Source organism: Streptomyces lancefieldiae (assembly GCF_031845825.1).
Lineage (GTDB): Bacteria > Actinomycetota > Actinomycetes > Streptomycetales > Streptomycetaceae > Streptomyces > Streptomyces lancefieldiae.
Genome location: NZ_JAVRFH010000052.1, coordinates 1 through 49,471, shown reverse-complemented (window position 1 = coordinate 49,471; position 49,471 = coordinate 1). Strand labels below are relative to the sequence as shown.

At 72.5% G+C, this 49,471-nt stretch carries 46 protein-coding genes and 1 pseudogene; 18 read left to right on the top strand and 29 right to left on the bottom strand.

Annotation, left to right across the window (positions count from 1 at the left end; all coding sequences use genetic code 11):
- From RM812_RS33630 to RM812_RS33605, 6 genes and pseudogenes are all read left to right on the top strand, one after another.
- Positions 1-108, top strand: a pseudogene (locus RM812_RS33630) (VOC family protein); the annotation flags it as partial.
- Positions 109-210: 102 nt separating this feature from the next.
- Entirely contained in the window at positions 211-1,182 is a 972-nt protein-coding gene (locus RM812_RS33625; protein ID WP_311581382.1) for a fumarylacetoacetate hydrolase family protein, read from the top strand.
- Complete coding sequence (locus RM812_RS33620; protein ID WP_311581381.1) at positions 1,179-1,931, top strand: SDR family NAD(P)-dependent oxidoreductase; 753 nt, start codon at positions 1,179-1,181, stop codon at positions 1,929-1,931. Before RM812_RS33625 ends, RM812_RS33620 begins: the two co-directional genes overlap by 4 nt.
- On the top strand, positions 1,928-2,707 hold the full coding sequence (locus RM812_RS33615) for an SDR family NAD(P)-dependent oxidoreductase (RefSeq protein ID WP_311581378.1): 780 nt from the start codon (positions 1,928-1,930) through the stop codon (positions 2,705-2,707). Before RM812_RS33620 ends, RM812_RS33615 begins: the two co-directional genes overlap by 4 nt.
- A gap of 15 nt (positions 2,708-2,722) precedes the next feature.
- Positions 2,723-3,478: a CoA transferase subunit A gene (locus RM812_RS33610; protein WP_311581376.1), complete on the top strand. Its 756-nt coding sequence runs from the start codon at positions 2,723-2,725 to the stop codon at positions 3,476-3,478.
- Positions 3,478-4,128 (top strand): CoA transferase subunit B, encoded by a 651-nt coding sequence (locus tag RM812_RS33605; RefSeq protein ID WP_311581374.1) that lies wholly within the window; start codon positions 3,478-3,480, stop codon positions 4,126-4,128. Before RM812_RS33610 ends, RM812_RS33605 begins: the two co-directional genes overlap by 1 nt.
- 23 nt (positions 4,129-4,151) lie before the next feature.
- Here the strand turns inward: RM812_RS33605 and RM812_RS33600 are convergent, their stop codons facing one another.
- The 3 genes from RM812_RS33600 to RM812_RS33590 form a co-directional block, all read right to left on the bottom strand.
- Complete coding sequence (locus tag RM812_RS33600) at positions 4,152-4,322, bottom strand: hypothetical protein (RefSeq protein WP_311581371.1); 171 nt, start codon at positions 4,320-4,322, stop codon at positions 4,152-4,154.
- A gap of 516 nt (positions 4,323-4,838) precedes the next feature.
- Positions 4,839-5,588, bottom strand: a complete 750-nt coding sequence (locus tag RM812_RS33595; RefSeq protein ID WP_311581369.1) for an SDR family oxidoreductase — start codon at positions 5,586-5,588, stop codon at positions 4,839-4,841.
- Positions 5,589-5,645: 57 nt separating this feature from the next.
- Positions 5,646-5,828, bottom strand: a complete 183-nt coding sequence (locus RM812_RS33590) for an SDR family oxidoreductase (RefSeq protein ID WP_394816554.1) — start codon at positions 5,826-5,828, stop codon at positions 5,646-5,648.
- 123 nt (positions 5,829-5,951) lie between these two features.
- Between RM812_RS33590 and RM812_RS33585 the strand changes: the two genes are divergently transcribed.
- Both RM812_RS33585 and RM812_RS33580 read left to right on the top strand, forming a co-directional pair.
- Positions 5,952-6,551, top strand: a complete 600-nt coding sequence (locus RM812_RS33585; RefSeq protein ID WP_311581367.1) for a TetR/AcrR family transcriptional regulator — start codon at positions 5,952-5,954, stop codon at positions 6,549-6,551.
- A 146-nt stretch (positions 6,552-6,697) separates the two neighbouring features.
- Positions 6,698-8,926 carry a penicillin acylase family protein gene (locus RM812_RS33580; protein WP_311581365.1) on the top strand — a complete coding sequence of 743 codons (2,229 nt, stop codon included), beginning with the start codon at positions 6,698-6,700 and terminating at the stop codon, positions 8,924-8,926.
- Between the two features lie 164 nt (positions 8,927-9,090).
- Here the strand turns inward: RM812_RS33580 and RM812_RS33575 are convergent, their stop codons facing one another.
- Positions 9,091-9,573, bottom strand: coding sequence for a cold-shock protein (locus tag RM812_RS33575; RefSeq protein WP_311581363.1), 483 nt, complete (start codon positions 9,571-9,573; stop codon positions 9,091-9,093).
- Positions 9,574-9,925: 352 nt separating this feature from the next.
- On the opposite strand from RM812_RS33575, the gene RM812_RS33570 reads away from it, so the two are divergent.
- Positions 9,926-11,752, top strand: a complete 1,827-nt coding sequence (locus RM812_RS33570; protein WP_311581361.1) for a glycoside hydrolase family 3 protein — start codon at positions 9,926-9,928, stop codon at positions 11,750-11,752.
- 132 nt (positions 11,753-11,884) lie between these two features.
- Here RM812_RS33570 and RM812_RS33565 read toward each other — a convergent pair whose 3' ends face one another.
- The 5 genes from RM812_RS33565 to RM812_RS33545 all read right to left on the bottom strand — a co-directional run bounded on the left by RM812_RS33565 (position 11,885) and on the right by RM812_RS33545 (position 15,195).
- On the bottom strand, positions 11,885-12,268 hold the full coding sequence (locus RM812_RS33565; protein ID WP_311581359.1) for a hypothetical protein: 384 nt from the start codon (positions 12,266-12,268) through the stop codon (positions 11,885-11,887).
- A 67-nt stretch (positions 12,269-12,335) separates the two neighbouring features.
- Positions 12,336-12,707: a hypothetical protein gene (locus tag RM812_RS33560; RefSeq protein ID WP_311581356.1), complete on the bottom strand. Its 372-nt coding sequence runs from the start codon at positions 12,705-12,707 to the stop codon at positions 12,336-12,338.
- Positions 12,704-12,925, bottom strand: a complete 222-nt coding sequence (locus RM812_RS33555) for a hypothetical protein (RefSeq protein WP_311581354.1) — start codon at positions 12,923-12,925, stop codon at positions 12,704-12,706. The genes RM812_RS33560 and RM812_RS33555 overlap by 4 nt, the downstream gene beginning before the upstream one ends.
- 329 nt (positions 12,926-13,254) lie before the next feature.
- Entirely contained in the window at positions 13,255-14,451 is a 1,197-nt protein-coding gene (locus RM812_RS33550; protein WP_311581352.1) for a macrolide family glycosyltransferase, read from the bottom strand.
- 90 nt (positions 14,452-14,541) lie between these two features.
- Positions 14,542-15,195 (bottom strand): CatB-related O-acetyltransferase, encoded by a 654-nt coding sequence (locus RM812_RS33545; RefSeq protein ID WP_311581350.1) that lies wholly within the window; start codon positions 15,193-15,195, stop codon positions 14,542-14,544.
- Between the two features lie 102 nt (positions 15,196-15,297).
- Here RM812_RS33545 and RM812_RS33540 point away from each other — a divergent pair, with 102 nt between their 5' ends.
- Together RM812_RS33540 and RM812_RS33535 are read left to right on the top strand one after the other, a co-directional pair.
- Positions 15,298-15,927 carry a TetR/AcrR family transcriptional regulator gene (locus RM812_RS33540; RefSeq protein ID WP_311581348.1) on the top strand — a complete coding sequence of 210 codons (630 nt, stop codon included), beginning with the start codon at positions 15,298-15,300 and terminating at the stop codon, positions 15,925-15,927.
- A 154-nt stretch (positions 15,928-16,081) separates the two neighbouring features.
- A complete protein-coding gene (locus tag RM812_RS33535; RefSeq protein ID WP_311581346.1) occupies positions 16,082-18,001 on the top strand; it encodes an ABC transporter ATP-binding protein in 1,920 nt (639 codons plus the stop codon).
- Positions 18,002-18,048: 47 nt separating this feature from the next.
- Here RM812_RS33535 and RM812_RS33530 read toward each other — a convergent pair whose 3' ends face one another.
- From RM812_RS33530 to RM812_RS33485, 10 genes are all read right to left on the bottom strand, one after another.
- Positions 18,049-18,711 (bottom strand): phosphoribosyltransferase, encoded by a 663-nt coding sequence (locus RM812_RS33530; protein ID WP_311581344.1) that lies wholly within the window; start codon positions 18,709-18,711, stop codon positions 18,049-18,051.
- Between the two features lie 112 nt (positions 18,712-18,823).
- On the bottom strand, positions 18,824-19,570 hold the full coding sequence (locus RM812_RS33525) for a dienelactone hydrolase family protein (RefSeq protein ID WP_311581342.1): 747 nt from the start codon (positions 19,568-19,570) through the stop codon (positions 18,824-18,826).
- Between the two features lie 174 nt (positions 19,571-19,744).
- Complete coding sequence (locus tag RM812_RS43385) at positions 19,745-21,325, bottom strand: SWIM zinc finger family protein (protein WP_449657854.1); 1,581 nt, start codon at positions 21,323-21,325, stop codon at positions 19,745-19,747.
- Between the two features lie 1,085 nt (positions 21,326-22,410).
- Entirely contained in the window at positions 22,411-25,335 is a 2,925-nt protein-coding gene (locus RM812_RS33515) for a DEAD/DEAH box helicase (protein WP_311581340.1), read from the bottom strand.
- Positions 25,336-25,450: 115 nt separating this feature from the next.
- On the bottom strand, positions 25,451-26,032 hold the full coding sequence (locus RM812_RS33510) for a sugar kinase (RefSeq protein ID WP_311581336.1): 582 nt from the start codon (positions 26,030-26,032) through the stop codon (positions 25,451-25,453).
- 2 nt (positions 26,033-26,034) lie between these two features.
- Positions 26,035-27,183, bottom strand: coding sequence for an ROK family glucokinase (locus tag RM812_RS33505; RefSeq protein WP_311581333.1), 1,149 nt, complete (start codon positions 27,181-27,183; stop codon positions 26,035-26,037).
- A 138-nt stretch (positions 27,184-27,321) separates the two neighbouring features.
- A complete protein-coding gene (locus RM812_RS33500) occupies positions 27,322-28,113 on the bottom strand; it encodes an ATP-binding cassette domain-containing protein (RefSeq protein WP_311581330.1) in 792 nt (263 codons plus the stop codon).
- Positions 28,110-29,138: an ABC transporter permease gene (locus RM812_RS33495; RefSeq protein ID WP_394816553.1), complete on the bottom strand. Its 1,029-nt coding sequence runs from the start codon at positions 29,136-29,138 to the stop codon at positions 28,110-28,112. The genes RM812_RS33500 and RM812_RS33495 overlap by 4 nt, the downstream gene beginning before the upstream one ends.
- A gap of 8 nt (positions 29,139-29,146) precedes the next feature.
- Positions 29,147-30,151 (bottom strand): sugar ABC transporter substrate-binding protein, encoded by a 1,005-nt coding sequence (locus tag RM812_RS33490; RefSeq protein WP_311581324.1) that lies wholly within the window; start codon positions 30,149-30,151, stop codon positions 29,147-29,149.
- Between the two features lie 264 nt (positions 30,152-30,415).
- The gene (locus RM812_RS33485) at positions 30,416-31,153 is read right to left on the bottom strand and encodes a GntR family transcriptional regulator (protein WP_311581386.1); all 738 of its coding nucleotides are present in this window, start codon (positions 31,151-31,153) and stop codon (positions 30,416-30,418) included.
- A 129-nt stretch (positions 31,154-31,282) separates the two neighbouring features.
- Between RM812_RS33485 and RM812_RS33480 the strand changes: the two genes are divergently transcribed.
- Positions 31,283-32,296, top strand: coding sequence for a Gfo/Idh/MocA family oxidoreductase (locus RM812_RS33480; protein ID WP_311581322.1), 1,014 nt, complete (start codon positions 31,283-31,285; stop codon positions 32,294-32,296).
- A 197-nt stretch (positions 32,297-32,493) separates the two neighbouring features.
- On the opposite strand, the gene RM812_RS33475 is transcribed toward RM812_RS33480, so the two are convergent.
- Positions 32,494-33,180 carry a response regulator transcription factor gene (locus RM812_RS33475; protein WP_311581319.1) on the bottom strand — a complete coding sequence of 229 codons (687 nt, stop codon included), beginning with the start codon at positions 33,178-33,180 and terminating at the stop codon, positions 32,494-32,496.
- A 76-nt stretch (positions 33,181-33,256) separates the two neighbouring features.
- Positions 33,257-34,486 carry a sensor histidine kinase gene (locus tag RM812_RS33470; RefSeq protein ID WP_311581384.1) on the bottom strand — a complete coding sequence of 410 codons (1,230 nt, stop codon included), beginning with the start codon at positions 34,484-34,486 and terminating at the stop codon, positions 33,257-33,259.
- A gap of 199 nt (positions 34,487-34,685) precedes the next feature.
- Between RM812_RS33470 and RM812_RS33465 the strand changes: the two genes are divergently transcribed.
- Positions 34,686-34,886: a hypothetical protein gene (locus tag RM812_RS33465; RefSeq protein WP_311581316.1), complete on the top strand. Its 201-nt coding sequence runs from the start codon at positions 34,686-34,688 to the stop codon at positions 34,884-34,886.
- Between the two features lie 33 nt (positions 34,887-34,919).
- Here RM812_RS33465 and RM812_RS33460 read toward each other — a convergent pair whose 3' ends face one another.
- Complete coding sequence (locus RM812_RS33460; RefSeq protein ID WP_311581313.1) at positions 34,920-35,315, bottom strand: ribonuclease domain-containing protein; 396 nt, start codon at positions 35,313-35,315, stop codon at positions 34,920-34,922.
- Between the two features lie 152 nt (positions 35,316-35,467).
- Complete coding sequence (locus tag RM812_RS33455) at positions 35,468-36,094, bottom strand: dihydrofolate reductase family protein (RefSeq protein WP_311581309.1); 627 nt, start codon at positions 36,092-36,094, stop codon at positions 35,468-35,470.
- Positions 36,095-36,317: 223 nt separating this feature from the next.
- Between RM812_RS33455 and RM812_RS33450 the strand changes: the two genes are divergently transcribed.
- Positions 36,318-37,097 (top strand): SDR family NAD(P)-dependent oxidoreductase, encoded by a 780-nt coding sequence (locus RM812_RS33450; protein WP_311581306.1) that lies wholly within the window; start codon positions 36,318-36,320, stop codon positions 37,095-37,097.
- 119 nt (positions 37,098-37,216) lie between these two features.
- On the opposite strand, the gene alc is transcribed toward RM812_RS33450, so the two are convergent.
- Positions 37,217-38,356, bottom strand: coding sequence for an allantoicase (gene alc / locus RM812_RS33445; RefSeq protein ID WP_311581303.1), 1,140 nt, complete (start codon positions 38,354-38,356; stop codon positions 37,217-37,219).
- A 64-nt stretch (positions 38,357-38,420) separates the two neighbouring features.
- Positions 38,421-39,758 carry an allantoinase AllB gene (gene allB / locus RM812_RS33440; RefSeq protein WP_311581300.1) on the bottom strand — a complete coding sequence of 446 codons (1,338 nt, stop codon included), beginning with the start codon at positions 39,756-39,758 and terminating at the stop codon, positions 38,421-38,423.
- A 233-nt stretch (positions 39,759-39,991) separates the two neighbouring features.
- On the opposite strand from allB, the gene allR reads away from it, so the two are divergent.
- Positions 39,992-40,795, top strand: a complete 804-nt coding sequence (allR, locus tag RM812_RS33435) for an allantoin degradation transcriptional regulator AllR (RefSeq protein ID WP_311581297.1) — start codon at positions 39,992-39,994, stop codon at positions 40,793-40,795.
- A 21-nt stretch (positions 40,796-40,816) separates the two neighbouring features.
- Here allR and RM812_RS33430 read toward each other — a convergent pair whose 3' ends face one another.
- Complete coding sequence (locus RM812_RS33430; protein WP_311581294.1) at positions 40,817-41,131, bottom strand: DUF5955 family protein; 315 nt, start codon at positions 41,129-41,131, stop codon at positions 40,817-40,819.
- Positions 41,132-41,330: 199 nt separating this feature from the next.
- Between RM812_RS33430 and RM812_RS33425 the strand changes: the two genes are divergently transcribed.
- The gene (locus tag RM812_RS33425) at positions 41,331-41,930 is read left to right on the top strand and encodes a nucleotidyltransferase family protein (protein WP_311581291.1); all 600 of its coding nucleotides are present in this window, start codon (positions 41,331-41,333) and stop codon (positions 41,928-41,930) included.
- Between the two features lie 184 nt (positions 41,931-42,114).
- Positions 42,115-43,737 (top strand): malate synthase A, encoded by a 1,623-nt coding sequence (aceB, locus tag RM812_RS33420; protein WP_311581288.1) that lies wholly within the window; start codon positions 42,115-42,117, stop codon positions 43,735-43,737.
- 79 nt (positions 43,738-43,816) lie between these two features.
- On the opposite strand, the gene RM812_RS33415 is transcribed toward aceB, so the two are convergent.
- The 3 genes from RM812_RS33415 to RM812_RS33405 all read right to left on the bottom strand — a co-directional run bounded on the left by RM812_RS33415 (position 43,817) and on the right by RM812_RS33405 (position 47,931).
- Entirely contained in the window at positions 43,817-44,731 is a 915-nt protein-coding gene (locus RM812_RS33415; RefSeq protein ID WP_311581285.1) for a HipA family kinase, read from the bottom strand.
- 384 nt (positions 44,732-45,115) lie between these two features.
- Positions 45,116-45,757 carry a hypothetical protein gene (locus RM812_RS33410; protein WP_311581282.1) on the bottom strand — a complete coding sequence of 214 codons (642 nt, stop codon included), beginning with the start codon at positions 45,755-45,757 and terminating at the stop codon, positions 45,116-45,118.
- 617 nt (positions 45,758-46,374) lie between these two features.
- Positions 46,375-47,931: an IucA/IucC family protein gene (locus tag RM812_RS33405; RefSeq protein ID WP_311581279.1), complete on the bottom strand. Its 1,557-nt coding sequence runs from the start codon at positions 47,929-47,931 to the stop codon at positions 46,375-46,377.
- Between the two features lie 101 nt (positions 47,932-48,032).
- Between RM812_RS33405 and RM812_RS33400 the strand changes: the two genes are divergently transcribed.
- Positions 48,033-49,471 (top strand): IucA/IucC family protein (locus tag RM812_RS33400; protein ID WP_311581276.1); only part of this gene is annotated, 1,439 nt, incomplete at its 3' end.

Here is a 49,471-nt window from a genome sequence, read left to right as displayed (position 1 = left end):
CCCGAGGTCACCGACCAGTGGGGCACCGCCAACCCCATGAACGAACTCGTCGCCAAGGAATCCTTCAACGACCCCGACCGCGGCGTCTTCATCGCCCCACCGGTCTGACCCCTCCCCCGTCCCCCCGCTCCCGGGGGCGCGGCCGGCCCTGTCACCTGCCCTGACGCAGCCCCGCCGCGCCCCCGGGCCCAGCCTTCCCGGAGCCGCACCATGCGTTTCGCCGCCTACGAACACCAGCACCGCCGCCGCGTGGCCGTCGTGGAGGACGACGGCACCCTGCTGCCGCTGCCCGGCATCACCTCGCTCACCACCCTGCTGTCGGAGTCCGCCGGTCTGCCCGGCCTGCTCGCCACGGGCGCGGCGGCGCTCGACGTACCGCCCGGCCCGCACGTGTCGAAGGTGCGGCTGCTGCCGCCGCTCCAGCCCGCCTCCGTCCGGGACTTCGTCACCTTCGAGGAGCACGTGGAGGGCGTCCGACGGTCCGTGGAGGGCACAGGTGGCGTGCCGGAGCAGTGGTACGCGGCTCCCACCTTCTACTTCACCAACCCGCACGCGATCCACGGTCCGCGCGACGACGTCCCCGTCCCTCCGGGGTCCGCGGTCCTGGACTTCGAGTTGGAGGTCGGTGTGGTCATCGGCCGGGAGGGCCGCGACCTCACCCCGGAGCAGGCCAGGGACCACATCGTCGGCTACACCGTCTTCAACGACTGGTCGGCCAGGGACCTCCAGTCCGCCGAGATGAAGGTCGGCCTCGGCCCCTGCAAGGGCAAGGACACCGCCACCACGCTCGGCCCGTACCTGGTCACCGCCGACGAACTGGAACCTCACCGGGACGCCGACGGCTTCCTGCGCCTGGCGCTCACCGCGGAGGTCAACGGCCAAGTCGTCGGCCGGGACCTGCTGTCCAACATGAGCTGGACGTTCGAGGAGATGGTCGCCTACGCCTCCCGAGGCACGCGGGTGATGCCCGGCGACGTCCTGGGCTCCGGGACCTGCGGCAACGGCGGCTGCCTCGCCGAACTGTGGGGCCTGCGCGGCGAGCGGACCCCACCGCCGCTGAAACCCGGCGACACCGTCACCCTCACGGTGGAAGGGATCGGCAGCGTGTCCAACACCGTCGTGCCCGGCACCGACCCGGTGCCGCTGCCCGCCGGCCGGCGCCGGTCCCGGGAGCGGCCGTGAGCGACCTGCACCCCAAGAGACTGCTCGGCAAGGTGGTCGTCGTCACGGGTGCGGCCCGTGGCCAGGGCGCCGCCGAAGCGGAGGCTCTGACCCGGGAGGGCGCACGGGTCATCGCCACCGACATACGGCCGGAAGGCGACTGCCGACGCCTCGACGTGACCAGCGAGGGGGACTGGTCCGACCTCGCCGCCGAGCTGGAGGAGTCGTACGGACAGGTGCACGGCCTGGTCAACAACGCGGGGATCACCTGGCGCGCCCGCGTCAGCGACGTACGGGCCGAGGACTTCGACCGGGTGCACGCGGTCAACGTCACCGGTGCGCTGCTGGGCATCCAACACCTCGCCCCGCTCATGCCGCCCGGTTCCTCGATCGTCAACGTCGGATCCTCCGCGGCCCTCACGGCCCACTACCCGGTCGCCTACACGGCCAGCAAGTGGGGACTGCGCGGGCTCTCCAGGACGGCCGCGCTCGAACTCGGACCGTGCGGCATCCGCGTCAACACGGTCCACCCCGGCTACATCGAGACCGAGATGACCGCCTCCGCCGCCCCCGCCTTCCGCGAGGCCAACATCCGGGAGACACCACTGGGGCGCACGGGCACCGTCGCCGAGGTCGCCCCGCTGGTCGTGTTCCTGCTGTCGGACGAGTCGTCGTTCATCACCGGCGCCGAGATCCCCGTCGACGGCGGGCTCACCGCCCACGGCGGCGTCAAGTCCGTCTCCGACGCGCTGCGCGAGGGGGCCTCGTGAAGCGGCTGGAAGGCAGGGTCGCCCTGATCTCCGGCACGGCCCGCGGCCAGGGCAGAGCCGCCGCGCTGCGGTTCGCGGCCGAGGGCGCGCTCGTGGTCGGCGGCGACCTGCTGCACGAGGAAGCCGTCGAGACCCAGCGGCTGATCGCCCGCGCGGGCGGCACCGCCCTGACTCCCGGCCCCCTCGACGTCACCGACGAGGCGTCCGTGCGTTCCTGGGTGGCGGAGGCCGCCGATGCCTTCGGTGGCGTCGACATCGTGTACGCCAACGCCGGCGCGGTTCGCTTCGGGGACGTCGCCGGTCAGCCGTACGAGGACTTCGTCTTCACCCTGCGCGCCGAACTCGACTCGGTGTGGCTGACCGTCCAGGCGGCCTGGCAGCATCTGCTCGCGAGTCGCGGCTGCGTCCTCACCGTCGGCTCCACCGCCGGACTGGCCGGTTCGCTCACCAACCGGCGCACCGCGCACTCGGCGTCGAAGGGCGGCGTGATCGCGCTGACCCGGCAACTGGCCGCCGAGGGGGCGCCGTACGGCGTCCGCGCCAACTGCGTCAGCCCGGGAATGGTCGACACCGACGGCTCCCGCGCCAACCTCCTCGCGGAGGACCATCCGATGCGCTCCATCGCCCGGCACATCCCCCTCGGCCGGATCGGCACACCCGACGACGTGGTGAACGCGGCCGTCTTCCTCGCCTCGGACGAGGCGTCCTACATCACGGGCGCCAACCTCGTCGTCGACGGCGGCTGGTCGACCGTCCTGCCCGGCGCCACCACCTGAAAGGAAACCTCGCACGTGAACAAGGTCCGCGGCACCGCCGCCGAGGCCGTCGCCGACATCCCCGACGGTGCGACACTCGCCGTCGGCGGCTTCGGCCTCAGCGGTGTACCGGAAATCCTCGTCCGCGCCCTGCACGAGCAGGGCGCGCAGGACTTGGAGGTCGTCTCCAACAACTGCGGCGTGGACGGTCACGGCCTCGGCATTCTGCTCGCCGCCGGCCGCATCGCCCGCGTCACCGGCTCCTACGTCGGCGAGAACAAGGAGTTCGCCCGCCAGTACCTGGCCGGGGAGCTGGAGGTGGAACTGGTCCCGCAGGGCACCCTCGCCGAACGCCTGCGCGCGGGCGGCGCCGGCATCCCCGCCTTCTACACTCCGGCCGGTGTGGGCACCCAGGTGGCGGAGGGCGGGCTGCCCTGGCGGTACGCGTCGGACGGCACGGTCGCACTCGCCTCCCCGCCGAAGGAGACCCGCGAGTTCCACGGCCGCCCCCACGTCCTGGAGCACGGCATCACCACCGACTTCGCCCTGGTACGGGCCTGGCGCGGCGACCGGCACGGCAACCTCGTCTTCCGCAGGGCCGCCGCCAACTTCAACCCCCTGGCCGCCATGGCGGGCAAGGTGACCATCGCCGAGGTCGAGGAACTGGTCGAGCCGGGCGAACTGGCCCCCGACACGGTCCACGTCCCCGGCATCTACGTCCAGCGGGTCGTGGCGCTCAGCGCCCACGAGGCCGCCGACAAGCAGATCGAGAAGAGGACGGTACGTTCCTGATGGCCTGGTCCCGCGAACAGATGGCGGCCCGCGCCGCCGCCGAACTCACCGACGGCTCCTACGTCAATCTCGGCATCGGCCTGCCCACTCTCATCCCCGGCCACCTCCCGCCGGGTGTACAGGTGGTGCTGCACTCCGAGAACGGCATCCTCGGCACGGGCCCCTACCCCACCGAGGACGAGGTCGACCCCGACCTGATCAACGCGGGCAAGGAGACGGTCACCGTCCTGCCCGGAGCCGCCTTCTTCGACTCCGCCCTCTCCTTCGGCATGATCCGCGGCGGGCACATCGACACCGCCGTCCTGGGTGCCATGCAGGTGTCCGAGCGCGGTGACCTGGCGAACTGGATGATCCCGGGGAAGATGGTCAAGGGCATGGGCGGCGCCATGGACCTCGTGCACGGGGCCCGCCGCGTCATCGTCCTGATGGAGCACACCGCCAAGGACGGTTCACCGAAGATCCTCAAGGAGTGCGCCCTGCCGCTCACCGGCGAGCGGTGCGTCCACCGCGTCATCACCGACCTCGGCGTCCTCGACGTCACCGAGCACGGCCTGGCCCTCGTGGAGACCGCGCCGGGTGTGACCCTGGAGGACATCATCGCCCGCACCGACGCGCCCTTGCGCCTGACCGGTCTCACCGCCGTCTGCTGACACGGCTCGCGACGAGGGCTGGTTCAGTCGCCCCGGTAGCGGGAGGCGGGTTCCGGGCTCCGCCCGCCGAAGGCGGCGAGGTCGGCCTGGAAGACGGCGTCGAGAAGGTGGGCGTCTTCGACTCCGGGGGCACAGACGACTTCGCCGAGTCCGAGGCCGCGCAGGGCGGCAGTGACGACGTCCTGGGCGCTCATGCGGGGCACGGCGCTCGGATCGAGGCCCTGGCGCGAGTGGAATTCGGTGGCGACGATGCCGGGGCACAGGACCGGACCTGGACGCCGGTGTCGTCGAGTTCGGCACTGACCGTCCGGGACAGGGTGACGAGGTGGGCCAGGGAGCCGGCGCAGACGGCGTGGCGGGTCCCGGCCACGTTGACGATCTTTGCTTCGCCGCGTTCCAGCATGCCGGCGACGGCGGCGCGGGTCAGCAGGGTGGGGCGAGCGCACCTTGCCGAGGAGAGTTCGCGGGCCTGTCGGCCGGCAGTCCGGACCGGCAGCCAGGCCGCCCGCCTGCGAAAGGACTCGCGTGGCGGACGCCCGCCCTGCTTCGACGAGGACCGCCGAAACGCAACACCGTCGAAGGGGTGGCGACCGCCCGGAACCAGTCCCGGGCGGTCGCCACCCGCTTCGGCAGGCGCGGTACGTCTTCCTCGGCACCGCCACAGCAGCAGCCGCGGTCATCCGGCCGCGAACTTGACCGCCGGGCAGGTCCTAGTAGGCAAGCTCCCCGATGCCGCCGTCGACGCGCAGCACGGTGCCGGCGGTGTAGGCGGACTCGTCCGAGGCGAGATAGACGGCCGCCTTGGCCATCTCGGTGGCGGTCCCCAGCCGATGGAGGGGCACGGTCCGCCGGAGCTCTTCGTGGATCGCGGCTTGCCGCTCGGGCCCGAGGGGCGCGAACGTATTGGTGACGGTCGGCCCCGGGCTCAGCCCGTTCACCCGGACACCCCGCTCCTTCAGCTCATACGTCAGCCCGCGAGCGTAGGACAGCAGGCCCGCCTTGGCCGCGCCGTAGACCGTCGCGTTCTCGTGCCCGACAAAGGCGGAGACCGATCCGACGAGAATGACCGAGGACTGCTGCGCGAAAAGCGGCAACAGGCTTCTGATCAGGAAGAACGGCGCCTTCAGATTGACCGCGAGAAGCCTGTCGAACGCCTCCTCGGTCCACTCCTCGACAGGGAGGTGCGTGACGTCGGCGGCGTTGCTCATCAGGATGTCGAGCTTCGGCCACTCCGCCCCCAACCGCGAGGCGAGCGCCGCCTGGCCGGGTACGTCACCGGCGTCGCTGACGAAGGTCAGCACCGGACCCCCCAGTTGCCGGGCGGCCTCCTCCAGCCTGTCCCGCGACCGGCCGGTGATCGCGACGGACGCTCCCTCGGCGAGGAACTCGCGGGCGGTCTCGAGACCGATGCCGCTCGTCCCTCCGGTGATCAGTGCGTGCTTTCCTTGAAGACGGCCCATGAGCTTCCTTTTCTCGTTCGGCGCCGAGGCGCATGGTCGGGACGACGATGACGGCGGTCAGACAGCGGTCCGGCCACCGTCGGCGGCCACGATCGCGCCGGTCACGTAACTGGCGCGGTCGCCGGCGAGAAAAGCGATCACGTGGGCCACTTCGCTCGGGTCGGAGGTGCGCTTGAGTGCGGTGGTCAGGCCCATACCACCCAGGTCCGGGCCCAGTGCTGTCTTCCCCGCCAACTGCATGGCTTCACCCTCCACGCCCGGCGCATGGCAGCCGGACCGACTTCTGTGCAACCGTTCAAAAACTAACGGGACGGAAGCTATGACTTCTTGAACGCTCTGTCAAGAAGTTGTAGTCTCGGCCACGTGGCACGAACCGGACGACCCCGCGAGTTCGACAAGGACAAGACGCTGGCGCGCGCAGTCGAGCTGTTCTGGTCCCGGGGGTACGGGGCGACCTCGGTCCAGGACCTGGTCGACGCGCTCGCCGTCGAACGCGGCAGCCTCTACGGCACCTTCGGCGACAAGCGCCGCTTCTACCTCGACGCCGTCAGGCTCTACTGGGACGTGTACGAGCGGCACCTGGTCACCGCGCTCGACACGACCCCCCTCCTGCCGGCGCTCCGCGAGATCCTCACCCACCCGGCGCGCCTGGACGAACTGATCTCCGACGTGGGCGCGCCGCACGGCTGCATGGTCGGCAACACCACCGCCGAACTCGTTCCCCACGACGCCGAAGCCACGGAGGTCGTGACCCGCTCCTATCGCCGCTTCACCGACCTCGTCGCCGACGCACTCCGCCGCGCCCAGTCCACCGGAGAGGTCACGGACAACGCCCCTCCCGAGGCCCAGGCCCAGCTGCTCCTCTACCTCGTCCAGGGCCTCTCGCTCGTATCGAGGGCAGGTCTCGACAGGGCGGCTGCCCTGTCCGCGATCGACACCGCGATCGACGCGTTGCGGGCCTGAGGAGTCGCACCCCATCGGGTGCGGGGCACGTCGGATGACGAGCGCCGCCTTGTCAGTCCACGGTCACCCGGATAGGACTGTCCCTGTAACTGATCAACGGGCGGTGGCACCTGCCCGTTGAGGCTCGCAGGAAAGTGGGGCAGCTCATGCATCATGCGCAGTTCACCGGAGTGAGCCGACGCCGCGTCCTCGGCACGGCGGCCGGGCTCGCCGTCGCCGCAGCGGCCCTGCCCGCCGCGACCGCCGTCGCCGCCGACGCCGCGCCCACCGCCGCCCGTTGGCGCAGACACGTGGCGCGCGTGACGATCACCCGGGACGACTGGGGCGTCGCGCACGTGCTGGGCGAGAGCGACGCCGACGCCGTCTTCGGAATGATGTACGCCCAGGCCGAGGACGACTTCAACCGCGTCGAGACCAACTACCTGGTCGCTCTCGGCCGCCTCGCCGAAGCCGAGGGCGAAAGCGCGGTGTGGCAGGACCTGCGCCAGCGGCTCTACCTCGACCACGAGGAGCTGAAGAAGGCACACGCGCGCTGCCCGGCCTGGTTGCGGGCGCTGACGCAGGCGTGGGCGGACGGACTCAACTACTACCTCGCCACCCATCCCGAGGTACGCCCCCGGGTCATCCGCCGCTTCGAACCCTGGATGCCGCTCAGCTTCTCCGAGGGCAGCATCGGCGGTGACATCGAGTCCGTCCCGCTCAGCCGGCTCGAAGCCTTCTACAGCGGGCGGGCCCTGCCGATGACCGACGAGGAGCGCGGTCTGACGTTCCGGGAACCCACCGGCTCGAACGGCATGGCGATCGCACCGAGCCACACCCGCGACGGCCACGCGCTGCTCCTCATCAACCCGCACACCAGCTTCTTCTTCCGCGCCGAACAGCATGTGACGAGCAGGCAGGGACTCAACGCCTACGGCGCCGCCACCTGGGGCCAGTTCTTCATCTACCAGGGCTTCAACGCCGACACCGGCTGGATGCACACCTCCAGCGGCGTCGACAACATCGACAACTTCGCCGAGACGGTCGTGACCGGCGACGACGGCAGGCACCGCTACCGGTACGGCGACGAACTGCGCCCCGTGACGACCAAGCAGGTCACGCTCTCCGTACGCACCGAGGACGGCGGTCAGGAGGAGCGCCGATTCACGACCTACGCCACGCACCACGGCCCGATCGTCCGCGAGGAGGACGGCAAGTGGATCGCGTGCGCGCTCATGAACAAGCCCGTCGACGCGCTGAAGCAGAGCTACCTGCGCACCAGGACGCGGGACTACGACGAGTACATCGGCATCGCGGAACTCAAGGCGAACAGCTCCAACAACACCCTCTTCGCCGACTCCAGGGGCGACATCGCCTTCCTGATGCCGCAGTTCATGCCGAAGCGCGACGACCGCTTCGACTACCTGAAGACCGTCGACGGCAGTGACCCGGCGACCGACTGGAACGGCCTGCACAGCCTGGCGAGCATGCCCCAGGTGGTGAACCCGAAGAACGGCTGGGCGTTCAACACCAACAACTGGCCCTGGACCGCCGCGGGGGACGACAGCCCCGACGCGGCCGACTACCCGCGCTACTTCGACCGGTTCGGCGAGAACCCGCGCGGACCGCAGGCGATCCGGGTGCTCAGCGCGCGCAAGGACTTCACGCCCCGGACGTTGATCGACGCCGCCTTCGACCCGTACCTCACCGCGTTCGCCCGGCTGATCCCCGGCCTCGTCGCCGCCTGGGACGCCCTGCCCCCGGGCAGCGCGCGCAAGAAGCGGCTGTCCGCCCCGATCGCCCTGCTGCGCGACTGGGACACGCGGTGGTCCGCCGAGTCGACCGCCATGTCGGTGGCCGTGTTCTGGGGCGAGGACCTGTGGGCGATGACGGCCCGGGCGGCGGCGGACGCCGGGCTGTCCGGCTGGGACTACATGGCCGACCGCGCCACGGACACCCAGCGCCTCGACGCCCTGGGCACGGCAGTGGCCCGGCTGGAGCGGGACTTCGGCAGCCAGGAGGTGCCCTGGGGCGACATCAACCGCTACCAGCGCAACGACGGCGCCATCGTCCAGGAGTTCAGCGACGACAAGCCGAGCGTCCCGGTCCCCTTCGCCTCGTCGCGCTGGGGGTCGCTGGCGTCGTTCGGGGCCAGGAGCTACCCGGGCACGAAGCGGTACTACGGCACCAGCGGCAACAGCTTCGTCGCGGTGGTGGAGTTCGGGCCCCGCGTGCGCGCCTGGGCGGTGACGGCGGGCGGCGTCAGCGGCCACCCCGAGTCGCCGCACTTCGCCGACCAGGTCGAGCGCTACGCGAGCGGGGAGCTGCGGCGGGTCTACTTCCATCCCGACGAGCTGACGGGTCACGTCGAGCGCAGGTACCGGCCGGGCGACTGAGAGGGCGGACGGTCCGCGCGGGAGAGAGCGGCGTGCGCGTCACGTCGCCTCCTCCCCCGTACGACAACGGCGCCGTTCGACTGCCGCACCTCCGCAGTGGAACGGCGCCGGGGCCGTCACATGTCATTACCCCGTCTTCGGCTCCACCCGGGGGAAGGGTTCTGTCAGGCCTCGCTCCAGCCGTGCCGCTCGCCGAACTTCAGCAGTTCGTGGCGGATTTCGAGGACCTGCGCCGCTGTCAGCCCCGGGCCCGCCTTCAGCAGGAGCTCGGTCACCTCGGAGGTGAACTGCTCCACGCTGAGCACGTCACACATCGGCTCGTCCCCGCCTGCGGTCTTGTCGGGTTCCGCCCACTTCGCCCCCGAGAAGGCCGGCGCCCCGCCCGCCGATGACGCGGCGGCGGCCGGCGTCGGCACGGAAGGGACCGACCTCTCGGCTCCCGACTGCGTCGAGTGCCGGACGGACGACGCCTTCAGACCCCGGCCGCCGTCCTCCACCTCGAACTCCACCTGGAGACCGGGGCGCACCTCGGCCTCCGGTATCAGCAAGTCGTTCACGTGCAGGAAAACATCCTCACCGCCCGATTCGGGAGCGATGAACCCATACCCCCGGGTACCGTCAAACCGAATCACACGCCCAGCAACCATGCCAACCCCTCACAACCTCGGGCCCCGTGCCCGAACAGCGTGCCGGATGCTAGTCCTGCCCGGCCCACGTCGGCAACTACCCAGCTCCACCAGCGGTCACCCCTTCCTTCTGGACGGCCTTGGCGGTCCGGGCCATGGCTTCGGGCACGTCGTGGTCGCCGACGTGGGGCTGGTATATCGGCCCTGCTCAGGGCACCGACGCATACGGCAGGAGAGCCTTCACTTTGTCTAGACCTATTTTGTCTAGACCTCTTGCCCTGCCCGTGATCCGCGGGCTACGTTCCCGCTGTTCGGCGTCCTTCGCATTTCCTTCAATTCCCTTGATGAGCAAGGCTGGAAGGAGCATGTCCGCATGCAGGACCGGAGTCTGTCCAGACGAACCGTTCTCGCCTCCGCGACCGTGGTCGCCGCGAGCGTGACGGGCGTCGTGGGCGTGGCGGCTACCCCCGCGGTCGCGCACCAGCGCGACAACCGCCTCAAGAAGATCATCTCCAGGATGAGCATCGAGGCGAAGATCGGCCAGCTGTTCGTGCCGTACTTCTACGGTACGTCGGCGACTTCTCCCAGCCAGTTCGACCAGGACCGCAACCTCCGCGAACTCGGCGTCCGCACCGCGGCCGAGCTCATCGCCAAGTACCACATCGGCGGTGTCATCTACTTCTCCGGCTGGGCGAACAACATCCAAGACCCGCACCAAATAGCGGACTTGTCGAACGGTGTGCAGCGCGCCTCGCTCGCCCTGCCCACCCCGATCCCGTCCCTGATCTCCATCGACCAGGAGCACGGGGTCAACGTCCGCATCGGCAGCGGCGCCACCCAGCTCCCGGGCGCGATGGCGCTCGGCGCGGGCCGCTCGCTCTCCGACGCGCGCAGCGCCGGACTGATATCGGGCACCGAACTCGCCGCCCTGGGCATCCGTCAGAACTTCGCCCCCGTCGCCGACGTCAACGTCAATCCGGCCAACCCCATCATCAACGTCCGCTCCTTCGGCGCCGACGCCCGCGAAGTGGGTCGCATGGTGGCGGCCCAGGTGACGGGTTACCAGCAGGCCGGCGTCGTGGCCTGCGCCAAACACTTTCCGGGCCACGGGGACACCGGGGAGGACAGCCACACCGGACTGCCCGTGATCACCCACACCCGCGAGGAATGGGACCGCGTCGACGCACCGCCCTTCAAGGCCGCGATCGCCGCCGGCGTCGACTCGATCATGACCGCGCACCTCCAGGTCCCCGCGCTCGACCCCAGCAACGAACCGGCCACCCTGTCGCCCACGATCCTCCAGGGCGTGCTGCGCGACGGACTCGGCTTCGACGGCGTGATCGTCACCGACGCCCTCAACATGCGCGGCGTGCGCACCAAGTACGGCGACGACCGCGTGCCGGTGCTCGCCCTGAAGGCCGGCGTCGACCAGCTTCTCTTCCCGCCGAACATCGACGTCGCCTACAACGGCGTCCTGGCCGCCGTCCGCAGCGGAGAGATCACCGAGGACCGACTCGACGAGTCGGTCCTGCGCATCCTGCGGGTCAAGGACAAGGTCGGCCTGCTCAGCGGCAGCCCCTACATCTCCCCCAAGGAGGTCGACCGGGTCGTCGGCGCCCGCAGGCACCGGCTCGCCGCCGCCCGGATCGCCGAGCGCACCACCACCCTGCTGGTCAACGAGGACGAGGCGCTCCCGCTGCGCCGCGGGCAGAAGAAGCTGCTCGTGGTCGGCGCCAGCCCGGCGTTCCCGACCGACGACACCCGCACCACGGTGCCCGAGCTGGCCAAGGCGTTCGACGAACTGGGCTACAGCACCACCCACCTCGCCACCGGCCGGGCGCCCGACGCGGTGAAGATCGACGAGGCCGTGGCCGCCGCACAGGGACGGGACGCGGTGGTGGTCACCACCGACAACGTCGACGCCGCCAGCGCCCAGCGCACCCTGGTGTCCCGGCTGCTCGCGACGGGCGTCCCCGTCGTCCACCTCGCGGTGCGCAACCCCTACGACATCGCCCACCTCGGCGACGTCCCGGCCTCACTGGTCTCCTACTGCTGGACCGAGGTCGAACTGCGCGCCGCCGCCCGGGTGATCGCCGGCCGGGTCGCGCCGCGCGGCAAGCTGCCCGTGCCCATCCAGCGGGCCGACGATCCGGCCGAGGTCCTCTTCCGCTCCGGGCACGGCCTGTCGTACGACGACTGACGTCCGGGTCCCCGCACACCTTCCGCCCCGGTGCCGCCTGAAGGGGGAGCACCGGGGGGGGCGCGTTCGGCCGTGCACGACACTCGCCCGCCTCTGGCGGTGGCCCGACCGAGCGGAACGGCGGGCGTGGCGTCAGCCCCAGTCGCCGTTGATCCACGCGAGCAGGCGGGCGCGCTTCTTGTAGGAGCAGGGAGCGTGGACGGCGCCGGACGTGTCATACGTTTCGGGCCCGCCCAGCAGGTCGTACCCGTAGTCGCTGGGACCGTACTCGCCGTCGCGGTAGCCGTCCATGTCATCGGCCCAGTCCAGGAGACCGAAGTCGAGGTCGAGGTTCTCGAGGTACCGGTTGGGGTCGGCCGGTTCCACCGGTGTGGGCCGGCCTTCCGCCCCGGCGGCGAGCCGGTCCTCGAGGCAGCCGTCGGAGCGCACGGGCTGGCCCAGCCACCACCCCGTCAGGAACACGGCGTACAGAGTGGTGGCGGCGCCGAGGCGGCGCAGGGTTGTCCAGGCAGGCATCCGGGGAGTGTCGCACGACGCCGGGCCGGCGCCCGCGTCGGCGGACACTCCGGGCCACACCGCCTCTCTACAGCCAGTGACCCTCGAACCACCCTTGGAGGCGGGGGCGTTCGCTCGTGTCGTCGGTGCAGGTGACGGCGTAGGCGGTCAACGTCCGGGTCAGCGTGGTGTCGGCGCCCCCACGCGGGTGGTAGGTCGGGTCCGGCGTGGGGCCGAGCGGGAGGGGGGACGCCGAGCCGTACCGTGTGGGGTGCACCGTCGGTGGGGGTGTGGGTGAGGGTTCGGTTCCGTGCTCCTCGGCGATCCGGTCGAGGGCGGCCTGGTCGACGTGGCATTCAGGGGTGACGGGCTGACCCAGGTACCAGCCCGCGACGAACACGCCGTAGATCGCGGCGGCGGCGCCGAGGCGGCGCGGGGTGACCCGGCCGGGGGTGTTCACCGGCGGCCCCGTTCCAGAGCACGGGCGGCGTCCCGTAGCACCTGGACAGCGGCTTCGGCGTCCTTGGCCCGGCTGTCACGGACGGACCGGCAGGCGGTCGAGAGCGCCTCCTCCCGCATGATGGCCTTGGCGCCGAACGCGGCGGTGGTGAAGGCCGCCCCGATTCCGAGGGGGGCGCTGCGGCCAACCCGGCGTAGGTCGTTCGGTGTTGCGCTCATGCCCAAGGACCCTACCCGCAGGCGTGGACTCCTCTCGGCCTTGGTGCTGATGGGCGCCCAGCATGCCCCGAGCCCGCGCGAGCTGCCGCCGGAGGGGGTTGAGGGGTTCGGGAAACTTCGAGCCGAATGCGGCAACTCAGGCTCCTTCACGGAACCAAGAGACGTGCCCGCGCATGTCAGCACCGCCCGACGGGTCGGCTTCGCCGCGCGGTCGGGGAGGCCGCGAAAGGGCACGGGCCCCGGCGCCGGCGGCGACCACCTCCGCTGCCCTGGCGCATGGGCCTGCTCCCGGAGACCGACTCCACCCGCGGGCGGAGAACCGGCGCTGTTCACGGTGCGGGGCTCGCGGCGGAGGCCAGTATGTCCTCGATGAGGTCGGCGGCGCGCGGGGTGCCGCCCTCGGCCCGGGCGCCGGCCTGCAACCGCCGGGAGCGGTCGCGGCGTTGCGGGTCCGTGACCAGGTCGTTCAGCGCCACGCGAAGGGTCTCGGCGGTGGCGTCCTCCGTGTCCACACGGCGGGCGACGCCGAGTTCCACGAGTCGGTCGGCGTTCATGAACTGCTCGGCCCCCTGCGGCACGGCGATCATGGGAACGCCGGCGAGGAGCCCCTCGCCGCAGCCGCCCATGCCGGCGTGGGTGACGAAGGCGTCCGCCTGCTCCAGGATCGCCCGCTGCGGGACCCAGGAGTACACCTCGACGTTGGCCGGGATGTCGCCGAGTTCCCCGGGGTCGGTGTACTTGCCGATCTGGAGTACGACGTGCCAGCCGGGGAGGTCACCGAAGGCGGCGAGGCACTGGCGGTAGAACTCGGGCCGGCGCGTGTACGCGGAGCCCAGGGAGATCAGCAGCACGTTGTCGGCACCCGCCGGGCGGGTCCAGCCGGCCGTGTCCGCCCGGGTGTCGAAGCAGGGCCCGACGAAGGTCACCGTGTCGGTGTCGACCCGGTCGGCATGCGGTTGCATCGCTCGCGGGATCAGGGCGAGGGCCCGGGCGGGCGACCCGGAGAAGGAGTCCACGTCCCTGGTGGTCGCCCCGCACTCGGCGAGCCACCGCGCGAACCTGTCCCGGTACGCGTCGGCTCCCGGCAACTTGCGCAGATACGCCGCGACTTCCTCCTCGTAGCCGTCCCAGCCGACGAACGTCGGGGACAACTGCAGGAGGGGACGGCCCTGCGCCTCGACGAGGGCACGCGCGGCGTAGGCGCCGATGTCGTAGAGGTAGAGGTCGGCCGGGTCGTCGTCGTAGGCGGCGCGCAGCTGCGGGAGTGCCTGGACGGCGTCGTCGAGGAAGAGGCTCGCCGCGGCGATGGGGTCGTCGGGCCAGTTGTTGTCGGCGACCGGCAGTGTGGAGGTGCAGGGCACCAGTTCCGCACCGGCGGACGTGATCCGGTCGGCCACGAGCGGGTCGTTGGCGTAGGTGACCCGGTGGCCGCGGGCCACCAGCTCGCGGATGATCGCGAGGCTGGGCAGAACATGGCTGACGACGGGTACGCCGACCATCGCGATGTGGGCACGGGGGTGGGGCATGGTCGATCACTCGTTTCCGAGGGGGCCGGGTGGCGGTCGAAGGGCGGTGGGGCCCGGACGTGTCCGCCGGTACGACGGCACGCCCGGTTGTCAGGGGCGGCCGATCCGCGAGGCGGCCGCCTCCAGTTCCGCGATCGACCCCGACATGATCGTCCGTACGTGCTCGGTGAGGTGCCGCACGGGCCAGTCCCACCACGCCACGGCGAGGAGGCGGGCGACGTCCGCGGCCTCGTAGCGGGTGCGGACGAGCCGGGCGGGGTTGCCGCCGACGATGCCGTAGTCGGGCACGTCGCCGGTGACCACGGCGCCGGAGGCGATGATCGCGCCGTGGCCGATGCGGACGCCGGGCATGACCGTGGCGCCGTGGCCGAACCAGACGTCGTTGCCGACGACCGTGTCGCCGCGGCCGGGCAGGTCGGTGATCAGGTCGAAGTGCTCCGCCCAGGAGCCGCCCATGGTGGGGAAGGGGAAGGTGGACGGGCCGTCCATGCGGTGGTTGGCGCCGTTCATGATGAACCGGGTGCCCGTGCCCAGCGCGCAGTACTTGCCGATGACGAGCCGCTCGGGTCCGTAGTGGTACAGGACGTTGCGCGTCTCGAACGCGGTGGGGTCGTCCGGGTCGTCGTAGTAGGAGAAGTCACCGACCTCGATCAGCGGCGACCTCACCAACGGCTTGAGCAGGACGACGCGCGGGTGCTCGGGCATCGGGTGGAGCGCGGTGGGGTCGGCGGGAACGGGCGGCATCGTGGAGGCGGTTCCTCTCGGGTGGACCACTAGTGCGACAGCTGTTGCATTAGGATGCTGGCACAGCCCGGCTCCGCCGATCAACCGGATATGGGATCCCCGATGACAGACCACCCGCCGGCCACGACGCCGGACCGCCGTCCGGGCGGTCGCACCGCCCGCATACGCGCCCAGGTTCTCGACGCGGTGCGCGCCGAACTCACTGAAGGCGGCCACGAAGGACTCACGATGGAGGGTGTCGCGACGCGCGCGGGAGTGCACCGCGCCACGGTCTACCGGCGCTGGCGCGATGTCGGCGGGCTGCTCGTCGACGTCATCGACGCCGCCGGCGAGATGGACTGGCAGCCGCCGGACACCGGCTCCCTGCGCGGCGATCTGACGGCCCTCAACCAGGAGATCCAGGATTCCCTGGTCGTCCAGCCGTCGTTCGCCGTCGCCCTGATGGCCGCCTCGTTCCACTCCGAACAGGCCGCGCGGGCGCAGAAGAAGCTGTGGGCGGACCGGTACGCCCAGTGCGAGGTCCTCGTCCACCGCGCTGTCGAGCGGGGCGAACTCCCCTCGCGGCACACGGACGCGCACAGCCTGCTGACCGCCGCCACGGCGCCGGTCTACCACCAACTGGTACTCCTGCGCGCCGATCCCGACCCGCAGCTCCCGGAGCGATCCGCGGCGGCGGCGGTGTTGGCGGCCGCCGCGGGCGCCTTCTCCGACCTTCGGGAAGAGCGTGCGTGATCGAGGAGACAGGGAGCAGGCACACGGCACGGCCGCGGGGACGGAGCTCATGAGCGGCGCAACGATGTCCGGTTCTCGCCGGTCCGCGTCAAATGCCTGGACCGGGCACCTCCCCTGACGGGAAACTGCCGACTTCCGAACCACCGGGAGTGTCATGGGGACAACAGACACGCAGGGGCCGACGCCGGGCAGGAGCGCGGTCGTTCTGGCACTGCGCCACTACGGCCGGGAACTGCTGCGCCTACGACGGCTGGCCCTGCCCGCGCTGCTGCTGCCGGCCGTGGGCAACATCGGCATCCGCTACGTCGCCCCCCTGCTGATCGCCAAACTGGCAGGACAGGCCGCCGACGACAGCGGTCTCACCCTCGCCTCGGCCCTGCCGTACGTGCTGGGCTTCGGCGTGACGCTGCTGCTCGCCGAGGCCGTGTGGCGGGTCGGGCAGCACTGCCTGAACCGCGTGGACGCCCTCGGCATGGAACACCTGTACGTCAGCGGCATGGACGAACTCCTTGCCAAGGACGCGGCGTTCTTCCACGACAACTTCGCCGGCTCCCTGACCAAACGGGTGCTGAGCTTCGGCAAGCGCTTCGAGGACTTCGTCGACACGGTGACGTACCGGATCGTGGGCAGTCTCGTCCCCCTGGTGTTCGGTGCCGTGGTGCTGTGGAGCTACGAACCGATGCTCGTCGTCGGCCTTCTGGTGATGATCGCGCTGACCGTGGTGGCCGCGACACCTCTGATCCGTCGCCGGCAGAGGCTCGTCAACGACCGCGAGGCGGCCATCGCCCGGGTCTCCGGCCACGTCGCCGACAGCCTCACGAACATGGAGACCATCCGGGCCTTCGCGGCCGAGCGGCGGGAGGCCCACGAACACCGCAGCCGGGTCGCGGACTCCCGGCGCCTGACGCTGAGGTCGTGGGACTACGGCAATCTGCGCGTCGACACCCTGATCGCCCCCATGTCCGTGCTGACCAACGTGCTGGGGCTGTTGGTCGCCATCTCCTTCGGCGGCCCCGGCCAGGGAGTGGAGGAGGTCGTCGTCGCTTTCACCTACTACTCCAACGCGACCCAGATCATGTTCGAGTTCAACCAGATCTACCGGCGTCTGGAGAGCTCGATGACCGAGGCCGCGCAGTTCACGGAGCTGCTGCTGGATCCGCCCACCGTGCTCGACCCGACGGAACCCGAACCGCTCGCGCCGAAGGACACCGGCATCCGCTTCGAGGCGGTGACCTTCGCCCACGCCGGTGCGAAGCCGATCTTCCAGGGACTCGACCTGGACGTGCCCGCGGGCGCTCGGATCGGTCTGGTCGGCAGGTCCGGCGGCGGCAAGACCACACTCACCCGGCTCCTGCTGCGGATGGCGGACATCGACGCCGGACGCGTCCTGATCGGTGGTCAGGACATCAGCCGGCTGCGCCAGACCGACCTGCGCTCACTGATCGCCTACGTCCCGCAGGAACCCGCCATGTTCCACCGCAGCCTGCGGGACAACATCGCCTTCGCCCGGCCCGGCGCCACCGACGAGGAGATCCACGCGGCGGCCGCGGCCGCGCACGTCACGGAGTTCGCCGACCAACTCCCCGAGGGCTTCGCCACCCTGGTGGGAGAGCGGGGGGTCAAGCTCTCGGGCGGCCAGCGCCAACGTGTCGCCCTCGCCAGGGCCATCCTGCGCGACGCCCCGATCCTGTTGCTCGACGAGGCGACCAGCGCGCTGGACTCGGAGAGCGAGCTCCTCGTCCAGGACGCCCTGTGGCGGTTGATGGAGGGACGGACGGCCCTCGTCGTCGCCCACCGTCTGAGCACCGTCGCCGGCATGGACCGTCTCGTCGTCCTCGACCGCGGAAGCGTCGTCGAGCAGGGCAGCCACGAGGAACTGCTCGCGGCGAACGGTGCCTACGCCAGGCTGTGGCAGCACCAGTCGGGCGGCTTCCTCGGCGAGAGCACCGAGTCGGCCCCCGGACGCCCGGCCCCAGGAGCCGACCCCGGCGGGCTGCCCGGACCGGCCTGCCCGGCGCCGGACGGGGACCGCAGGAGGTCGTCGCCCGCTCGCACGGGCACCGGGTCCACGTGACCGGACCGACCGCACAGTGCGAAGGTGTGCCGAGGAGCGCCCGTCCTTCAGTGGTCGCGGGTCGATGTGCTGTGTGCGCGGAGTGTCCCGGTCACCTCGTCGTCGCTCACCTGCTCGAAGTCCTCGTACCAGAGGCCGACCGCCTGGAAGTCCGGCGGCTGGTACAGACACATGACGTCATCGGCTTCCGAGCGCATCTCGGCGCAGGACTCGGGGGCACCGACGGGAACGGCGAGGATCAGTCGCGCGGGGCCCAGGCGGCGCAGGTGCCGCAGGGCGGCGCGGGCGGTGGCGCCGGTGGCCAGGCCGTCGTCGACGACGATCACGGTCCGGCCCTCGACGTCGGGCGCGGGCCGGTCGCCCCGGTACAGCAGAGCGCGACGGTGCAGTTCGGCGCGCTCGCGTTCCACGTCCGGGACGAGGCGGTCCTCGCTCAGGCCGAGCATCTTCAGGGCCCGCTTGTCGAACAGCGGCGGATCGTCGCCCACGATCGCGCCGATGCCCGCCTCCGGTCGGCCGGGAAGACCGATCTTGCGTGCGACCAGTACGTCCAGCGGCGCACCCAGGGCCCGGGCGACCTGGGCCGCCACCGGAACACCACCTCGGGGCAACGCGAGTACGACGGTGTTGGGGAGATCGCCGTCGGACGCCCATTCCATGAGCCGGAGGGCGAGTTCCTGGCCGGCTTCGCTGCGGTCGTGGAATCGCATGGCCGGGTGACCGCCTTTCTCACGCGGGGCGAAAGGGGTGCGTGCCACTGTTCGGAGTTTCCTGCCCGGCGTCGGTGAAACCGCGGCGGGCCGCCTCCACCCGCGCGCGGCTTCAGCCGGTGCGCCGGCCGTCCGCTCCTTCGCGTTCCCCGGGTTCCCCGGGTTGTCCGGGTCCTTCAGGTCCTTCGGGTCCTTCGGGTCCTTCGGGCATGTGGTCGCGGAACCAGTCGGCGGCGGCCTCGGCGACCTGTTCGAGGGCGCCGGGTTCCGGGAAGAGGTGCGTGGCGCCCGGCACGACATGGAGCCGGTGCGGGGCCGACAGTTCTTCGGCGGCCTCCCGGTTGAGATCCAGTACCACCGTGTCACTGCCGCCGACGACGAGCAGGACCGGGGCCCTGACCAGGGGCAGAGCATCGCCGGCCAGGTCCGGCCGCCCTCCCCGCGACACCACGGCGGACACCCGCGTCGGCCGCTCTGCCGCCGCCGCCAGCGCGGCCCCCGCTCCCGTACTCGCCCCGAACAGGCCCACGGACAGTTCCGCGGTGTCCGGGCGCCGCTCCAGCCAGTCGACGGCGTCGGTGAGGCGGCGGGCCAACAGGGCGATGTCGAAGCGGTGCCGGCCCGTGGCGGCGTCCTCGCGCTCCTCTTCCTCGGTCAGCAGATCCAGCAGCAGCGTGCCGAATCCGGCCCGGCACAGACCGGCGGCTACCGCACGGTTGCGGGGGCTGAGGCGCGAGCTGCCACTGCCGTGCGCGAACAGGACCACCCCCCGTGCCCCGGCGGGAAGCGCCAGGTCGCCGTCCAGCCTCGCGTCTGCCGAGGGGACCTTCGCGGTCTGCGAGACGGTGTGCGAGACCATGAGTACTCATCTCCCCTGAGGCCTTACCGGGTCCGGGGCACGAGTACCCGCCGAGGCTCGCGGCGCACCGCTCGCCTACCGCGACGGCGACCGCGCCGACGTGCCCGCGGGTGTGCTCACCGGCCCGCGACCGGACGCGCAGCCACCCGACCGGGTCGGCCGTGGGGCCCTCGGTCAGAGGTCGCCCGGCCCGCCCAGGCCCGTCAGGGCGCCGACCGGGTCGAGGTCGGGGGTGCCGCGCGGCCACCAGTCGTCGCGGCCGGGCTCCGACTCGTAGGCGTACCAGAGACCGGTCCGCCCGAGCCGGAGCTGGACGTGGCCCCGGGGGTGGGTGAGGCGGTTGTGCCAAGGGCGGAAGGCGGGGAGGCCGGCGGAGAGCAGCAGGGGGCGGGCGCGGTCGAAGCGGCCGGCCGGCGGGTCCCAGGGATCCTCCAGGACGTCGAGGCCGTCCGGGCCGCCCTGCCGCCAGGCGGCCACGGCGCGCGCCAGCTCCGCCGTACCACGACCGGCGGCCGAGGCCAGAGCCGCGTAGAGCGCGCGGGTGCCGGCGGTGAGGCCGGAACCGGGGCGGGCCGCGGCGAGGCGGACGGCGTCCTGCCACAGCGACAGCCCGCCGACCGGGTCGCGGCCGGTGGTGAGCAGGGCGTGCGCGCGGGCGGCGGCGTCGGTGGCGAGTTGGTCCAGGGCGAAGGGGTCAGGGCCGCCCGGTGCCGCCGGATAGGCCGGGGGCTGTTCGGGATGTGAAGGCGCGGGCAGCGGGGCCGGGAGGGGCGGCCGGGTGCGCGCGGCCAGGGCCTCACCGGCCCGGACGCCGGGCAGGGGGGCCGGTCCGCGATCCTGGGCGGCGCGGGCCGCGCGGGCCGCGTTCAGCCGGGACAGGGCGTCGAGCAGGTCGCGTTCGCCCCGGCCGCGCAGCAGGAGCAGGACGAAGGGGTCGGCGTCCAGCAGTCGTGCCGTCTGGTAGCAGAGGGCGGCGGCATGCTTGCACGGGTGCCCGGAGTCGGGGCAACTGCACTGCGGGGCGAGGTCGCCCGGGCCGGGGAGCAGGGGGACCCCGCAGTCGGCCAGGGAGTGGGGCAGCTCCTTGTCCAGGAGGGCGGCGATGTGCCCGGGCCGCTCGACGGCGGCGTCCAGGAACCGCTGCCAGTCGTCGTCGCCCAGCGTGCGCAGTCGCACCTGCACGCGGTACGGCCGGGGCCGGGTGCCCTGCACGTAGGCGAGGACCAGGCCCGGCGTCACGGTGATGGCGTCGACGTGCCCCCGCTCGGCATAGGCACGCCCCCGCGCCAGCCGCGCGGCGTCCAGGGCGCCCTCCTCCAAGGCGGTCACCCACGCGTTCCCCCACCATGTGCCGGCGAAGTCCTCGTCCGCCGCCGCCCGGGGCGGGAGGGCGGGGAAGGTCCGACGGAGCTCGCCGTCACGGTCCGGGGCGGCCATGGCGGCCATGGGCCGCAGACCGCGGGGGTTCCCGGACGCCGCCGGGTGCGGAGCCCGGCCCGGCGCCGCCGGATCACGCTCCGGGTGCGGAGCCGCCTGCTGCCGGAGCGGCGGGGGCTCGTGCGACGACATGGGCGGGAGCCATGGCTCGTCGGCAGCGGCCGGTTCTCCTGCGGGGTCCACTGCCCAGGTCGACGCCCAGGTGTGCGCGGCGCGGGAGGGCGTGGCTGCGGGCGCGGGGGCAGGGGCAGGGGCAGGGGCAGGGTCGAGGCCGGGCGACGGGTCCGGCTGCTCCGGCAGCTCCGCGTGGGAAGCCATCACCGGGTTCCCGGCGTAGGGCCCACCGGCGGACCCGGCGGACCCGGCGGAGGCCCCGCCGGAGGACCCGGCGGACGTCCCGGCAGTCCCTGCGTGGGACCCCTCAGACCCTCCGGCGGACCCGGCGGAGGCCCCCTCAAACCTCCCGGCGGACCCGGCAGACCCTCCAGAGGACCCCTCAAACCTCCCGGCGGACCCGGCAGACCCTCCAGAGGACCCCTCAAACCTCCCGGCGGACCCGGCAGACCCTCCAGAGGACCCCCCGAACCTCCCGGCAAGCCCGGCGGACTCGCCGAAGGTCCCGGCAGACCTTCCGGAGGCCGGCGGCTCCCCCGCCGGGTCCGCCTCCGCCCCCGCCTCCACCTCCGGCGGCAGCCGGAACGCGTCCGCGATGAACTCCCGTACGGCGAGCGCGCGGGCGTCTGCTGTACGGGAACCGCCGGAGCCGTGCGGGCGACGGGCCGGGCCGGACAGCCGCTGCGGGCTCGCCGTCCCCTTGGCCGCGGTGCCCGCCCGGGCCTGCCGACGCGCCGCCCGCAACGCCTCACGCGCCACATCCGCCGGTCGGCTGTCGCCTCCGTCCACGGAGCCGGGGCGGGCCGCGGTGGTCGCACCGCCGGTCGGGAGCGTGGGAGCAGGAACAGACGCCTCACCCGGAGGGGTCTTCGCGTCGTCGGAGCGGTCGGCCGGGTGAGAGGCGGTCGCTCCGTCAGGGAGCGTCGTCCCGGTCGGCCGGGACGCCTCTTCGGGCCGGTCCGCTGGTGCGGTGCGGGACGGGGCCGGTGCCTGTTCAGAGGCCGCTCCCTCCCCCGCCGAGCCATCGGCGCCGCCGTCCGCCCCCGCATGCCGTGCGGTCCGCGCGCCGTGCAGCGCCGCGCGGGCGATGTCCGCGGGGCGCGCCCCGATGTGCTCCTCCCGCTCCTCCCTCTTCCGGTCCCGGTCCCGGTCGTCGTGGTCCTCGCCGTGCTCCCGCCCCGGCTGAAGGTGAAGGTCCGTGGTGTCGGCGGTGGGACCGCCCGGCGCTCCCTCACCGCGCTCGCGGGCCTCGCGCAGGGCACGGCGTGCCTCGTCGGCGGGGCGGGGGGTCATGACGGCCTCCGCAAGGACACCAGGTCGGACAGTTCGCGCACCGTCAGCTCGGTGAGGGCCGACTCGCCGGAGCCGAGGACCGCGTCGGCCAGGGCCCGCTTGGACTGCAGCATCTCGGCGATGCGGTCCTCGACCGTGCCCTCGGTGATGAGGCGGTGGACCTGGACCGGCTGGGTCTGGCCGATGCGGTAGGCGCGGTCGGTGGCCTGTTCCTCGACGGCGGGGTTCCACCAGCGGTCGAAGTGCACGACGTGGCCCGCGCGGGTGAGGTTCAGGCCGGTGCCGGCGGCCTTCAGGGACAGCACGAGGACGGGGGTCGCCCCGCTCTGGAAGCGGTCCACCATGCGCTCGCGTTCCGGCACCGGCGTACCGCCGTGGAGGAGGTCGACGGGGACCGCGCGGGCGGTCAGGTGCGAGGTGATGAGGCGGGCCATGCCGACGTACTGCGTGAAGACGAGCGCCGAACCGTCCTCCGCGAGGAGCGTGTCCAGCAGTTCGTCCAGCAGGGTGAGTTTGCCGGAGCGGGCGGTCAGCCGGTCGGCCGCGCCCGGCGGGTGCTCCTCCTTCAGGAACAGCGCGGGGTGGTCGCAGATCTGCTTCAGCGAGGTGAGGAGCTTGAGGACGAGGCCCCGGCGGCCCATGCCCTCGGCCGCCTCGATGGCGAGCATCGACTCGCGCACCACAGCCTCGTACAGCGCGGCCTGTTCGCGGGTGAGCGGGACGGGGTGGTCCGTCTCGGTCTTCGGCGGCAGCTCGGGGACGATGCCCGGGTCGGACTTCTTGCGGCGCAGCAGGAAGGGCCTGATCAGCCGGGCGAGGCGCTCCACCGCTTCCTCGTCCTCGCCGTTCTCCACCGCGCGCGCGTGCCGGGCGCGGAAGGACTTCAGGGGGCCGAGGAGCCCGGGTGTGGTCCAGTCGAGCAGGGCCCACAGCTCGGAGAGGTTGTTCTCCACCGGTGTGCCGGTCAGCGCCACGCGCGCGGGGGACGGGATCGTGCGCAGGGCCTTGGCCGTCGCCGAGTACGGGTTCTTGACGTGCTGTGCCTCGTCCGCGACGACCATGCCCCAGTGCTGCTCGGCCAGGGTCGCCGCGGCGGACCGCATCGTGCCGTACGTGGTGAGCACGAAGCCGCCGGTCAGGTCGTCCAGGGTGCGGTCGGCGCCGTGGAAGCGGCGGACGGGGACGCCGGGCGCGAACCGGGTGATCTCCCGCTGCCAGTTGCCCAGCAGCGAGGCCGGGCAGACCACCAGGGTCGGCTCGGTGCGGGCCCGCTTGAGGTGCAGGGCGATGACGGTGACCGTCTTGCCGAGGCCCATGTCGTCGGCGAGGCAGCCGCCGAGGCCGAGCGAGGTCATGAGGTCGAGCCAGGCGAGGCCGCGCAGCTGGTAGTCGCGGAGGGTGGCGTGCAGGCCGGGCGGCGCCTCGGCGGGCCGCACACCGGCCGTGAGCCGGTCTCGCAGGGCGGCCAGCGCGCCGACCGGCACCACCTCGACCGTCTCGCCGTCGGCCTCCGCGCTGCCGGTGAGGGCGACGGACAGGGCGTCGACCGGGTCGAGCAGGCCCAGGTCGCGCTTGCGGGCGCGGCGGACCAGGGCAGGGTCGACCAGCACCCACCGGTCGCGCAACCGGACGACCGGACGGTGGGCCTCCGCGAGGGTGTCCATCTCGGCCTCGGTGAGCGGGTCGCCGCCGATCGCCAGCTGCCAGCGGAACTGGAGGAGGTCCTCGCTCTCGAAGAAGCCGGTGCCGTCGGTCGCGGAGCCGGGCGCGGGCCGGACCACCGCGGTCGCGGTGAGGTCCTGGGCCAGGTCCCGGGGCCAGTGGACGGCGACCCCGGCGGCGGCAAGCCGGCCGGCCGCCACTCCCAGCAGGTCGGTGACCTCCTCCTCCGAGAGGCCGAGGACGTCGGGCACGTCCTGCTCGGTGAGCCGGTCGAGCGGGGGCCAGACCCGCGCCGCGCGCCGCACCGCCAGGGCGGCATCCACGCGCGCGCGGGGGCCGAACGCCGCGTCGGCCGCGCCCGACCACAGGTCCGCCGCGTCGGCCACGAGGGTGGGGTCGGCGAGGCTGTGCACCTGGACGACCGCCGCCCCCGCGCGGCGTACGCCACCGCCACCGCCACCGCCACCGTCGCCGTCGCCGTCGAACAGGTCGTACGCCGACAGGTCGAGGCGGAGCGAGATCCGCACGCCCGCGTCCATGCCGGCGGCGACCTCCGCGGCCCAGTCGTGGGCGTCGGGCAGGCGCTGGGCCGTGCGGGCGGCGAAGGGCCGGCCCGCGGCGTGGGGTGCGGCCGGGGTGCGGGGCAGGGTGTCGGCGACCGCGTCCAGGAAGGCGCGGACGAGTGCTTCCGGCTCCGGCAGCCGGATCGGGCCGGGGCCGTCCAGCGGGACCGCGTGGCCCTCCGGGGGCAGCGCGGCGGCCACCGCCCGCAGGTGGGCGATGTCGTCCGGGTCCAGCGGGCCGGCCCGCCAGGCGTCGTGCCCGCTCGCCGTCAGGCCGGGCAGCAGCCGGCCGCGCGCGGCGAGCCGCAGGGCGTGCAGGGCGGCGGCGCCCCAGCAGGCGGTGGCCGGGTGGGCGGCCGGGTCGTGCCGGGCGCTCACCAGCAGGGGCAGCGCCTGGCCGAGCGGGAGCGACAGCGCGGGCGTCGTCCTGCGGCGTACGCCGGCACCGTGCCGCCGTACGACGGTGAGCCGGGTGTGTCCGGGGGGCTGGTCGTCGTCCTCGGCGGTCGTCGCGGTGACGGGGCCGTCCTCGGGGTCCCAGAAGGCGATCCGCCCGTCGCGCGGGAGCGGCGCGGGCAGGAAGACGGCGGCGAGCCGGAGGGGGACGGACGGAGCGGACTCCTCCGGCTGCCCCGCCGTGCCCCGCTCTCCCGCCTGCCCGGCGGCTCTCCTGTCCACCACGGCCATGTCGCTCATACGTCCTGTCACCTCCCGCCCGTGTGCCGGATCAGATGTCTTCGACTCTACGGGCGGGGTCTGACAATCGGCCCCGGGGCCGGTCGGCCGGGGCACGTTCGCCGCTCGCGTGCGGTCAGGGGACCGTGTGCGAGACCACGTACACCATCGGATACTCCGGGTTCGCCATGTTCACCACGACGTCCTGGGTGGGTGCCGGGTCGGGCTGCTCCTTGACCAGGCCCCACCAGGAGCCGGACTCTCCGAACTCCCAGCCGGTGACCTGCCGGGCGCGGTCGCTGATGGCGATCTTCTGCTGCCGCAGTGCCGTCCGGTCGACGCCCAGCCCCGCCAGGAAGGCGTCCAGGCCGGCGCCGGTGGTCTCGAACTGGACGTAGAGGCGGCTGGTCTTCCAGTTGTTCGTCTCGTAGTACGCGACTTCTTCGGACGGAACCGGGACGGGCACCTGGTAGAGGCGGCGCTGCAGCCTGGACGGCCAGCCCTCGGTCATGCCGGTCGCCGCGTACTTCGCCTCCTTCTGCCTGCCGCTGTCGCGGCTCTGGTTGGCGGAGATCACGAGGTAGCCGGCCGGGATGCCGATGAGCAGCACGATGATGAGCAGGGTGAGCGCCCGGCGCCGGATCATGTGCCGACGGTCCTCGCCCGGCGGCCCGGGCTCGGCCGGGGGGCCGGCCTGGTGGGGCAGGGGGTCCGTCACCGTCACAGCGACTCCCGGGACGTCCGGCGGGCCTCCGCGTACCGCTCGTAGCGCTCGTACCGCTCCACCCGGCGCCGTTTGGCGCGCCGGAAGCGACGGGCGACCAGGCGGGCCAGGTCGGCGGCGCCCACCATGCCGGCCTCGGGACCGAGCTGGGCGCGGACGATGCGGGCCTCGGGGCGGTAGCCGCGGCCCGTGAGCTGACGCTTGAAGGCGTCGCGGGCCGGGCCGATCAGCAGGTCGTCGGCGGCGCTGACCCCGCCGCCGATCACGAAGCAGGACGGATCGAGGGCCGCGGCGAGGTTCGCGATGCCGACGCCGAGCCACTGTCCGATGTCCTGGAGCAGCTCGACGCACATGGCGTCGCCGTCACGGGCCAGCTCGGTGATCATCGGGCCGGTGATGTCGCCGATGCTGCCCTTGACGTGCTCGATGATCCCGTAGGCCACCGGCGAGTCGGCGGCGGCCAGCTCGCGGGCCTCCCTGACCAGGGCGTTGCCGGAGCTGTACTGCTCCCAGCAGCCGCGGTTGCCGCACGGGCAGCGGTGGCCGCCGGGCACGACCTGCATGTGGCCGAACTCGCCGGCGACCCCGTACTTGCCGCGCTTGACCTGGCCGCCCTCCAGGATGGCACCGCCGATACCGGTGCCGAGGGTGATCATGACGAGGTGGTCCTCGCCGCGGCCGGCGCCGAAGCGCCACTCGGCCCAGGCGGCGGTGTTGGCGTCGTTGTCCACCAGGACGGGAACCGCGAGGCGGCCGGCGATGCGGTCGCGCAGGGGTTCGTTGCGCCAGGACAGGTGGGGGGCGAACAGGACGCGGTTGCGGTCGGCGTCGACCCAGCCCGCCGCGCCGATGCCGACGGCGTGCACGTCGTGCCGGTCGGAGAGGTCCAGGACCAGCTCGACGATGGTGTCCTCGACGACCTTCGGGCTCTTGGACTTGTCCGGCGTCTCCGTGCGGAGCTTCTCGAGGATGTTGCCGTCGGCGTCGACGACGCCCGCCATGACTTTCGTGCCGCCGATGTCGATGCCGACCGTCGGCACCCGGGGTGCCGTGAGGTGCGAGCGGCGTTCCCTGGTACCCACGGTGCGCAGGACCGGGGCGCGGCGGGAGCCGATGGGGGCGGTGAAGTCGCGGTAGGTGCTCATCGGGTGCGATTGTGCCGCACGGCCCCGCCGGGTGCCGAATGCGACGGGGGCGGGGGCAGCGGTTCGTCGCCGGGTGCGGGTGCGTCGTGGCCGGTCGCGCCCACGCGGCGCAGCCTCATGTGACACAGCCCCTCCCCCTCAGCGGCGTTGCAGCTCGTGGCGCAGGTCATCCAGCTCGTTCCCGCCTGCCATCTGCCTCGTCAGCTCGTCCAGCGTGATGTCGTCCCGTTCGTGGTTGCCCACCATCGCGCCGCGCTTCAGGAGGACGAAACGGTCGCCCACCAGGTACGCGTGATGCGGGTTGTGGGTGATGAGGACAACACCCAGGCCCTGGTCGCGGGCCGCCGCCACGTACTTCAGGACCACGCCCGACTGCTTCACGCCGAGGGCCGCCGTCGGCTCGTCGAGCACCAGGACCTTCGCGCCGAAGTACACCGCGCGGGCGATCGCCACGCACTGGCGTTCGCCGCCGGAGAGGGTGCCGATGGGCTGGTCGACGTCGCGCAGGTCGATGCCCATGCGCAGGAGTTCCTCGCGGGTGGTGCGGCGCATGAGGTCGACGTCCATGCGCTTGAACGGGGCGACGCCCTTGCGGGGCTCGGAGCCGAGGAAGAAGTTCCGCCAGACCGGCATGAGGGGTACGACGGCCAGGTCCTGGTAGACGGTGGCGATGCCGCGGTCCAGGGCCTCGCGCGGGGAGGACAGGCGGGTCTCCTCACCGTCGAGGCTCAGGGTGCCGCCGTCGTGCTGGTGCAGGCCCGCGATGATCTTGATCAGGGTCGACTTGCCCGCGCCGTTGTCGCCCAGCACACAGGTGATCTCACCGGCGTGGACCTCCAGCGACACGCCCTCCAGGGCGCGGACGTTCCCGTAGTTCTTGCTGACGTCGGACAGCTCCACGAGCGCCGTACGGCTTGCGGTCTGCGTCATTTGGCGGCCTCCGCGCGCTTGCGGACCCAGGCGTTGAGCAGGGTCGCGAGGAGCAGCATCGCTCCGAGGAAGAACTTGAACCAGTCGGGGTTCCACTCGGCGAAGACGATGCCCTTGCTGGTCATGCCGAAGATGAACGCGCCGACCGCCGAGCCGACGGCGCTGCCGTAGCCGCCGGTGATCAGACAGCCGCCGATGACGGCCGCGATGATGTAGATCAGCTCGTTGCCGACGCCCTCGCCGGACTGGACGACGTCGTAGGAGAAGAGCAGGTGCTGGCCCGAGATCCAGGCGCCGAACGCCACGCCCATGTACAGGCCGATCTTCGTCCTGGTGACCGGGACGCCCACCGCGCGGGCGGCGTCCTTGTTGCCCCCGACCGCGAAGATCCAGTTGCCGGCGCGGGTGCGCAGCAGGATCCAGCTGGCGACGGCGACCAGGGCGAGCCACCACAGGATGGTGACCTTGAAGCCGACCCCGCCGATGGTGAGGGTGGAGGCGAAGACGTCCCGCGCGGAGGGGAAGCCCTCCATGTCGGCGATCGTCTTGGTGGAGACGGTGCCGTCGATCAGCTTGGTGAAGCCCAGGTTCAGGCCGGTCAGCATGAGGAAGGTGCCCAGGGTGATGATGAAGCTGGGCAGCCTGGTGCGGGTGAGCATGAAGCCGTTGAACGCGCCGATCGCCAGGGTGACCAGCAGGGACACGCCGACGCCGACCCAGACGTTGGCGGTCATCTGGTAGCTGAACATCGACGACACCAGGGCCGACGAGGTCACCATGACGCCCGCGGACAGGTCGAACTCGCCGCCGATCATCAGCAGTGCCACGGGGACGGCCATGATGCCGATCGTGGAAGCCGCGTAGAGCACCGTGCTGAGGCTGGAGGCGCGCAGGAAGCTGTCGGCGAAGAACGCGAAGAAGACGAAGACGGCGATCGCGCCGACGACGGAGCCCAGCTCGGGGCGGCCCAGCAGCTTCCGCAGCGGAGAGGTCTGCAGAATCCTTTCGTCAGCCCGGGCTTCCATGGTGGCGCTCATCGGGTGCCCCGCTTCGTGTAGTCGGCCAGCGCGGCGGCGTCGTCCTTGGTGATGATCTGCGGCCCGGTGAGCACCGGCCGGCCGCCGCCGAGGACATCGGCGTTGTACCTGTAGAGCCACAGCAGGTCGACCGCCTCGTAGCCCTGGAGGTAGGGCTGCTGGTCGACCGCGAAGCCGAGGGTGCCGTCCTCCAGGCCCGCGGCCACCTTGGCGTTGAGGTCGAAGGTGTCGATCTCGGCCTTGCTGCCCGCGCCCTGCTTGGCCTTCACCGCGGTGTCGGCGTAGGGAGCGCCCAGGGTGACGACGGCGTCGACGGCCTTGTCGGTCTGGAGCTTGGCCTCGAGGGCGGACTGCACGTCCGGCATGCTGGTGCCGTTGACGTAGAGCCGCTGGACCTTGCCGTCGAAGGCCTTCTCCACGCCGTCGCAGCGCTGCTCGTGACCGACGTTGCCCTGCTCGTGCAGCACGCAGAGCGCCTGCTTGCGGCCCCGCTCGTTCAGCTCCTCGCCGACGGCCTCACCGGCGATCGTCTCGTCCTGGCCGATGTGGGTGAGCGCGCCGAACTCCTTGGACTCCTGCGAGCCGGAGTTCACCGTGACCACCGGGATGCCCGCCTTCCGGGCCCGGTCCAGGGCGGACTTCATGGCGTCGGGCTTGGCGAGTGTGACGATGATCCCGTCGACCTTCTTGTCGACGGCCGCGTCCACGAGCTGGGCCTGCTGCTGGGCCTCGTCGTCGTGGGAGTACAGGAAGTTGATGTTGTCCTTCACGGCGGCCTGCTCGGCGCCGCTCTGGACGATGTCCCAGAAGGTGTCGCCATCACCCGAGTGAGTGATCATCGCAAAGGTCCAGCGGGGTGTGTTCACCGCCGCCCTCCCCTGGGCCGCCGCGGCCTTGCGGGCGTCCTCGGCGCGCTTGCCGCCGGTGCTGCTGCAACCGGCCAGGGACACCGACAGTGCTCCTGCCAGCGCGATGCCTACCCAGGTCCGAAACCGTGCCACGAGGCCGTGCCCTTCTTGCTGTGCCGTGCTGTGCGTGCCGGGTTTCCAGAACCCGGCCGGGTTTTGGGAACCCCAAACGCCCCATTGTCCGACACGGCGAACGATCGCTCTGCGCCGGGGAGCAGGAGTCGGTCACATTGTCCGGACATGGGGGCGCGTCCGCGCGGCGAACCCGCACGGCGAAGACACATGGCGAACCCGCACGGCGAAGACGCATGGCGAACCCGCACGGCGAAGACGCATGGCGAAGACGGTCGGCGCAGATCAGGACCGTACGAGCAGCTGGAACTCGAAGGAGTAGCGGGACGGACGGTAGGTGTGCGTGCCGAGCTCGACCGCGCGCCCCGTGTCGTCGAACGTGATGCGCTGCATGGTGAGCAGAGGGGCGCCCTGGTCCTCGCCGAGCCGTTCGGCCTCGTCGGCGGTGGCCGCGCGGGCGCCGATGGTCTGGCGGGCGCTGTGCAGGGTGATCCCGGCGGCTCGCAGCAGCCGGTACAGGCCCGTGGCCTCCAGCTGCCGGGTGTCCAGGTCGACGAGACCGGGCGGCAGGTAGTTGCACAGGTACGCCATCGGCTCCCCGTGCGTCAGCCGCAGCCGCTCCACCCGGTGCACGTCGCTCTCCTCGGCCACGCCGAGCGCGGCGGCGACCTTGGCGGTCGCGGGGACGACGGTGTTGACCAGGACCTTCGTGGCCGGACGCTGCCCCGCCGCCTCCAGGTCGTCGTAGAGACTGCTGAGTTCGAGGGGGCGCCTGACCTTGCTGTGCACGACCTGGGTGCCGACGCCGCGGCGGCGCACGAGCAGGCCCCTGTCGACGAGCGACTGGATGCCCTGGCGGACCGTGGGCCGGGACAGGCCGAGCCGCGCGGCGAGCTCGATCTCGTTGCCCAGCAGGCTGCCGGGGGTCAGCGCGCCGTGCTCGATCGCCGCCTCCAGCTGCTGCGCCAGCTGGAAGTACAGCGGCACGGGGCTGCTGCGATCCACGCTGAGATCCAGCGACACGGTCGGGTCCACTTCTGGTTTGGGCACGGGCCGAGCGTAGCTCTGTGCGTGATTGACGGGAAGTTGTGTAGTTCGATTGTCCGGACATACGCGTTGACAGCGCGCGGGCTGTGAGCCCACTTTGATTCCATGCGCATCGGGGTCATCGGTACGGGCCGTATCGGCACCGTCCACGCCAACACGCTCAGCCGCCACCGCGACGTCGGATCCCTGATCCTCACGGACGCCGACCCCGCACGGGCCCAGGACCTGGCGCACCGGCTGGGCGAGACGGCGGCGCCGGGGGTGGACGAGATCTTCCGGTGGGGCGTGGACGCCGTGGTGATCACCACGGCGACGTCGGCCCACGCCGAACTGATCGGTCGGGCGGCGCGCTCGGGGCTGCCGGTGTTCTGCGAGAAGCCCATCGCGCTGGACCTGGACGGCACCTTGCAGGCGATCGCCGAGGTGGAGGCCGCCGGCACGCTTGTGCAGATGGGCTTCCAGCGGCGCTTCGACGCCGGCTACACGGGCGCGCGCGAGGCGGTGCGGTCCGGGCGGCTGCACACCGTCCGGGCGGTGACGAGCGACCAGGCGCCGCCGCCCGCCGCGTATCTGCCGCAGTCCGGCGGGCTCTACCGGGACACACTGATCCACGACTTCGACGTCCTGCGCTGGGTGACCGGGCGGGAGATCACCGACGTGTACGCCGCCGGGTCCGACGCCGGGCCGCCGATGTTCCGGGCGGCGGACGACGTGGACACGGGCGCGGCGCTCCTCACGCTGGACGACGGCACGCTCGCCACGGTCACCGCGACGCGGCTGAACGGGGCGGGGTACGACGTCCGCATGGAGCTGGCCGGTGAGCTGGACCAGATCGTCGTCGGCCTGGACGACCGTACGCCGATCGCGTCGACGGAGCCGACCGGGCCGCCGGCCGCGGACCGGCCGTGGACCGGCTTCGTGGAGCGCTTCGGTCCCGCCTACGAGGCGGAGCTGGCCACGTTCGTGGAGGTCGTGCGCGGCGAGCGGGCCAATCCGTGCGACGGGCGCGAGGCGCTGCAGGCCCTGCGGATCGCCGAGGCCTGCGAGACCTCCCGGCGCGAGCGCCGGCCCGTACGGCTGGCGGAGGTCCCGGGGGCCGCGGCGTCCGTGGCGGGCTGAGCGGACGGGCGGCAGGGGCCGCGCACCCTCGCGTCTTCGCGTCCTCGCGTCCTCGCGTCCTCGCGTCAGGTGAGCGGGGACGACAGCGGTGCCGGCGGGTCCGGTGCGGCCACCCCCCACCGACAGGGCGGTCCGGCCTCCCCGCGCCGCCGGGGCCCCGGTGCGGCCTCTCCACCCCGACCACGCCCGCGCCCCGGCTAGTGGCCGGCCCCGGCCTCCCCCTCGTCGTCCAACAGCCCCGCGTCGTACACCAACAGGGCCACCTGGACGCGGTTGTTGAGATCGAGCTTGGCCAGGATGCGCGAGACGTGGGTCTTGACCGTCGCCACGCTCATGAAGAGTTCCGACGCGATGGCGGCGTTGGCCAGGCCCCGGCCGACCGCGACGGCGACCTCGCGCTCGCGGTCGTTGAGGGCGGCCACGCGCGTACGCGCGCGGGTGCGCCTCGTGTCGGCGGCACTCCCGGCCGCGTGCTCCATGAGCCGCCGGGTCACGGCGGGCGACAGCACGGGGTCGCCGGCCGCGACCCTGCGCACCGCGTCGAGGATCTCGGCGGGCGGGGTGTCCTTCAGGACGAACCCGGCGGCGCCGGCGCGCAGGGCCCGCAGCACCTGCTCGTCGGCGTGGAAGGTGGTGAGCACGATGACCTGCGGGGCGTCCGCGCGGCCCCGCAACCGCTCGGTGGCCGTGAGTCCGTCCACCACCGGCATCCGGATGTCCATGAGGACGACGTCCGGGCGGGTGCGGTCGACGAGGGCCCCGACCTCGTGGCCGTCGGCGGCCTCACCGACGATCTCGACGTCGCCGGCGCCGCCCAGCATGAAGGACAGCCCGGCCCGCACCAGCGGGTCGTCGTCGACGAGGAGCAGTCTGATCGCAGTCATGGGCCCCACGAAACCACGCCTGCCGGAGGCCGTCTCCGGCCCTGTCGCGACGGCCGCCCGCACGCGGGCGCTCGGCTCATCCCCACGGCAGCCGGGCCCGTACCTCGAAGCCGCCGTCGCGCGTGTGGCCGTGGTCCAGGGTGCCGCCCGCAAGCACGGCGCGCTCGGTCAGTCCGATCAGCCCCTGCCCGGATCCGGGCACGTGAGGCACCTCGCCCTCGGGCGGGGCGTTGCGCACCGACACGGCGAGACCGTCACCCGGCGCTCCGGTGACGGAGACGGCGACCTCGGTGCCGGGGGCGTGCTTGCGCGCGTTGGTCAGCGCCTCCTGGGCGATGCGGTAGGCGGTGCGGCCCACGGAGGCGGGGACGGCGTCGGGGTCGGTGACGCGGCCGGCGAAAGTGACCTTCATACCGGCCGCGCGGCACTCGGCGACCAGCGCGTCGAGTGCCGCGAGCGTCGGCTGGGGGCGCCCGGCGTCGTCGGACTCCCCCGCCCGCAGGACGCCGATGATCTCCCGTAGGTCCTGGAGGGCCTCGTGCGCGCTCTCGCGGATGACCCCGGCCGCCCGCGCCACCTCCTCGCGGGACGCGTCGGGCCGGAACTCCAGGGCGCCCGCGTGCACGCTGAGCAGCGTCAGCCGGTGGGCGAGGACGTCGTGCATCTCCCGGGCGATGTCCTCGCGGGCCAGCCGTTGCGCCTGCTCGGCCCGGAGGCGGGCCTCCGCCTCGGCGTGCCGGGCCCGGTCGCGCAGGCTGAGCAGGAGCTGGCGCTTGGAGCCGGCGAGCAGGCCCCATCCGACGACCGTGACGGTGAGCAGTGAGCCGATGACGACCGACCCCAGGTAGGGCATGCCCGGCTCCGGGCGCAACCAGTAGTACAGGGGCTGCACCAGGAAGCCGGCGCCTCCCACCCAGACCACGTACCGCACCGGCCGGTGCACGGCGAGCGTGAAGAGGGAGAAGAGGGCGGCGCCGCCCGCGGTGGCGGAGACCAGGGAGACGGGCACCATCGCCACGGCCAGCCCGACCGGCCACCGGCGCCGGAGCCAGACGGCGGCGCAGGACAGGGCCCCGACCACCTGGTCGGCGACCTCCCAGGCGGGCGAGAGGTGCACCTCCTGGTCGAGCGCGTCTGCGGCCATCAGCCCGACGGCGACCGCGATCAGGAAGCACGTGAAGTCGACGATCCAGTCGCGCGCGGTGCGCCGCGGCCGTCCACCGGGCCGTTCGGACCGCGGGTACAGGTCCTCGACCACCGCCCCGGGCAGCACCCAGCGCCGCCCGGCGTAGGCGGGCAAGGTCATGGCCTGCTCGTCACTCTTCACAGTCGACAAATCTACGCAGCCCGGCGGAGCGCGACTGCGGCGCGGACGGGATCGCCGACCAAAGTCGTACGACCGGCGACCTTCGGCGTGACGGAGCGGGCAGGAGGAGCCTTCCGTCGGACAGGACTCGCCCCGCGGCCGATGTGCGTGGGGGGTCCGCGGGGCGAGAGTCGGTGACATGAAGGGATTGCTGGAGTTTCTGGGTGTCCTGGCCGTGATTCAGGGCGTGATGGGCCTGGTGCACGAGTTCACCGACTGGAACCTGGGCCTGGTGCAGCGGCTCGGTTTCCTCGACGGCTACGAGGTCTACGGGAGTGTCGCGCTGCTCGTTCTCGGTGGCGCGCTGTTCGCCGCAGCCGGGAGCCGCAGGTCCGGGTGAGCCGATGGCCCGAGGGCCCGGTGGCCGCGGCCCTCAGCAGCCGTGGTCGACGAGGTCGAACGAGGCGTAGTGGTCGGCCGTGTAGTAGTCCTCCTGGTACTCCTCACCGGTGACGATGCGGCGGGCACCACGCGTGTCGGAGCCCGGCGTGATCACCGTGTACTCGTGGTAGTAGCCGGTGGTCCGGTCCGGAAGGATGCCCTCCCGGTTCTGGAAGACGGTCCCGTCCTGGTCGAACGGGTAGGGGCCGCCCTGCTCGATCAGGTCGAGCGTGTCGTGCGCCTGGGAGGGCAGGTCGCTGTAGCAGATGTCGCCGACCGCGGCGGTGGAGGCGCCCGCCGTGGTCGCGGAGACGGTGCCGCCCACGAGGAGGGCGGACAGGACTGCGGCTGCTGCGCCGAGCCGAGCGGCGCGTGGGGGGAATCGCATGACCTCATGATGACGCGCGTAGACGGTGGCATGTCAATGACAAGACCGTGGAGTTTCCCGGTACGTCATATGAGTTTTCGGCGAGTTCACCTGCCACCTGCCGCCGGCCCCCGGCTCTGTCCGGGGGCCGACGGGACACGAGCCCGGTACGGTCAGGCGTTCTCCGGCAGCTCGAACGAGCCGTACTCGGGGCGTCCGGCCAGGTCGTACGACTGGATGGAGACGCCCGCGGCCGTGACGCGCCCGCCGGTGTGCCGGAAGGCGGTCGGCAGGGCGCCCTGAGCGAAGAGGCGGCGCCCGGCGCCGAGCACCACGGGGAAGGCCGACAGGTGGACGGTGTCGACGAGGCCGAGCGCCAGCAGGGACTGCGCGAGGGCTCCGCTGCCGTGCACCTGGAGTTCCCCGTCGATGCGCTCCTTCAGCGCGGTGACCTCCCGGGCGAGGTCACCGTCGAGCACGGTCGTGCCCGCCCAGCCCGGGTCGGTGAGGGTGCTGGAGGCGACGTACTTCGGCAGACCGTTCAGCTTGGACGCGATGGGGTGGGCGGGGTCGGTGATCTTCGGCCAGTAGGAGGCGAAGATCTCGTAGGTTCGGCGGCCGAGGAGGAACGCGCCGACGCGGTCGAAGACCTCGTCGACGAAGCGGCCGAAGTCCTCGTCCGCGTAAGGGACGGTCCAGCCGCCCTGGTCGAAGCCGTCCCGGGTGTCCTCCTGGGGTCCGCCGGGGGCCTGGTGGACCCCGTCGAGGGTGACCATGGCGGTGAGAACGAGCCTGCCCATGTCGGGTGCCTGCTTTCCGGTGTTCGAGATCCGGTGCCGTCGGACTGTTCGGCGTGCCCGGTGTCCGATTTGTCAGGTTGTTCGAGTTGTTCGAGATGCTCGGGTTGTTCGGTTTGCTGCGTGTTGTCATCGGTGGGGACTCCGTCGGCGTCGGCGACTCATCGGTCAGGTCGACGTCCGTTCACCGCCAGCGTGCGCGGGCCCGGCCCGCTGGGATGGACTCATGACGAACACGGACACGAACACGAACTCACTCGCGCACTCCTCCGCGCCGCTGGCCGGCCGGACGGCCCTGGTGACCGGCGGCAGCCGCGGCATCGGTGCGGCGACCGCGGTGCGGCTGGCGCGGGAGGGGGCGGACGTCGCCCTCACCTATGTGAACGGCAAGGACGCGGCCGAGGACGTCGTACGGGCCGTCGAGGCGCTGGGACGCCGGGCGGTGGCCCTGCGGGCGGACTCCGCCGACGCGGCGGAGGCGGCGGGCGCGGTGGAGCGGGCGGCACAGGCGCTCGGGGGCGGCCCCGACGTGCTGGTCAACAACGTCGGCCTGGGTCTGCTGGGCCCGCTGGAGAGCCTGTCGCTCGCCGATGTGGACCGGCTGCTGGCCGTGAACGTCCGCGGTGTCTTCCTGACCTCGCAGGCGGCCGCGTCCCGCATGGCGCAGGGCGGCCGGATCATCACCGTCGGCACCTGCATGACCCAGCGGGTGCCCGGCCCCGGCGGCACGCTGTACGCGATGAGCAAGTCGGCGCTGATCGGGCTGACCAAGGCCCTGGCCAGGGAGCTGGGCCCGCGCGGGATCACGGCGAACATCGTCCACCCGGGGCCGATCGACACCGACATGAACCCGGCGGACGGCCCCTACGCCGACGGACAGGCGGCCATGACGGCGCTCGGCCGCTTCGGCACGGCCGACGAGGTGGCGTCGACGGTGGCGTACCTGGCGGGCGCCTCGTACGTCACCGGCGCGGAGTACGCGGTGGACGGCGGCCACGCGGCGTAGCGACCCGCCGGTCCCCCGCGCGCGGGGCGGCTCCCGCGCGGGGGACGCCGGACTCCCACGCGCGCGGGGCGCACCGGTGCTGTCCGACCGGTGCGCCCCGCGGGTTCACGGGCGGTGGATCAGCCGCCCAGTTCCTGGTGGCGAGCGGCCAGGTGGGTCGCGCCGTCCTCCGTCAGGGAGCCGAACAGGCGCAGGCGGGAGATGCCGCCGTCGGGGAAGATGTCGACGCGCGCGTGGGTGCCGACGGCCGCCTCGGGCAGCACGAAGCGGTGGTTGGTGTCGGGCTGGAGGCGGGTGCGCGGCAGGACCTCGCGCCACTCACCGGACCCCTCCCCGTCGGCGTCCTTCACGGACACCGACGCCCAGCCGGCCGAGTTGCCCTTCAGGTAGGCCGTGTCGATCTCGATCGCGCGGATCTGCGCGCGGTCCACGAGCCGGTAGCGGATCCAGTCGTTGCCCTGGTCGCGGCGGCGGCGGGTCTCCCAGCCGTCGTCCATCTTGCGGGAGCGGCCCGGCTGGATGGTGTTGGTGGCCGGGGAGTAGAAGAGGTTGGAGGCGTCCTCGACCTGGCCGCCGTTCTCCAGGGCGACCATGTCGAAGGTGCCGAGGGCCGCGAGCCACGCCGGGTCCGGGACGACCTCGCCGTACACGCGCAGACGGGCGATGCCTCCGTCGGGGTGCTGCCGCAGGCGCAGGTGGGTGAAGCGCTGCTCGGCGGTGACGGCGAAGCCGTTGGCCGCGTGGCCGCCTACGGGGGTGCGCGGGACGAGGGTCGTCCACTTCACGTCGTCCGCGAGCAGTTCCTCGGGCGACGGAGAGCCCTCGACCGAGGCACCCTCCACGGAGACGGCCTGCGGGTAGTTGCCCCGGAAGTGGGCGGTGTCGACGACGATGCCGCGGATCACGCCGGGGGCGCCGAGGCGGATCAGCGCCCAGTCGTGGTCGTCCTCGGTGGGCCAGGGGTGCTCGGCCGACGCGCCGCGGCGCCGGCGGGTCTCCCAGCCGTCCATGACCTTGCCCTTGTGCCCGAAGTGCTCGGGGTCGAACTCGGCGCGCTCGGGCACCAGCAGGTTCTCGCGCTGCGCGAAGAACTCGTCGTTGGCGGCGACGACACCGGCGCCCAGTCGCCGGTCGGCGAGGTTGGCGTACTGGGTGAAGGGGAGGTCGGCGGTGCGGTAGTCCGCGTACGGGTCGCCGCCTCCGTAGGGGTTCGCGTCGCCGGTGAAGCTGGCCAACGAGGAGTTCTGCTGGGCCGTCACGGTGATCAGGTGTTCCTTTCGGGGTCGTTCGACGTGAGGGGGATGGATCAGAGGTCCGGACGCGTCAGGTCCGGGTGAGGAGCTGTCCCTTCGGCTCGGTGAACGCGCCGTCCGCCACGATGCGCCGGCCGCGCAGCCAGGTGGACTTCACGACGCCGTACAGGGTCTTGCCCGCGTACGCCGTGACGCGGTTGCGGTGCTGGAGGGCGGCCGGGTCGACGGTGAACGTCTCGTCGGGGGCGAGGACCGCGAAGTCGGCGTCGTGCCCCGGCGCGATGGCGCCCTTGCGGGCGTCGAGCCCCACCAGCCGTGCCGTGTGCGTCGACATCCAGCGCACGACGTCCTCCAGGCCCAGGCCGCGCTCGCGGGCCGCGGTCCACATGGCCGGCAGGCTGAGCTGGAGGCCGGCGATGCCGCCCCAGGCGGTGGCGAAGTCGTCGGTCTTGAGGTCGGCGGTGGACGGCGAGTGGTCGGTGACCACGCAGTCGATCGTGCCGTCCGCCAGTGCCTGCCAGAGGAGGTCCTGGTTGGCGGCCTCGCGGATGGGCGGGCAGCACTTGAACTCGCTCGCGCCGTCCGGCACCTCCTCGGCGGTGAGGGTGAGGTAGTGGGGGCAGGTCTCCACGGTGAGGCGGACGCCCTCGGCGCGGGCCTCCGCTATCAGCGGCAGGGCGTCGCTGGAGGACAGGTGGAGCACGTGCACGCGCGCGTCGAGCCGCTTCGCCTGTTCGACGAGGGCCGCGATCGCGGTGTCCTCGGCGTCGCGCGGGCGGCTGGCGAGGAAGTGGGAGTACTTCGGTCCGCCCTGCTGCGGGGCCGCGGCCAGGTGGTGCGGATCCTCGGCGTGCACGATCAGCAGGCCGTCGAAGGCGGCGATCTCCGCCAGCGACCGGGCGAGCTGGTCCTGGTCGAGGTGCGGGAACTCGTCGACGCCCGAGGGCGACAGGAAGGCCTTGAAGCCGAAGACCCCGGCCTCGTGCAGCGGTCGCAGGTCCTTGACGTTGTCGGGCAGCGCGCCGCCCCAGAAACCGACGTCGATGTGGGCCTTGTCCTCGGCGACCTGCCGCTTGGTGCGCAGGTGGTCGACCGTGGTGGTCGGTGGGAGGGAGTTGAGCGGCATGTCGACCAGGGTGGTGATGCCGCCGGCCGCCGCGGCGCGCGTGGCGGTCCAGAAGCCCTCCCACTCGGTGCGGCCGGGGTCGTTCACGTGCACATGGGTGTCGACCAGGCCGGGCAGGACGACGTGGTCACCGACGTCCTCCAGCCGGGCGCCCGCCGGGACGGGGGCGTCGTACGGCAGGACGGCCGTGATCCTCTCGCCGGTCACCGCGATCGACGCGGCGCGCGTCCCCTCGGGAGTGATGACGCGCGTCGAGCGCAGCACCAGTTCAGCTTCGGACACCCGAACCCCTCTCTCGCCTCCGATTTCAACGTTCTGTTGAAGGAGTCTTCATTCCCGGTTCCGCGTCGTCAAGAGGCACCCTTTGGGTGGGCATGACCGACGAACCCGCTCTGGACGTTTCCACAAAGCGGAATTAGGATTCCAGCAAGCAGAACGTAGCTACGTACAAGCCGGGAGTCAACCGGCCTCCGGGTACGCTTCTTTCCTCCCGCCAGCCCCGAAAGGAACGTGCCGTGCCGACGTCCAGCGCCAGCACCACCGACTCCGCCAGGTCCGCCACCGGTGGCGTCCAGTCCCTGGAGCGCGCCTTCGACCTGCTCGAACGGATGGCGGACGCGGGCGGCGAGGTCGGCCTGAGCGAGCTCTCCGCGAGCAGCGGGCTGCCGCTGCCGACCATTCACCGCCTGATGCGCACGCTCGTGGCCTGCGGATACGTACGTCAGCAGCCCAACCGCCGGTATGCCCTCGGCCCGCGTCTGATCCGGCTCGGCGAGTCCGCCGCCCGGCTGCTCGGCACCTGGGCCCGCCCGCACCTGGCCCGCCTGGTCGAGGAGACCGGCGAGACGGCGAACATGGCGCTGCTCGACGGGGACGAGATCGTCTACGTCGCACAGGTGCCGTCCAAGCACTCGATGCGCATGTTCACCGAGGTCGGCCGGCGGGTCCTGCCGCACTCCACGGGTGTCGGCAAGGCGCTGCTCGCGGACTTCCCGGCGGACGAGGTGCGGGCCCTGCTGGGCCGCACCGGCATGCCGGCCGCGACCGACAAGACGATCACCACGCCCGACGGCTTCATCGCGGCGCTGGAGGACGTGCGTCGCCAGGGCTACGCGATCGACGACAACGAGCAGGAGATCGGCGTCCGCTGCCTGGCCGTCTCCGTGCCCAACTCCCCCACCGCGGCGGCCATCTCCATCTCCGGCCCGGCCGGCCGGGTCACGGAGGCCGCCACCGACCGGATCGTGCCGTTGCTCCAGCAGGTGGCGGCGGAGCTGTCGGAGGCGCTGCTGACCTCCAACGGCAACCCGGCCGCGTAGCCCGCGCCCCCGCGGCAGGGCTCAGCGGCGCGGCGGGTCGCCGAAGAGCTCCACGGCGTGACGGACCTCCGTCAGCCCTTTCGAGAGGGCGCTGACGGAGCCGATCGCGCCGACTATCAGCAGCAGCGAGCGGTGCAGTCGCGGCATCTCGGGGACACCGTGCGCCGTCATCGCGGCGAGGTCGGCCAGTTCTTCCTCGGCTGCCGCCCGGTCCGGGAAGTCGACGGGCAACAGGGCGAGTTGGCGGCGCAACCGGGACACCGCGGTCCGCAGTGCCGCCACCCTCACGTCCTCGTCGCCGACGGTCACGTGTCTCTGCCCCGCGCTCCGCAACACAGCCCTCCCCCTCACACCCCGTTGTGCGCCCCTGCATGGTGAACGTGCCGAAGGCCCCTGCGCGCCGGTCGGGCACCCGGGGACGCGGGCCAGTAAACGCCACCCGCCGCCGGGCGCGCCACCGGGCGGAGGGAAATTCAGCCCCATGAAACCCCGCGCACGCCGGGGTGTTTGCCGGGCGGTCCGGTATGCAGGACGCATGACGGACAACGAAGACCAGGTAGCGGGGCTGCTGCTCGCCGCCGGGGGCGGCCGGCGGCTCGGCGGACGGCCCAAGGCGCTGCTCGAACACCGCGGACATCCGCTCGTCGAACACGCGACCGCCGTGTTGCGCGCGGCCGGGTGCGCGCGCGTGCACGTCGTCCTGGGGGCGCGGGCCGAGGCCGTACGGGCGCGGGCCGCGCTGGACGGCTGCGTCCTCGTCGACAACCCCGACTGGGAGCAGGGCATGGGCTCGTCCCTGCGGGCCGGGCTCGCCTCGCTGGCCGGAACCGGGGCGCGGGCGGCACTGGTCTCGCTGGTCGACCAGCCCGGCATCGGCACGGAGGCCATGGCCCGGGTGCTCGCCCGGTACCGGGACGAGACGTCGCTCGTCTCGGCGGCGTACGCGGGAGTGCGCGGACACCCCGTCCTGCTCGGCGCCGCCCACTGGGCGGGCGTCACGGCGACTGCCACCGGGGACCGGGGGGCACGCGCCTACCTGAGAGGGCACGAGGCGCAGATCACGCTCGTGGAGTGCGGGGACGTGGCGCGCCCGTACGACATCGACACCGAGGCCGACCTGGTCCACCTTGAGTGAGGGGGATGGCACCGAGCGCCACCTTCCCTCGACTCAGAGAATCTCGACATCAACAAACCATTGAAGTTCCACGATGAGGAAACTACTATCCACTGACCAGAAGCACCCGGCCGCACATCGGGTGCGCAATGCCCCATACGTGCCCGTTGGCACCCGGTGCCACCGCTGAAGGAAGTGACAGCTCATGTCCGCACCAGCGCCGTCCCCGCTGGCCATCGTCGACGCCGAGCCCCTGCCCCGGCAGGAGGAGGTCCTCACCGATGCGGCGCTCGCCTTCGTGGCCGAGCTGCACCGGCGGTTCACGCCCCGGCGTGACGAACTCCTCGCCCGCCGTGCGGAGCGCCGCGCCGAGATCGCCCGCACCTCCTCGCTCGACTTCCTCCCTGAGACCGCCGCCATCCGCGCGGACGACTCCTGGAAGGTGGCCCCGGCCCCGGCCGCGCTGAACGACCGCCGGGTGGAGATCACCGGCCCGACCGACCGCAAGATGACCATCAACGCGCTCAACTCGGGCGCGAAGGTCTGGCTCGCGGACTTCGAGGACGCCTCCGCGCCGACCTGGGAGAACGTCGTCCTCGGCCAGCTCAACCTGACCGCGGCCTACACCCGCACCATCGACTTCACCGACGAGCGCACCGGCAAGTCGTACGCCCTGCGCCCGAACGAGGAGCTGGCGACGGTCGTCATGCGCCCGCGCGGCTGGCACCTCGACGAGCGCCACCTCCAGGTCGACGGCCGCCCGGTCCCCGGCGCCCTGGTCGACTTCGGCCTGTACTTCTTCCACAACGCCCAGCGTCTGCTGGACCTCGGCAAGGGCCCGTACTTCTACCTGCCGAAGACGGAGTCGCACCTGGAGGCCCGCCTCTGGAACGAGGTCTTCGTCTTCGCCCAGGACTACGTCGGCATCCCGCAGGGCACCGTCCGCGCCACCGTCCTGATCGAGACGATCACGGCCGCGTACGAGATGGAGGAGATCCTCTACGAGCTGCGCGACCACGCCTCCGGGTTGAACGCGGGCCGCTGGGACTACCTGTTCTCCATCGTCAAGAACTTCCGGGACGGCGGCGCCAAGTTCGTCCTGCCGGACCGCAACGCGGTGACGATGACCGCCCCCTTCATGCGCGCCTACACCGAACTCCTCGTCCGCACCTGCCACAAGCGCGGCGCGCACGCGATCGGCGGCATGGCGGCGTTCATCCCGTCCCGTCGGGACGCCGAGGTCAACAAGGTCGCCTTCGAGAAGGTCCGCGCCGACAAGGACCGCGAGGCCGGCGACGGCTTCGACGGCTCCTGGGTCGCCCACCCCGACCTGGTCCCGATCGCCATGGAGTCCTTCGACAAGGTGCTCGGCGACAAGCCCAACCAGAAGGACCGGCTGCGCGAGGACGTGGACGTCAGGGCCGCCGACCTGATCGCCGTCGACTCCCTGGACGCCAAGCCGACGTACGCGGGTCTGGTCAACGCCGTCCAGGTCGGCATCCGCTACATCGAGGCGTGGCTGCGCGGCCTCGGCGCGGTGGCCATCTTCAACCTGATGGAGGACGCGGCCACCGCCGAGATCTCCCGTTCGCAGATCTGGCAGTGGATCAACGCGAAGGTCGTCCTCGACAACGGCGAGCAGGTCACCGCCGAGCTGGCCCGCAAGGTCGCCGCCGAGGAACTGGCGAACATCCGCGCCGAGATCGGCGACGAGGCCTTCGCGGCCGGCAACTGGCAGCAGGCCCACGACCTGCTGCTGACGGTCTCCCTCGACGAGGACTACGCCGACTTCCTGACGCTGCCGGCGTACGAGCAGCTGAAGGGCTGACACCCGGCGCTCCGCTGCCCCGCTCGCGCCCCCGGTACCGCACGGCACCGGGGGCGCGGCCGTGCGCCGCCCCCGTACGTCAGCCCAGGTGCACGGACCAGTCCTGTTCGGCGGGCGGCTTGCCGTGCAGGTCCGGGACGCGTTTCAGCCAGTCGGGACGGCCTCGCTGGGTGCGCGCCGCCCGGGCGGCGTTCTCGGCGGCGAGTTCCTCACGGCTCGGGAAGTCGGTGGGCAGCCAGTCCCTGGAGGCCCGTACGCGCGCGTGCAGGTACCCGGCGTAGGCGGCGCGGACCTCGTCCGGCGTGTCGAAGCCGGCCTCGCAGGTCAGCCAGGCCTCCGGCACCCGCGCCACCACGTCGCGCAGCAGCTCCTCGGTCACCTTCGGCGCCAGCTCGGCGTCGGCGGCCCGCACGTCGGGCGCGTAGTGGCCGAGGGCGTGGTGGCGGAAGTCGTACGCCTTCTGCGGCGCGGAGATGTCCCAGCGGTGGTGGAAGACCAGGGCCGCTCCGTGGTCGATCAGCCACAGGCGCGGGGGCGCGGTGCCGAAGGTGGGCCAGACCATGAGGTTGGAGCTGTGCACCGTGCGGTCGACGTTCGCGGTGAGGGCGTCCAGCCAGACGATGCGGCCGGCCTCCCTCGCGTCCACCGGGAACGTCTTCGCGACGTCGGGCGTGAAGTCGGCGCCGCCCGACAGGTAGTCCATGCCGAGGTTGAGCCCGGCGCTGGCGTTCAGCAGGTCCCGCACCTCCTGGTGCGGTTCGTCGGTGGCGATCGCCGGGTCGAAGTGGGCGAGGACCAGCTCCGGCACCCGAAGCCCCAGCTCACGGGCCAGCTCCCCCACGACCACCTCGGCGACCAGCGCCTTGCGGCCCTGCGCGGAGCCGGTGAACTTGACGACGTAGGTGCCCAGGTCGCCTGCCTCGACGACGGCGGGGACGGAGCCGCCAGTGTGCAGGGGTTTGATATAGCGGGTCGCTACGACCTCTCTCAACACTTTCCCAGGCCACCCATCTCTTCAGCCTTACAATCCACGGACGACTTTTCCGGGGTGTAGAGGCGGGAATCACCGGTCAACGGCGCTGGGGAGAATCTGGGGAGCTTCGGCCGGCGAGCCGATCCCCCGCTCCCCAAGCAGACCGCCGATGGTGCCGCGCCCCTTGCTGCCAGCTTCCGGCATAAGTCAGCATAGTAACCGAGGGTGATCGCCGCGGAGGAGTGTCCGAGCCACTCGCCCTCCCCTGGAAGCACCCGGCCCGCGAACAGGAGCCCGACCGATGAAGCGCCCCTGCCGTCGCTGTGGCCGGCCGCGCCCCCGGCGCCATCACTGGGACGCCCCCGAGCACCCAGAAGGGCAAGACCCGCCGCGTCTGCTGTCGGATCAGCTCACCGGTGCGCCACACGACGCAGTCCGCCTTACCGTCGCCATACGTGTGAACCCCCCGGTCCCGTAGTTGTTCGCCTCATACAGGGTGTACGCCCCGTTGGGGTTGCTCCCCGGCTTCCCGTTCTCCCACCACCAGGTCCTCTGCGAATGATCCGTGTAGCCGAGCATCGCGACAAAGAGGTGATCCGGAGGCGGTTGCCGTTTCCAGCCGGCCTCGGCGGGCAGGGCAGGGGTCGGGTTTTCCGCGTCGACCTGCTGGTCGGCCGTGTATTTCCAGGTGTCAGGGTCGAAGACCATTTCGGAGCAGGGCGGGAGATCGAACGGTCTCAGCGAGTAGTAGACGCGTAGTTCCACCTTGTCCTCGATGTCATCGCCGTCGTACTCGTCGTCGTCCTTGTCGTCGATCGTCGCCTCGATGACCATCTCGACGGACAGCACCGGATCAGGGGTCGGGTTCGCCAGATGCAGTTGGACACCGCCGTCCGCTGCGTACTCGACCCACGTGCCGACCCGCGACGCCTGGTCGAGGCGCTTCCGCTCGGCGTCCTCGCGGGACTGTCCCAGTTGGTCACGCGAGACCATGGCGCCGTAGTAGGTCGCCACACCGGTGAACATGAGCGTGCCGATACCGGCCACGACCCCCATCACGGTGCCGAGCCGAACCCAGTCCGTGCGATGCCACAGGGAGACACGTGCCGCAGGCTCCTGAAGTCGCGTTCCGCGGCGTACGACATGCGGAGCGGATCGTTGTCGCGCCAGTCGCACCCTCGCCCGACGCTGGTTGCTCGTGTTGCTCACGCTCTTCCTTCCGTGTCGCAGACGAAGACGGCACCTTTGTATGGAGGGACCGTGTTCCGTGCTCCACGGTTGCCGCGAAGCAGACGACACATGGGGGACCGAAGCATGTGGGCGGGGATGACACGGGATCACGGATCGCCGTCGGGGAGTTCGGCCGGGGTGAGCGGGGGGCAGCCGCGGGGGCTTCAGCGGCGCGGCCGAGGCTGGGGCGGTAGCGGTGGTCCCTCACCACCGAGAGACATCCGGAGCCGGCCTCGCGCCGATGTCGGCCCCGTCGCGCGGTAGCTCCAGATGCCTGGTGCAGCCGTGCTGCCTGGCGGCTGGAGGGGCTCGACACCGCAGCCCGCAAGGGCGGGCACGGCGCCCGGCCGCCGGTCATCACCGACGACATGCCGCACACCGTGCTGCGGCGCGGGCGGCGAGTCCGTTGAGCAGATCCAGCAGGCCGCCGGCGGTCACGGTCCGAGCAGTGGGTTGGGCAGCGGACGGTAGCGGGAGGCGGCGCCGTCCGCGCCGGTCCAGCGCAGCAGGAGGTTGGTCTTGGCGGGGAGGGTGGGCGAGGCCAGGAGCGCCGGGATCTCGGGGAGGTCGTGGCGGGCGAGGGCTCGGCGGACGGCGGGCCAGGGGTCGAGGCCGGGGTGGTGCTCTGCGAGGGCCCCGGCGATCTCCAGCAGGTGGTTGACGACCAGGCAGTACACGAGCCGCTCCCAGCCCGCCGCCCGCGAGACGTCCGGGAGCAGCTTGACGCCCTCCGCGTCCCGGAACAGGGCCTGCACCGGTGTGCCGGCGCCGTCCACGGCGACCAGCGTGTTCTGCAGATGCGCCTCCAGGACGACGCCGTCGTCGGCGAAAGCGGACAGCACGGGCGGGACGACCGCGGCGAGGTACGCCTCCCACCAGGCCGCCGGGTCCGTGGTGTCCTCCAGCGGGTTGCCCGGGAAGCCCTCCACGAGGGCGGCGGCGAGGAGCGGGGTCGCGCCGGGCAGGACCCGGTCCCGCAGTCCGTCGCGGACGACGACGGCCAGTTCCTCGAAGGCGAAGTCCGCGGTGCGGTGGCCACGGTCGCCGAGCCAGGCCGCCGGGGACCCGATGGTGTCGAAGGCCTCGGTGACCGCCGTGTCGGTGCGGCGCAGTTTCAGCAGGTCGTGGCGCCACAGGCGGCGGATGTCGTTGGTGATGCGCACGTCGAGGCTGAACTTCAGGAACAGGTCGCGCCCCGGAAGGTACTCGGGGGCGTACACCGTGCGGATCGCGGCCGTCGGCCAGGTGGGGAAGCCGGTCGTGCCCAGCCGGACGAGGCGGCCGTCGGCGAAGGCGGGGGCCAGGGTGGACGCCGTCAGATCGAGCTGCCAGGGGTGGGCCGGCAGCAGACGGTAGCCGGGCGGGGCCTCGCCGAGGGCGTCCAGGGCGGCGGTGTCGCCCTCCTCGACGACCGTGTCCGCGCGCACGGCGAGCAGCGTCAGCGGGAAGCGGGCGTACGCCTCGGGCGCGTACGGCAGCCAGTCGGCGTGCGGGCCACCGCCGCGCGCCTTGGGGGCGGGGTGGTGGGTGTGGCCGGTGAGGAGGGACTGCTCGGAGCGCAGATACGGCTCCTCGGGCGGGGTCGCCCGCGCGCGTGCCGTCAGCAGCGCCGCCACCGCGTCCCGGCTGTCGGCCATCTCGGTGGGCAGTTCGTGGTTGGCCAGGCCGGTGTACCGGCGCAGTTCCTCGGCGACCAGTTTCACCAGTTCGGTGTGGCCGACGCGGTACCAGCCGCCGTTCGTCGCGTGGACCTCGGGCTCGGCGGGCCGCCGGCCCCCGCGCACGCGCAGGAGGCGGCCGCCGGGCAGCCGGTACACCGGCCGGTCGCCGGGGACCGGCAGCGGTTCGGCCACCTCCCGCAGCAGGCAGTTCAGCAGCGGCACCGCCGCGCAGGCGTCGGCGCGTTCGGCGACGTCGTCCCGGAAGGCGGCGTCGTCCCGGAAGGCGGCGACGGCGCCGGTGGGCGGGGGCAGGCGATCCACGCGTTCCACTCGTTCCCTACGGTCTGTCCATGGCGAGATGGCGGGACGATCAGTATGTCTGTCGTCGCCCCTCCACCGTGACGTCCCACTCGTACCCGAGGAGCCCGCCCGTGCATCGTCCCCCCAGCGCAGAGGCCGAGGTCGCCGACGAGTTGGCGGCCGTCCGTCCCGGTCTGGTCGCCCGGTTCACGGCCGAGCTGCCCGGCGCCCGCGCGGCCGTGCTGTCCCGGCTGTGGCGTGCGCTCGCCCATGAACCGCTGCCCTGGATCGCGGGCCGGGACCCCGTCCGGGACGGACTCGTCCTGCGCCTTCGGGACGGCCGCCGGCTGACCGGTCCGGCCGCCGACCCGTACCGCACGGACGCCCATGTCCGCGTCCTACGGCTGGACAAGGCGGCGTACGACGATCCTGCGCGGCTGGTGACGGACCTCGCCGTACCGCACTCGGCGGGGTTCGCCGCCGAACTCGGGCACAGTGTCGCGTCGTTGGCACTGTCGCGGGCGGGGCGGGAGAATCACCCGGACGAGTGGCCGGACCGTGACTGGGCCTGGGAGCAGCGGGTGGTCGACGGGCACCCGTACCACCCCAACTGCCGTTCCCGGCCGGGCTTCTCGGTGGCGGAGCAGCTGGCGTACGGGCCCGAGCACCGTCCGGTGGTGGGGCTGGGCCTGGTGCCGGTGCCGGCGGCCGAGTGCCTGGTGACGGGGGTGTGGTCGCGGGAACTGCGGGACGGGGCGAAGGTGCTGCTGCCCGTGCATCCGTGGCAGGCCGCGCACGTGCTCAAGCGGTCGTGCGACGAGCGGCTCGCCGCGCATCCGCTGATGTCCCTGCGGACGCTCGCCGTGCCCGGCGGGCCGCACATCAAGACCGCGCTGAGCACCCGGCTGACGTCCTCGGTGCGGGACATCTCGGTCGCCTCGATCGCCGCGTCGGCGACCCTGTCGTCCCTCGGGGAGGCGCTGGCGGCGCGCACGGACGGCCTGCTCCACGTGACCCGCGCGCTGGGCGCGGCCACCGCCCACTCCCCCGACCTGGCCGCCGTACTGCGCGAGTCGCCGCGGGTGTACGCGGCCCCCGGCGAGCACGTCGTGCCGGTGGCCGCGCTGGCGACCACCGAGCTGCCCCGCTCCCCGGGGTGGCTGGCCGCGTTCGCCCGTCTCGCGCTCACCGTCGGACTGCGCGCGCTGGAGCTGGGGGTGGCTCTGGAGGCGCACGGGCAGAACCTCCTCGTCGTGCTGTCCCCGGCGGGCGATCCACTGCGCCTGGTCTACCGCGACCTGGCCGACATCCGGGTCGGCCCGGCCCGCCTCGCCCACCACGGCGTCCCGGTCCCCGAGCTGCCCTCCCGCATCCTCACCGACGACGCCACCGCGCTGCGCCGCAAGCTGTTCGGGTCGCTGGTGGGGGGCGCGCTGGCGTCGGTCGCGGGCTCGGGACCGGTGCTGGGCGCGGCACTGGAGGAGGCCGTACGGGGCCTGCCGCGCACCGGGGACCTGCGCGCGCTGTGCGCGGCGCCGCTGCCGGTGAAGGCGTTGACGGTGATGCGGCT

What these genes read in the sequence shown, in the direction of transcription:
- RM812_RS33625 (WP_311581382.1), top strand. Translation starts at nt 211, where the DNA reads ATGCGTTTCGCCGCCTACGAACACCAGCACCGCCGCCGCGTGGCCGTC.
- RM812_RS33605 (WP_311581374.1), top strand. Translation starts at nt 3,478, where the DNA reads ATGGCCTGGTCCCGCGAACAGATGGCGGCCCGCGCCGCCGCCGAACTC.
- RM812_RS33600 (WP_311581371.1), bottom strand. Translation starts at nt 4,322, where the DNA reads ATGAGCGCCCAGGACGTCGTCACTGCCGCCCTGCGCGGCCTCGGACTC.
- RM812_RS33595 (WP_311581369.1), bottom strand. Translation starts at nt 5,588, where the DNA reads ATGGGCCGTCTTCAAGGAAAGCACGCACTGATCACCGGAGGGACGAGC.
- RM812_RS33590 (WP_394816554.1), bottom strand. Translation starts at nt 5,828, where the DNA reads ATGCAGTTGGCGGGGAAGACAGCACTGGGCCCGGACCTGGGTGGTATG.
- RM812_RS33580 (WP_311581365.1), top strand. Translation starts at nt 6,698, where the DNA reads ATGCATCATGCGCAGTTCACCGGAGTGAGCCGACGCCGCGTCCTCGGC.
- RM812_RS33575 (WP_311581363.1), bottom strand. Translation starts at nt 9,573, where the DNA reads ATGGTTGCTGGGCGTGTGATTCGGTTTGACGGTACCCGGGGGTATGGG.
- RM812_RS33570 (WP_311581361.1), top strand. Translation starts at nt 9,926, where the DNA reads ATGCAGGACCGGAGTCTGTCCAGACGAACCGTTCTCGCCTCCGCGACC.
- RM812_RS33565 (WP_311581359.1), bottom strand. Translation starts at nt 12,268, where the DNA reads ATGCCTGCCTGGACAACCCTGCGCCGCCTCGGCGCCGCCACCACTCTG.
- RM812_RS33555 (WP_311581354.1), bottom strand. Translation starts at nt 12,925, where the DNA reads ATGAGCGCAACACCGAACGACCTACGCCGGGTTGGCCGCAGCGCCCCC.
- RM812_RS33550 (WP_311581352.1), bottom strand. Translation starts at nt 14,451, where the DNA reads ATGCCCCACCCCCGTGCCCACATCGCGATGGTCGGCGTACCCGTCGTC.
- RM812_RS33545 (WP_311581350.1), bottom strand. Translation starts at nt 15,195, where the DNA reads ATGCCGCCCGTTCCCGCCGACCCCACCGCGCTCCACCCGATGCCCGAG.
- RM812_RS33540 (WP_311581348.1), top strand. Translation starts at nt 15,298, where the DNA reads ATGACAGACCACCCGCCGGCCACGACGCCGGACCGCCGTCCGGGCGGT.
- RM812_RS33535 (WP_311581346.1), top strand. Translation starts at nt 16,082, where the DNA reads ATGGGGACAACAGACACGCAGGGGCCGACGCCGGGCAGGAGCGCGGTC.
- RM812_RS33530 (WP_311581344.1), bottom strand. Translation starts at nt 18,711, where the DNA reads ATGCGATTCCACGACCGCAGCGAAGCCGGCCAGGAACTCGCCCTCCGG.
- RM812_RS33525 (WP_311581342.1), bottom strand. Translation starts at nt 19,570, where the DNA reads ATGGTCTCGCACACCGTCTCGCAGACCGCGAAGGTCCCCTCGGCAGAC.
- RM812_RS43385 (WP_449657854.1), bottom strand. Translation starts at nt 21,325, where the DNA reads ATGGCTTCCCACGCGGAGCTGCCGGAGCAGCCGGACCCGTCGCCCGGC.
- RM812_RS33515 (WP_311581340.1), bottom strand. Translation starts at nt 25,335, where the DNA reads ATGAGCGACATGGCCGTGGTGGACAGGAGAGCCGCCGGGCAGGCGGGA.
- RM812_RS33505 (WP_311581333.1), bottom strand. Translation starts at nt 27,183, where the DNA reads ATGAGCACCTACCGCGACTTCACCGCCCCCATCGGCTCCCGCCGCGCC.
- RM812_RS33500 (WP_311581330.1), bottom strand. Translation starts at nt 28,113, where the DNA reads ATGACGCAGACCGCAAGCCGTACGGCGCTCGTGGAGCTGTCCGACGTC.
- RM812_RS33495 (WP_394816553.1), bottom strand. Translation starts at nt 29,138, where the DNA reads ATGGAAGCCCGGGCTGACGAAAGGATTCTGCAGACCTCTCCGCTGCGG.
- RM812_RS33480 (WP_311581322.1), top strand. Translation starts at nt 31,283, where the DNA reads ATGCGCATCGGGGTCATCGGTACGGGCCGTATCGGCACCGTCCACGCC.
- RM812_RS33475 (WP_311581319.1), bottom strand. Translation starts at nt 33,180, where the DNA reads ATGACTGCGATCAGACTGCTCCTCGTCGACGACGACCCGCTGGTGCGG.
- RM812_RS33470 (WP_311581384.1), bottom strand. Translation starts at nt 34,486, where the DNA reads ATGACCTTGCCCGCCTACGCCGGGCGGCGCTGGGTGCTGCCCGGGGCG.
- RM812_RS33465 (WP_311581316.1), top strand. Translation starts at nt 34,686, where the DNA reads ATGAAGGGATTGCTGGAGTTTCTGGGTGTCCTGGCCGTGATTCAGGGC.
- RM812_RS33460 (WP_311581313.1), bottom strand. Translation starts at nt 35,315, where the DNA reads ATGCGATTCCCCCCACGCGCCGCTCGGCTCGGCGCAGCAGCCGCAGTC.
- RM812_RS33455 (WP_311581309.1), bottom strand. Translation starts at nt 36,094, where the DNA reads ATGGGCAGGCTCGTTCTCACCGCCATGGTCACCCTCGACGGGGTCCAC.
- RM812_RS33450 (WP_311581306.1), top strand. Translation starts at nt 36,318, where the DNA reads ATGACGAACACGGACACGAACACGAACTCACTCGCGCACTCCTCCGCG.
- RM812_RS33425 (WP_311581291.1), top strand. Translation starts at nt 41,331, where the DNA reads ATGACGGACAACGAAGACCAGGTAGCGGGGCTGCTGCTCGCCGCCGGG.
- aceB (WP_311581288.1), top strand. Translation starts at nt 42,115, where the DNA reads ATGTCCGCACCAGCGCCGTCCCCGCTGGCCATCGTCGACGCCGAGCCC.